Origin of the sequence: Kitasatospora sp. NPDC101155 (genome assembly GCF_044768305.1) — a bacterium.
Lineage (GTDB): Bacteria > Actinomycetota > Actinomycetes > Streptomycetales > Streptomycetaceae > Kitasatospora.
This window is the reverse complement of the sequence record NZ_JBIWPN010000045.1, coordinates 1-54,691: the sequence shown is the minus strand read 5'-3', so window position 1 is coordinate 54,691 and position 54,691 is coordinate 1. Positions and strand designations below refer to the sequence as shown.

56 protein-coding genes and 6 pseudogenes (1 of these 62 cut by a window edge) are annotated in these 54,691 nt (G+C 70.2%); 28 read left to right on the top strand and 34 right to left on the bottom strand.

What is annotated here, in order from left to right; translation table 11 throughout:
• On the bottom strand, positions 1 to 43 hold the beginning of the coding sequence (locus ACIRYZ_RS37735) for a hypothetical protein (protein ID WP_402952984.1). 227 nt of this gene lie to the left of the window's left edge; the window shows 43 of its 270 coding nt (coding positions 1-43); its start codon is at positions 41 to 43; the stop codon falls past the left edge of the window.
• A gap of 84 nt (positions 44 to 127) precedes the next feature.
• On the opposite strand from ACIRYZ_RS37735, the gene ACIRYZ_RS37730 reads away from it, so the two are divergent.
• The gene (locus ACIRYZ_RS37730) at positions 128 to 340 is read left to right on the top strand and encodes a hypothetical protein (protein WP_402952982.1); all 213 of its coding nucleotides are present in this window, start codon (positions 128 to 130) and stop codon (positions 338 to 340) included.
• 86 nt (positions 341 to 426) lie between these two features.
• A complete protein-coding gene (locus ACIRYZ_RS37725; RefSeq protein WP_402952980.1) occupies positions 427 to 867 on the top strand; it encodes a hypothetical protein in 441 nt (146 codons plus the stop codon).
• A 61-nt stretch (positions 868 to 928) separates the two neighbouring features.
• Here the strand turns inward: ACIRYZ_RS37725 and ACIRYZ_RS37720 are convergent, their stop codons facing one another.
• The 5 genes from ACIRYZ_RS37720 to tpg form a co-directional block, all read right to left on the bottom strand.
• A complete protein-coding gene (locus tag ACIRYZ_RS37720; RefSeq protein ID WP_402952979.1) occupies positions 929 to 1,213 on the bottom strand; it encodes a hypothetical protein in 285 nt (94 codons plus the stop codon).
• Between the two features lie 333 nt (positions 1,214 to 1,546).
• A complete protein-coding gene (locus tag ACIRYZ_RS37715; RefSeq protein ID WP_402952977.1) occupies positions 1,547 to 2,497 on the bottom strand; it encodes an ABC transporter permease in 951 nt (316 codons plus the stop codon).
• The gene (locus ACIRYZ_RS37710) at positions 2,494 to 3,381 is read right to left on the bottom strand and encodes an ABC transporter ATP-binding protein (RefSeq protein WP_402952976.1); all 888 of its coding nucleotides are present in this window, start codon (positions 3,379 to 3,381) and stop codon (positions 2,494 to 2,496) included. The genes ACIRYZ_RS37715 and ACIRYZ_RS37710 overlap by 4 nt, the downstream gene beginning before the upstream one ends.
• Positions 3,378 to 3,845 carry a GntR family transcriptional regulator gene (locus ACIRYZ_RS37705; protein ID WP_402952974.1) on the bottom strand — a complete coding sequence of 156 codons (468 nt, stop codon included), beginning with the start codon at positions 3,843 to 3,845 and terminating at the stop codon, positions 3,378 to 3,380. The genes ACIRYZ_RS37710 and ACIRYZ_RS37705 overlap by 4 nt, the downstream gene beginning before the upstream one ends.
• A gap of 522 nt (positions 3,846 to 4,367) precedes the next feature.
• On the bottom strand, positions 4,368 to 4,940 hold the full coding sequence (gene tpg / locus ACIRYZ_RS37700; protein ID WP_402952973.1) for a telomere-protecting terminal protein Tpg: 573 nt from the start codon (positions 4,938 to 4,940) through the stop codon (positions 4,368 to 4,370).
• Between tpg and ACIRYZ_RS37695 the strand changes: the two genes are divergently transcribed.
• Positions 4,920 to 5,282, top strand: coding sequence for an alpha/beta hydrolase family esterase (locus tag ACIRYZ_RS37695; protein ID WP_402952971.1), 363 nt, complete (start codon positions 4,920 to 4,922; stop codon positions 5,280 to 5,282). The genes tpg and ACIRYZ_RS37695 overlap by 21 nt on opposite strands.
• Positions 5,283 to 5,457: 175 nt before the next feature.
• Here the strand turns inward: ACIRYZ_RS37695 and ACIRYZ_RS37690 are convergent, their stop codons facing one another.
• Positions 5,458 to 5,637, bottom strand: coding sequence for a hypothetical protein (locus tag ACIRYZ_RS37690; protein WP_402952969.1), 180 nt, complete (start codon positions 5,635 to 5,637; stop codon positions 5,458 to 5,460).
• A 396-nt stretch (positions 5,638 to 6,033) separates the two neighbouring features.
• Entirely contained in the window at positions 6,034 to 7,236 is a 1,203-nt protein-coding gene (locus ACIRYZ_RS37685; RefSeq protein ID WP_402952967.1) for a DUF6236 family protein, read from the bottom strand.
• 270 nt (positions 7,237 to 7,506) lie between these two features.
• On the opposite strand from ACIRYZ_RS37685, the gene ACIRYZ_RS37680 reads away from it, so the two are divergent.
• A complete protein-coding gene (locus ACIRYZ_RS37680; protein ID WP_402952965.1) occupies positions 7,507 to 7,737 on the top strand; it encodes a hypothetical protein in 231 nt (76 codons plus the stop codon).
• Positions 7,738 to 7,841: 104 nt separating this feature from the next.
• Positions 7,842 to 8,114 carry a hypothetical protein gene (locus tag ACIRYZ_RS37675; RefSeq protein ID WP_402952963.1) on the top strand — a complete coding sequence of 91 codons (273 nt, stop codon included), beginning with the start codon at positions 7,842 to 7,844 and terminating at the stop codon, positions 8,112 to 8,114.
• Between the two features lie 75 nt (positions 8,115 to 8,189).
• Here the strand turns inward: ACIRYZ_RS37675 and ACIRYZ_RS37670 are convergent, their stop codons facing one another.
• From ACIRYZ_RS37670 to ACIRYZ_RS37655, 4 genes and pseudogenes are all read right to left on the bottom strand, one after another.
• Positions 8,190 to 8,975 (bottom strand): hypothetical protein, encoded by a 786-nt coding sequence (locus tag ACIRYZ_RS37670; protein WP_402952961.1) that lies wholly within the window; start codon positions 8,973 to 8,975, stop codon positions 8,190 to 8,192.
• A 446-nt stretch (positions 8,976 to 9,421) separates the two neighbouring features.
• The gene (locus ACIRYZ_RS37665) at positions 9,422 to 10,159 is read right to left on the bottom strand and encodes a VOC family protein (protein WP_402952959.1); all 738 of its coding nucleotides are present in this window, start codon (positions 10,157 to 10,159) and stop codon (positions 9,422 to 9,424) included.
• Positions 10,160 to 10,310: 151 nt separating this feature from the next.
• Positions 10,311 to 11,538: pseudogene (locus tag ACIRYZ_RS37660) on the bottom strand (IS110 family transposase).
• Positions 11,539 to 11,740: 202 nt separating this feature from the next.
• Positions 11,741 to 12,127 carry a hypothetical protein gene (locus ACIRYZ_RS37655; RefSeq protein ID WP_402952957.1) on the bottom strand — a complete coding sequence of 129 codons (387 nt, stop codon included), beginning with the start codon at positions 12,125 to 12,127 and terminating at the stop codon, positions 11,741 to 11,743.
• Between the two features lie 232 nt (positions 12,128 to 12,359).
• On the opposite strand from ACIRYZ_RS37655, the gene ACIRYZ_RS37650 reads away from it, so the two are divergent.
• The gene (locus ACIRYZ_RS37650; protein WP_402952955.1) at positions 12,360 to 13,541 is read left to right on the top strand and encodes a PP2C family protein-serine/threonine phosphatase; all 1,182 of its coding nucleotides are present in this window, start codon (positions 12,360 to 12,362) and stop codon (positions 13,539 to 13,541) included.
• 162 nt (positions 13,542 to 13,703) lie between these two features.
• Here ACIRYZ_RS37650 and ACIRYZ_RS37645 read toward each other — a convergent pair whose 3' ends face one another.
• Positions 13,704 to 15,080: an erythromycin esterase family protein gene (locus ACIRYZ_RS37645; RefSeq protein ID WP_402952953.1), complete on the bottom strand. Its 1,377-nt coding sequence runs from the start codon at positions 15,078 to 15,080 to the stop codon at positions 13,704 to 13,706.
• Between the two features lie 1,394 nt (positions 15,081 to 16,474).
• On the opposite strand from ACIRYZ_RS37645, the gene ACIRYZ_RS37640 reads away from it, so the two are divergent.
• The 4 genes and pseudogenes from ACIRYZ_RS37640 (at position 16,475) to ACIRYZ_RS37625 (ending at position 18,617) form a co-directional block, all read left to right on the top strand.
• Positions 16,475 to 17,002: a S1 family peptidase gene (locus ACIRYZ_RS37640; protein ID WP_402952952.1), complete on the top strand. Its 528-nt coding sequence runs from the start codon at positions 16,475 to 16,477 to the stop codon at positions 17,000 to 17,002.
• Complete coding sequence (locus ACIRYZ_RS37635; protein WP_402952950.1) at positions 16,999 to 17,355, top strand: trypsin-like serine protease; 357 nt, start codon at positions 16,999 to 17,001, stop codon at positions 17,353 to 17,355. The genes ACIRYZ_RS37640 and ACIRYZ_RS37635 overlap by 4 nt, the downstream gene beginning before the upstream one ends.
• Before the next feature lie 24 nt (positions 17,356 to 17,379).
• Positions 17,380 to 17,442: pseudogene (locus ACIRYZ_RS37630) on the top strand (MarR family transcriptional regulator); the annotation flags it as partial.
• A 494-nt stretch (positions 17,443 to 17,936) separates the two neighbouring features.
• Positions 17,937 to 18,617 carry a hypothetical protein gene (locus tag ACIRYZ_RS37625; RefSeq protein WP_402952948.1) on the top strand — a complete coding sequence of 227 codons (681 nt, stop codon included), beginning with the start codon at positions 17,937 to 17,939 and terminating at the stop codon, positions 18,615 to 18,617.
• Positions 18,618 to 19,458: 841 nt separating this feature from the next.
• Here ACIRYZ_RS37625 and ACIRYZ_RS37620 read toward each other — a convergent pair.
• Positions 19,459 to 20,853 (bottom strand): IPT/TIG domain-containing protein, encoded by a 1,395-nt coding sequence (locus ACIRYZ_RS37620; RefSeq protein WP_402952946.1) that lies wholly within the window; start codon positions 20,851 to 20,853, stop codon positions 19,459 to 19,461.
• Positions 20,854 to 21,149: 296 nt separating this feature from the next.
• Here ACIRYZ_RS37620 and ACIRYZ_RS37615 point away from each other — a divergent pair, with 296 nt between their 5' ends.
• The gene (locus ACIRYZ_RS37615; protein ID WP_402952945.1) at positions 21,150 to 21,911 is read left to right on the top strand and encodes an FAD-dependent oxidoreductase; all 762 of its coding nucleotides are present in this window, start codon (positions 21,150 to 21,152) and stop codon (positions 21,909 to 21,911) included.
• A gap of 67 nt (positions 21,912 to 21,978) precedes the next feature.
• Positions 21,979 to 22,434, top strand: a complete 456-nt coding sequence (locus tag ACIRYZ_RS37610; RefSeq protein WP_402952943.1) for a cupin domain-containing protein — start codon at positions 21,979 to 21,981, stop codon at positions 22,432 to 22,434.
• A 59-nt stretch (positions 22,435 to 22,493) separates the two neighbouring features.
• Here the strand turns inward: ACIRYZ_RS37610 and ACIRYZ_RS37605 are convergent, their stop codons facing one another.
• The 3 genes from ACIRYZ_RS37605 to ACIRYZ_RS37595 form a co-directional block, all read right to left on the bottom strand.
• Positions 22,494 to 23,111: a TetR/AcrR family transcriptional regulator gene (locus ACIRYZ_RS37605; protein WP_402952941.1), complete on the bottom strand. Its 618-nt coding sequence runs from the start codon at positions 23,109 to 23,111 to the stop codon at positions 22,494 to 22,496.
• Positions 23,112 to 23,448: 337 nt separating this feature from the next.
• Positions 23,449 to 23,739 (bottom strand): muconolactone Delta-isomerase family protein, encoded by a 291-nt coding sequence (locus ACIRYZ_RS37600; RefSeq protein ID WP_402952940.1) that lies wholly within the window; start codon positions 23,737 to 23,739, stop codon positions 23,449 to 23,451.
• Between the two features lie 382 nt (positions 23,740 to 24,121).
• Positions 24,122 to 24,841, bottom strand: a complete 720-nt coding sequence (locus ACIRYZ_RS37595; RefSeq protein ID WP_402952938.1) for a hypothetical protein — start codon at positions 24,839 to 24,841, stop codon at positions 24,122 to 24,124.
• An 864-nt stretch (positions 24,842 to 25,705) separates the two neighbouring features.
• On the opposite strand from ACIRYZ_RS37595, the gene ACIRYZ_RS37590 reads away from it, so the two are divergent.
• Entirely contained in the window at positions 25,706 to 26,527 is an 822-nt protein-coding gene (locus ACIRYZ_RS37590) for an alpha/beta fold hydrolase (protein WP_402952937.1), read from the top strand.
• Between the two features lie 210 nt (positions 26,528 to 26,737).
• Here ACIRYZ_RS37590 and ACIRYZ_RS37585 read toward each other — a convergent pair.
• Positions 26,738 to 26,848 (bottom strand): annotated as a pseudogene (locus ACIRYZ_RS37585) (TetR-like C-terminal domain-containing protein); the annotation flags it as partial.
• A gap of 55 nt (positions 26,849 to 26,903) precedes the next feature.
• Here ACIRYZ_RS37585 and ACIRYZ_RS37580 point away from each other — a divergent pair.
• Both ACIRYZ_RS37580 and ACIRYZ_RS37575 read left to right on the top strand, forming a co-directional pair.
• Positions 26,904 to 27,638, top strand: a complete 735-nt coding sequence (locus ACIRYZ_RS37580) for an SDR family NAD(P)-dependent oxidoreductase (protein WP_402952935.1) — start codon at positions 26,904 to 26,906, stop codon at positions 27,636 to 27,638.
• Positions 27,639 to 27,725: 87 nt separating this feature from the next.
• Positions 27,726 to 28,190 (top strand): MarR family winged helix-turn-helix transcriptional regulator, encoded by a 465-nt coding sequence (locus ACIRYZ_RS37575; protein WP_402952934.1) that lies wholly within the window; start codon positions 27,726 to 27,728, stop codon positions 28,188 to 28,190.
• Positions 28,191 to 28,193: 3 nt separating this feature from the next.
• Here the strand turns inward: ACIRYZ_RS37575 and ACIRYZ_RS37570 are convergent, their stop codons facing one another.
• The 6 genes from ACIRYZ_RS37570 to ACIRYZ_RS37545 all read right to left on the bottom strand — a co-directional run bounded on the left by ACIRYZ_RS37570 (position 28,194) and on the right by ACIRYZ_RS37545 (position 33,595).
• Entirely contained in the window at positions 28,194 to 28,481 is a 288-nt protein-coding gene (locus tag ACIRYZ_RS37570; RefSeq protein ID WP_402952932.1) for a DUF6351 family protein, read from the bottom strand.
• Positions 28,482 to 28,693: 212 nt separating this feature from the next.
• On the bottom strand, positions 28,694 to 29,716 hold the full coding sequence (locus ACIRYZ_RS37565; RefSeq protein ID WP_402952931.1) for a hypothetical protein: 1,023 nt from the start codon (positions 29,714 to 29,716) through the stop codon (positions 28,694 to 28,696).
• A 293-nt stretch (positions 29,717 to 30,009) separates the two neighbouring features.
• On the bottom strand, positions 30,010 to 30,342 hold the full coding sequence (locus tag ACIRYZ_RS37560; RefSeq protein WP_402952929.1) for a hypothetical protein: 333 nt from the start codon (positions 30,340 to 30,342) through the stop codon (positions 30,010 to 30,012).
• Positions 30,343 to 30,888: 546 nt separating this feature from the next.
• Positions 30,889 to 31,638, bottom strand: a complete 750-nt coding sequence (locus ACIRYZ_RS37555) for a hypothetical protein (protein WP_402952928.1) — start codon at positions 31,636 to 31,638, stop codon at positions 30,889 to 30,891.
• Between the two features lie 17 nt (positions 31,639 to 31,655).
• Positions 31,656 to 32,342, bottom strand: a complete 687-nt coding sequence (gene lexA / locus ACIRYZ_RS37550; RefSeq protein WP_402952926.1) for a transcriptional repressor LexA — start codon at positions 32,340 to 32,342, stop codon at positions 31,656 to 31,658.
• 113 nt (positions 32,343 to 32,455) lie between these two features.
• A complete protein-coding gene (locus ACIRYZ_RS37545; protein WP_402952924.1) occupies positions 32,456 to 33,595 on the bottom strand; it encodes a hypothetical protein in 1,140 nt (379 codons plus the stop codon).
• 118 nt (positions 33,596 to 33,713) lie between these two features.
• Here ACIRYZ_RS37545 and ACIRYZ_RS37540 point away from each other — a divergent pair, with 118 nt between their 5' ends.
• From ACIRYZ_RS37540 to ACIRYZ_RS37530, 3 genes are all read left to right on the top strand, one after another.
• Positions 33,714 to 34,310, top strand: coding sequence for a hypothetical protein (locus tag ACIRYZ_RS37540; RefSeq protein ID WP_402952923.1), 597 nt, complete (start codon positions 33,714 to 33,716; stop codon positions 34,308 to 34,310).
• 378 nt (positions 34,311 to 34,688) lie between these two features.
• A complete protein-coding gene (locus ACIRYZ_RS37535; RefSeq protein ID WP_402952921.1) occupies positions 34,689 to 36,278 on the top strand; it encodes a DUF4157 domain-containing protein in 1,590 nt (529 codons plus the stop codon).
• A gap of 8 nt (positions 36,279 to 36,286) precedes the next feature.
• Positions 36,287 to 37,168, top strand: a complete 882-nt coding sequence (locus ACIRYZ_RS37530) for a TIR domain-containing protein (RefSeq protein WP_402952920.1) — start codon at positions 36,287 to 36,289, stop codon at positions 37,166 to 37,168.
• Between the two features lie 61 nt (positions 37,169 to 37,229).
• Here the strand turns inward: ACIRYZ_RS37530 and ACIRYZ_RS37525 are convergent, their stop codons facing one another.
• Entirely contained in the window at positions 37,230 to 38,342 is a 1,113-nt protein-coding gene (locus ACIRYZ_RS37525) for an integrase core domain-containing protein (RefSeq protein ID WP_402952919.1), read from the bottom strand.
• 215 nt (positions 38,343 to 38,557) lie between these two features.
• Positions 38,558 to 39,499, bottom strand: coding sequence for a helix-turn-helix domain-containing protein (locus ACIRYZ_RS37520; RefSeq protein WP_402952917.1), 942 nt, complete (start codon positions 39,497 to 39,499; stop codon positions 38,558 to 38,560).
• 250 nt (positions 39,500 to 39,749) lie between these two features.
• Between ACIRYZ_RS37520 and ACIRYZ_RS37515 the strand changes: the two genes are divergently transcribed.
• The 4 genes and pseudogenes from ACIRYZ_RS37515 to ACIRYZ_RS37500 form a co-directional block, all read left to right on the top strand.
• Positions 39,750 to 40,646 carry a hypothetical protein gene (locus ACIRYZ_RS37515; protein WP_402952915.1) on the top strand — a complete coding sequence of 299 codons (897 nt, stop codon included), beginning with the start codon at positions 39,750 to 39,752 and terminating at the stop codon, positions 40,644 to 40,646.
• A gap of 108 nt (positions 40,647 to 40,754) precedes the next feature.
• Positions 40,755 to 40,982, top strand: a complete 228-nt coding sequence (locus tag ACIRYZ_RS37510; RefSeq protein ID WP_402952985.1) for a beta/gamma crystallin domain-containing protein — start codon at positions 40,755 to 40,757, stop codon at positions 40,980 to 40,982.
• Positions 40,983 to 41,361: 379 nt separating this feature from the next.
• Complete coding sequence (locus ACIRYZ_RS37505; protein ID WP_402952914.1) at positions 41,362 to 41,709, top strand: hypothetical protein; 348 nt, start codon at positions 41,362 to 41,364, stop codon at positions 41,707 to 41,709.
• Between the two features lie 236 nt (positions 41,710 to 41,945).
• A pseudogene (locus tag ACIRYZ_RS37500) lies at positions 41,946 to 42,524 on the top strand (transposase domain-containing protein); the annotation flags it as partial.
• A 302-nt stretch (positions 42,525 to 42,826) separates the two neighbouring features.
• On the opposite strand, the gene ACIRYZ_RS37495 reads toward ACIRYZ_RS37500, so the two are convergent.
• Both ACIRYZ_RS37495 and ACIRYZ_RS37490 read right to left on the bottom strand, forming a co-directional pair.
• On the bottom strand, positions 42,827 to 43,498 hold the full coding sequence (locus ACIRYZ_RS37495; protein ID WP_402952913.1) for a response regulator: 672 nt from the start codon (positions 43,496 to 43,498) through the stop codon (positions 42,827 to 42,829).
• A complete protein-coding gene (locus tag ACIRYZ_RS37490) occupies positions 43,495 to 44,673 on the bottom strand; it encodes a sensor histidine kinase (RefSeq protein WP_402952911.1) in 1,179 nt (392 codons plus the stop codon). Before ACIRYZ_RS37490 ends, ACIRYZ_RS37495 begins: the two co-directional genes overlap by 4 nt.
• A 132-nt stretch (positions 44,674 to 44,805) precedes the next feature.
• Between ACIRYZ_RS37490 and ACIRYZ_RS37485 the strand changes: the two genes are divergently transcribed.
• Complete coding sequence (locus tag ACIRYZ_RS37485; protein WP_402952910.1) at positions 44,806 to 45,738, top strand: ATP-binding cassette domain-containing protein; 933 nt, start codon at positions 44,806 to 44,808, stop codon at positions 45,736 to 45,738.
• Positions 45,735 to 46,601 (top strand): hypothetical protein, encoded by an 867-nt coding sequence (locus tag ACIRYZ_RS37480; RefSeq protein ID WP_402952909.1) that lies wholly within the window; start codon positions 45,735 to 45,737, stop codon positions 46,599 to 46,601. The genes ACIRYZ_RS37485 and ACIRYZ_RS37480 overlap by 4 nt, the downstream gene beginning before the upstream one ends.
• 514 nt (positions 46,602 to 47,115) lie before the next feature.
• Here ACIRYZ_RS37480 and ACIRYZ_RS37475 read toward each other — a convergent pair.
• Positions 47,116 to 47,328, bottom strand: coding sequence for a hypothetical protein (locus tag ACIRYZ_RS37475; RefSeq protein ID WP_402952907.1), 213 nt, complete (start codon positions 47,326 to 47,328; stop codon positions 47,116 to 47,118).
• 149 nt (positions 47,329 to 47,477) lie between these two features.
• Positions 47,478 to 47,828, bottom strand: a pseudogene (locus ACIRYZ_RS37470) (integrase); the annotation flags it as partial.
• A 245-nt stretch (positions 47,829 to 48,073) separates the two neighbouring features.
• On the opposite strand from ACIRYZ_RS37470, the gene ACIRYZ_RS37465 reads away from it, so the two are divergent.
• Positions 48,074 to 48,673 carry a 2'-5' RNA ligase family protein gene (locus ACIRYZ_RS37465; RefSeq protein WP_402952906.1) on the top strand — a complete coding sequence of 200 codons (600 nt, stop codon included), beginning with the start codon at positions 48,074 to 48,076 and terminating at the stop codon, positions 48,671 to 48,673.
• On the opposite strand, the gene ACIRYZ_RS37460 is transcribed toward ACIRYZ_RS37465, so the two are convergent.
• From ACIRYZ_RS37460 to ACIRYZ_RS37445, 4 genes are all read right to left on the bottom strand, one after another.
• On the bottom strand, positions 48,670 to 48,993 hold the full coding sequence (locus ACIRYZ_RS37460) for a DEAD/DEAH box helicase (protein ID WP_402952904.1): 324 nt from the start codon (positions 48,991 to 48,993) through the stop codon (positions 48,670 to 48,672). The two genes, ACIRYZ_RS37465 and ACIRYZ_RS37460, sit on opposite strands and share 4 nt — an antisense overlap.
• A gap of 43 nt (positions 48,994 to 49,036) precedes the next feature.
• Positions 49,037 to 49,162 carry a hypothetical protein gene (locus ACIRYZ_RS37455; RefSeq protein ID WP_402952902.1) on the bottom strand — a complete coding sequence of 42 codons (126 nt, stop codon included), beginning with the start codon at positions 49,160 to 49,162 and terminating at the stop codon, positions 49,037 to 49,039.
• Positions 49,163 to 49,513: 351 nt separating this feature from the next.
• A complete protein-coding gene (locus ACIRYZ_RS37450; protein WP_402952900.1) occupies positions 49,514 to 50,566 on the bottom strand; it encodes a S41 family peptidase in 1,053 nt (350 codons plus the stop codon).
• 170 nt (positions 50,567 to 50,736) lie between these two features.
• Positions 50,737 to 51,912: a HEAT repeat domain-containing protein gene (locus ACIRYZ_RS37445; protein WP_402952899.1), complete on the bottom strand. Its 1,176-nt coding sequence runs from the start codon at positions 51,910 to 51,912 to the stop codon at positions 50,737 to 50,739.
• A gap of 220 nt (positions 51,913 to 52,132) precedes the next feature.
• Here ACIRYZ_RS37445 and ACIRYZ_RS37440 point away from each other — a divergent pair, with 220 nt between their 5' ends.
• From ACIRYZ_RS37440 to ACIRYZ_RS37430, 3 genes and pseudogenes are all read left to right on the top strand, one after another.
• Positions 52,133 to 53,005: a CAP domain-containing protein gene (locus ACIRYZ_RS37440; RefSeq protein ID WP_402952897.1), complete on the top strand. Its 873-nt coding sequence runs from the start codon at positions 52,133 to 52,135 to the stop codon at positions 53,003 to 53,005.
• Positions 52,888 to 53,304 (top strand): annotated as a pseudogene (locus ACIRYZ_RS37435) (trypsin-like serine protease); the annotation flags it as partial. The gene ACIRYZ_RS37440 and the pseudogene ACIRYZ_RS37435, both read left to right, overlap by 118 nt.
• Before the next feature lie 758 nt (positions 53,305 to 54,062).
• Entirely contained in the window at positions 54,063 to 54,422 is a 360-nt protein-coding gene (locus tag ACIRYZ_RS37430) for a reverse transcriptase N-terminal domain-containing protein (protein ID WP_402952895.1), read from the top strand.
• Positions 54,423 to 54,691: the final 269 nt, after the last annotated feature.

The window sequence follows — 54,691 nt, the reverse complement described above, 5'->3', positions numbered from 1 at the left end:
CGCAGCGAGAGCAGCGCAAATCGTCGGGGATGGGCTCGGACATTACGCCTCCTGGACCTGCGGTACGCAACCTTCGCTGACGCTAACTCCTGTCCGTCAAGATTCGGTGGCAAACGGTCAAGGTTCAGTGGCACGGGACATCGATCTCCAGCGCCGCTGGTACACCGCCGAGGCCGACTGGGCCGCCGACCCGACCGAGGAGAAGCGGACCGCGTTCGCCGCGGTCGGCGCCGAGCTGTACGCCCACGAGTACTGGGCCGACGCCGGAAACCGGCACGAGGCCGGCATGAAGCTCAAGGAGGCCGCCCGCCCGGACACCACGCAGGAACCGGCGGCCTGACCGCCGGTCGGCCCTCCTGCGCATGCGCCTACTCCTCGGCCGGACGACGGTGAAGTGGGGTCGCGCGAGCACGTCGGGAGGCATCGGTGGCAGATGACGTCGGGACCGAAGAGCCGGACGAGGCGCACCGCCGGCCGCCCGGGGTGGACGACGCGACGGTCGAGGCGTTGGGGATGCTGACGAAGGTGCTGGAGTACACCGAGCGGGCCCGTGGCCACCTGTACGCGGTGCGCCACATGACCGGCGGCGCCGACCGGATGCTCGCCGAGGTGGTGCGGATGCTGCGCCAGGCCGGGCACGAGGAGCAGGCCGGCCTGGTCGAGCGGGAGCTCCTGGGCCGGGACGTCATACCGGGCATGTGGACCTACCAGCTGGTCGAGGCGTACGACCGGACCTACTACCGGGTGTTCACCGCCGTAGGGAGCAGGTCCGCCAGGACCTCGCCGCCGGCCATCGGCACTTGGCCGAGGCCGAGATGCAGCGGGCCGCCCGCTCCCGCCGCAGGCGCACCGCCCCTCGTCCGGTGAATTTCGCTCGGTCGGTCATAGCAAAAGTCCCGGCCGCCTTTTCGGCGGCCGGGACTGAGGTTTATCGGCGACACGGAGCTGTCGGCGGGGCGGTCAGCGGTACATCGGCTGCGCCACGGCCCCGGTTCCACGGCCGGCCGGTGCACCCGATCGCGGCGCACAGCCGGGCGGTGCCAATCTCGTCGGCAATCAGCAGCCGGTCTTCGTCCAGGCGGCCCGCGTTGCCGCACCCCGCCCACGGCCCCTCGCCGAGCCTCAAGACGACGGCCAGGTGCAGCAACGCCCCGCGGCCGCCGATGGCGGGCGCGTACACGCGCTGGCCGTCGACCAGGTACAGGGAACTCACACGACCTCCTGGATCGGGGGCGCACCCGTCTGCCGGGCGCTGCGGCTGTGACTGAGCGCTTCACTTGGCGAGTTGAGCGTTGGCCGGGCCGGGTATCGCCGGAGTTGAGCCGGTGAGCCTGGTTTGGGTCAGTTCGGCCGCCCGCCCTCGAGGCGCGCTGTCCTGGGTGCTGTGGACGGCGTACGTGATGAGAGCACTGATACGGGGCCAGGCAGGTCATATTTCCGCTTGTTGGGATGATCTTCTGATCCCGTACGGGATCCTGCCCGGGCGGTCGAGGAGCTTCTGCCTGCTCCACTGGCGCCTTCGTCGCGCGGGAGTGCTTAACAGATGTCAGGCGACCCGGCGGATGCGACGGACAGCGAACCAGAGCAGCGCGGCTGCGAGTGCGACGAACACGCCCGTTTCGATGGCCTGGAACTCCCAGAACCGGTCCGCCGGCTGGTAGACCACCCAGTTGTATGAGCCCGGCCCCAGTCCCGGCACTCCGCAGTCACTCGGCGCGTCCGCCTGGCAGCTGACCACGCCGTCAGGCAGAACCATCTGGCCTGCGGCGTTGCGCACGCCCTGGGCTTGGACCCAGTTGCCCGCGACCCGGTCGGCCGTCGTCGGCGCGGGTCCCTGGATGCCGTAGGTCACGGTCTCGGCCGGCATGAAGTGCGGTCGCGCAAGCACCTCGATCAGTGTCCGTACGAGGACGAAGGCCCCCAGCGTGGTCGCCATCGCCGGCAGTACCCGCGACCACACCGTGCCGGCGAAGATTCCCAGCGCCAGCGCGAACAACGTGTAGCCGACCGGCACGATGCCCTGGACGTCGAAGTACCCGTAGCCGAACCGCCCAGCGCCAGCGGCCGCCAGCGGGCCGATCCACCAGGACACCCCGACGGCATAGACGGTCGACAGCAGGACGCCCGCCACTCCGAGCAGGGCGAACTTGACCGTGCTCCAACGCGATCGGCTCACCCCCTGGGTCCATACCAGCCGATGGGTGCCGCCCTCGACCTCACGGGCGATCAGGGGCGCGCCGAAGAACAGCCCGACCAGGAGCGGCAGCAGCATGAACAGGATCGCGACGAAGCCCAGACTGCCGAACTGGTTGTCGAACTGGTTGGCCACGCGCTCGCACGTACTGCCCCGGCCGACCTGGCAGGCGGCGAGCCCGGAGCTGTCGAATACCGCGTGCATACGCAGCCCGGTCGGAACCATGACTGCGGTGAGCAGCGCGAGCGCGAGGGCGGTGAACAGGGTTTGCTTGCGGTGTTGGCGCCAGGTCAGCCAGATCACGCGGTCACCTCCGGAGCGGTGCGGGCCTGCGGGGCGTCGGCCGCGAGATGGGCCAGGACGACGTCTTCGAGGGTCGGCTCGCGCACGGTCCAGGCCGGATCGGTGAGCGGGCCGGCGGTTCGGACCAGCAGCGTGGACTGGCGGTCGGTATGGCTGACGCGGATCACCTGTACGACGCCGCGGATCGGGCCCTCGGTGCGCGGGCCGACCAGGATGCGGTGGTCGCCGAGCAGATCGTCGACCGGTCCGGCCAGTCGGACGCGTGCGTCGCGCAGCACCACCAGGTGGTCACAGGTGCGTTCCAGATCGGTCAGCAGGTGTGAGCTGAGCAGCACGGTGGCGCCGGTCTCGGCCACCGCGTCCATCAGCGCCTGCATGAACTCGTGCCGGGCGAGCGGGTCGAGTGCCGCGATCGGCTCGTCGAGCAGGAGCAGCCGCGGCTGCTTGGCCAGCGCGATGGCGAGTGCGACCTGGGCGCGCTGGCCGCCAGACAGGGTGCCCACCGCCTTGCCGAGCGGGATGCCGGCCCCGTCCAGACGCCGGCGGGCGGCGTCCGCGTCCCAGCGCCGGTTGAGCTTGCCGCCCATGGTGATCAACTCGGTGGCGGTGAAGTCCCGGTACAGCGGGGTGTCCTGGGCGACGAAGCCGATGTCTGCCAACGCGCGGGTGTTCCCGCGCGGCTCCTCCCCGAAAACTCGAACCCGCCCCTCGTCCGGCTGCAGCAGGCCGACCGCAAGGTGTAACAGCGTGCTCTTGCCCGCGCCGTTCGGGCCGACCAGCGCGGCGATACGGCCGGCCGGCAGCTGCATTGAGCAGTCACGCAGCGCCCACATGCGCCCGTACCGCTTGCCCAGGGCGTCGGTTTCCAACGCCAAGTCCGTCATGTCTCTCCCTCGGTTGTCCGTGCTGCTACTGCCGTCGGGGCGTCGAACGCGGCCCGTACCGTGGTGTCGATCAGCGCCGAAAGATCGTCCCGGCTGAGCCCGGCCACCCTCGCCCTGCCCAGCCACGCCACCAACTCGGCGCGCAGATCGGCCTGGTGCTGCAGCGACGGACCGGCCAGCGTCCCCACGAGGAAGGTTCCGACCCCCGGCCGCCCCTCGGCCAATCCCTCGTGCTCCAGTTCCCGGTACGCCTTCAGGACCGTGTTCGGGTTGATGGCCAGGGCTCGCGCCACCTCCCGCACCTTGGGCAACTGATCCCCGGGCTGTGCCAGCCCGACCCGCAGCGCTTGTTTGACCTGCAGTACCAGCTGCATGTACGTGGCCACCCGCGAGCGGCCGTCCAGTACGAACTCGATCACGAGCAGTTCTCCTACTGTCTTATGACAGTAGGACAGCTTCGGCATCGCAGGGCCAACTGTCAAGCGGGAGTGGACAAACAGCGTTCCTCAGAACTGTCGCTGCGGCAGTGCCGCCCCGTTGATCAGCCCGGGGAAGCGGCAAACGGCCGCGATGCAGGCCCGCTGCGCCCAACGGGTGACCAACAGGGCGGCACCGGCGTCGTTTGTGGCGGCGGGCCCGGTTCACCAGCACAACAGCATCACTCCGACGCCTGCCCTACTGGCCAGGCCGAAGGGAGCCAGCTCACCGACTGGACGAAGGCGGCCCTGCCGGGTGGCGAGGGTGAGTTGGGCGGACGCGACGCGGCGGCCGCGCTGCGGTGCCGGCGAATGTAGGCACGACCAACCCGTTCGGCCCCGGGACGGGATCGTCGGCGGCCTTCGTCCGGCCAGCGACTCGCCGCCCGGCATTGCCAGCCCCTGTCTTCGACACGACACCACACGCTCAACTCGTCAACTCAACCGCTCATCCGCCAAATGAAGCGCTCCGTCACAGCGGCAGAGGAGCGCTGGGGCCTGCGGCGAGACCTACAGCTCGAGGTCCATCCAGTTGAGGCTGTTCAGTGCGACCTTCGCCACGCCCCGGCCGCCGCCGGCCCGGAAGTAGTGGTCGCGCAGGCCGTTGGCGAGGATCTCCTCCTGTTCGGCCTGGGTGGCACCGCGGTCGCGGGCGGCGTAGAGGGCCTGGGAGACGCTGCCGGGCATCCGGAGGTTCTCCAGGAGCCGTTCGCGGGGGTCGTCGGTGGAGTTAGGGCCGGCATCGAAGCCGAACGTCCCGGAGATGTGAAGCGTGAACCCGTTCATCTCGGCCGCCTTGCGTACCCGCTGCTTCACCCGCGGCTGCCAGGTGGCGCGGACCTTCTGCTCGATGGCCTTCGTGGCGGCCGGCTTGGGAGTGCCCTGGCCCTTGAGCCAGCGCTGGACGGTGCGCCGGGAGACGTCGAGGTCCTGGGCGAGCTGCTTGGTGGAGCCCTTGGCGCCCTTGAGCAGGAAGCGCATCCGGGCGGGGACGGACTGCGGGATCGGCTTGGTGCGCTCGGCCCGCTCCAGGCCCTCGTCGACTGCCGGACGAGCCCGCCCGTGCCGATGCTCGAGTTCCACGGCACCGCGGACCCGGTCATCCACTACGACGGGGGAACCAGCCACGGCGAGCAGTACCCTTCGATCGCCCAGTGGCTGAGCACCTGGACCGACAAGGACCGGTGTTCGGCGGAAAGCCGGCGCAGCATCGGCTCGGACGTGGTCGAGTTCGACTGGACGCCGTGCGTCCGGGGCACCGAAGTCACCCACTACCAGGTCATCGGCGGCGGCCACACCTGGCCCGGAGCGGTGGCGCCCAGCGGCCCGGGGCACACCACGCAGACGATCTCGGCGACCGCGGTCATGTGGGAGTTCTTCACCCGGCACCCGCTCGACCGACCGGCACACCCGGGCGGGTGGTGACGAACGGAGCGAAGCCGCCGCTCGCGCGTTCACCGGTCCCGCCCTCCCGGCAAGGGCGGGTCCGGACCGCGTGCGCCTGGTGGGGAACGCACGAGCGAGGAGGGATCCCGGGCCCTGCCCGCGCACCGCGTGTCGTGTGAAGGGACTTCGGCCCTGGCCGGTGGCAGCTCACGGTTCACCGGAGCAGCGGGATCTCGCCGAGCTCATGGACGGAGCAGAGCGGGGTCGCGCCCACGGCCATCTCGAAGAGCGCCCCGGAACGATTGCCGCTGACCGTCCTGACCCACTGCCAGCCGTGGGCGCAGTAGTAGGCGTGCAGGTCCGCGTTGTCGCTCCAGGCGTTGGCGCGAACCAACTCGGCGCCCGCGCCTGCGGCGTCTGGCCGTTCAAGATCAAGCTGGCGGCCAGCGCCTCCACCGACAATCTCCTCGACGCCACCGCCTACGCGAAGCTGATTGGCTGACCATCCTGCTGCGCGGCACCACCGCCGGACGCCACAGACTTGCCGTCTGCGCTGGCCGAGGCTCCGAAGAGCTTCGGCCAGCCGCGACTGAGACAACGGAAGTTCGAGGCGACCCCAGCCATTCCGGCGTGCAAATAGTTCGACTTCCACGGCAGTCCCAGCGACTCCCGAAGTGCTGATCGTCCGCGACCACATCCTGTCCGGCCGAGCGGACGGGTCGCCAAGAGGTCCGACCGCTCTGCAGTCGTTTATTGCGTGCCTGGAAGGACCCAACCCAGGCTTCGTGCGTCAACGACCAAGTATCCGCCTGATCCGGCTCGTCGGCCCTTGACGGAAGGAGGTGAGTAGACCGGCCGGTTCGAACTCCCGCTGCAGACTCAGCAGGTAGCCGGCGGCACTCGTCCGTTGATCGGCTGAGGTTCGCAGTGCGGCCCGGGCTGACGAAAACAGTTGGACGGCAATCATTCCACCGGCTCCCGCGATGGGCGAGACGTTAAGTGCGTGTGCGGACAGCGCCGCTATCGCCGGCAGCTCAAGGGACTTCAGGCCCAGTACGGCGCGGACGGGTGTCATGCCCAGGGTGCGTAGGCCGCGTTCCAGTTTCCGGGTCGGCTTGGTGAGGTTGCGGTTGACCATTGCCTCTACGCGCGCTTGCAGGATCGCTGGGTCTTCGACGGCTTCGAGTTCGGCGAAGTCCTCTCCCATGGCCTGGAGGTGGGCGCGGAAGGCGTCGAACTCGTCGGCCAGCTCTCGGCGGGCTCGCACGATCGCCTCGACGGGCAGCTGCGTGATGTCCTGCGGAATGACGACCTGCAACGCTGCACACGCGTACAGGTCGGCTATCGGACCGACGGTCCGGCGAGGGTTGCCCAAGAGGGCCGCGGCAAACTCCTCCACCGTCCCCTGACGGGGAAGGGTGAACAGCTGCGGGTCGTCGGTCACGGGAGTGAGCGCGTTGGCTCGGGCAACCCGGTCGGCCAGTACACAGGAGTAGATGGCGACAAGATCGGGGTGCATACCCACCCACTTCACGTCGTCCCGGACCAGGGTCAGAGGGTCGACACGCACGTGAACGGCGAGGCCGAGGTCCCGCATCTGATCGACAAGATCCCCATTCCTGATCCATGGGGTGACCCCCAGCTGCGACCGGTGGATCCAGGCGATGTTCCTCTTGTCCTGGAACCAAGGGTTTTTCGCATCCAAGAGACTGACGTCCTCAGGGACGGACAAGCGGTATCGCTGGCGCAGGTCCCGCTCTTCTCGGTCCAGCAATCCCTTGAACTCCGCTGCTACCGCCGCAGCCTGCCCGTCGGGATCGACGTCGAGGAGGAAGCCGAGATCATTGCGCAGGGCGGCGGCCGTCGGAGAATCGCGAACCGGGTAAGTCCGCGGGCGAATCCGGGCGACCTGCGGCAGATAGAGCGCCGCCAGCTTCAGCCACTGGTCGTCACGTACGTGGAAGTACGGGTAGTACAGGCCTATCTCGTGCACGAGTCCTCCCCCTGCTCCCTCGGCCCGCACCGCGCGGATTCCGACCTCCGCCCAATCGCACCCCGACGGGGTCGAGTTCGGCCGAGGTGGAACGCTGGCTACAGCCATGACTCAAGGTAGAGCTTCAACCTGGGTTGAGCAACGCTCTTGGTGGCGCTCGGATCACCCAGTGTAACGAGCGCGTCGGCTCGCAAACAGCGGTGTCCATAGATCATCCAGGCGAGCAGCCGCGAGATCATCCCGGGCAGCGACGGCCTGCTCACCGAGGAAATGCGCTACACGCTGGCGGCGGACGTGGTGCTCGGCGCCTCGCACACCACCGGCACCCTGCCCGAGCTCCACCCCGGCGAGCGAATGCCGCTGATCGCCGTCTGCGCGCTCGCCGCCGCCTTCCCGTCCTGCGTGCTCGGCGATCTGAACCGCGAACTCGAGGTCCTCGCCACCGAGCTTCAGGCCGCCACCGCCGCCGGCCGGACCGCCGCCGAGATGCCGGCCGGATGAGCAGCACCACCCGGCGCGGGCTCGCCCCGGGTGCCGGACGGGTGCCGTCAGGCACCGACCGCCCGTGGTGATCACCGGTGCCCGCCGCCCGGAGAATGAGCCGGGTGACCAGCACCCAGCCCCTGCCCCGCGGCATCAGCGCCCTGATCCCCGACGCCCGCGCCAAGGCCACGCCCGGCGAGCGGGCCGCCTCCCAGCTCCTCCACCTGCGCGAGGCGACCGTTCCGGTGCCGGTCCTCGCCGCGGCCGCCGAGCTGATCGCCCCGCAGCTGGAGGACCCGGACCGGCCACCCGCGAGGCGGCCGGCGCCGTCCACGCCCGCCTGCTCGCCGCCATCGAGGACGCCCCGCCCGGTGTCCTCTGACAGGCGATCTTGACCAACTGCCAGGTGACTTTGACCGCTCGAATTCGGTGATCTTCTTTGGCTTCTGTCGGGTCTCCTGCCCAGGACGCTAGCGGAGCGCGTTCGCTGGCGACTGGATCAGGACGCAGGTGAACCCGACACCCCAGTCGTCGCGGTCGTCGCAGCGCAGTTCCCGGTCGCCGAAGGCGTCCAGCAAGTCCTCCAGCGGGACGATGGTCGCCTCGGCGTCGGGCTCCGCGACGTGCAGCACCTCGATCGCTCCCTCGCGGACGAACCGGACCAGCGGAGCGAGGTCCGCCGCCACATACGCCCGCAGCTCCTCGCCCGCCAGCCCGGGCGGCAGATCGCCGAGGATCCCGAACGGTCCGGTCAACCAGCCGCTCAGCTCCATGGCACACACCCGGAACCGGGCCTCGTCCTCCGGCAGGTCCAGCTGGTGGATGGTGGGCGGGGCGCCCGGAGCGTACGCGGCGGCCTCCCAACGCCGGTCCCCCGTCTCGGTCGCCCGCAGTGAGAGGGCCGGCACCTTGGATCCGCCGTCCGGCCTCCAGACCCACGTCGCCGGGTCGGCCACCACCTGCTCCAGCTCCGCGCCCACCACCTCCGGGCTGTCCTCCTGGACGAACGCGGTACCGACCGCCCGACGCAGCGTCAACCACCCGCCCGCGACCAGCCGAAGCGCCGCCGACGCCAACTCCGGCACCCGCGCCGTCTGCTCCTCGGGCGAGGCATCGCACCACCTCAGCGCCTCGGGTGAGCCCGCCCAGCGCAGCACTGCCGCGACGTGCCGCACGGTGCCGCGCGGACTGGTCCCGCCGACGGCGCGGCGGACCAGCACCTGCTCGATGAGAGTCAGTTCGTCCCAAGTCTTCACGGCAGAGGATCTTGGCACATCCACCCGGTTCGCCCTGCAACGTTTTCCAACGGGACCGCCCATCGGCACGGCGCCACGACGTGCTCACTCGGCAGCTCCCAACGGTCAAGATCAAGTGGCGCAAACCTGGCATTGGTCAAGATCAAGTGGCAAACGGCCAAGATCGTCTGTCAGGGGACACCCGTGACCCGTCTCAACATTGTTTGACGAGTCTCAGCGAAGTTTGACCGTCCGGGCGACCCGGCAGATGATCTTGACGGGTGGTGGGACGCGGGCCCTGGAGAGATCCTTGACGCTGGGCTCCGGCGCTTTCGGCCCGCTCGTGTTCCTGGCGTCCGACGAGGCGCGTTGGATCACCGGGGACGCCACCCCGTCTCTGGCGGCATTGCGCTGACCCCACGCCGTCTTCGCCGCTGACCCGAGCCGGTCGGAGCAGTCGCTCGGGCTCAGCGAGGGCTGAGGAGGCAGAACTCGTTGCCCTCCGGGTCGACCAGAATCTTCCACGAGATCGAGGACTGGTCGATGCCAGGGTCGGTGGCGCCCAGGGCGCGCAGCCGGGATTCCTCTCCCGCCAGGTCGCCATCGAGGTAGGGAGCGACATCGAGGTGGACGCGATTCCACCCGCTCTTGATATCGGGAGTGCACACGAACTCCAGGTAGGGGCCGACGCCTTGGGTGGAGCGCAGGGAGGCGTGGTCGCCGGCGACCTCGTGCACCGTCCAGTCCGTCGCCTCGCCCCAGAACCGGGCCATCGCGCGCGGGTCGGCGCAGTCAACCACCACCGCGGCGATCGGCCCGGTGTCCCGGTAGATGGGGCGGGGTTCCAGGACGCAGAACTCGTTGCCCTCCGGGTCGGCCATGACCGTCCAGGGGACATCGCCCTGGCCCACATCAGCGAGGGTCGCGCCGAGGTCCTTCAGACGCGCGACCAACTCCGCCTGGTGGGCGGCCGAGGTGGTGGCCAGGTCGATGTGCACCCGGTTCTTCACCGTCTTGGGTTCGGGGCGGGTGATGATGTCGATGCAGACGGCCGTGGGATCGGGGTAGTCGAAGCCCACGGGTTCGAGGTTCGTCACGCCGGGTCCCTCGCTGTCGACACCCCAGCCGAGTGCCTCCGCCCAGAACCGGCCGAGCACGGAGTCGTTCTGGGCCTTCATATTGATCTGCACGAGTCTTGTTGCCATGCCGCAAATCCTAGAACCGGGCCCAGAGCCAGAACTACGCGGTCAAACTTCGCCGAGACGCCGTCAAAGTTCGGTGAGACAACCGAGCCGCCGTCAAACTTCGCTGAGACTGGTCAATGCCCGCAGGTCAGACACCCCATGTCGTTGGGTGTCAAGCGGCAATGGGTTGGGCGTGGTGTGACCACGCGGTCGCCTCGTCGTAGAGGGTGCGGGTCTTGAGGCAGCCGTGGAGTATGCCGACCAGGCGGTTGCCGACCTGCCTGAGGGCCGGGTTGTAGCCGGCCTCACGGGCGCGCTGCTTGTCGTAGTAGGCGCGGGCGCCGGGCGAAGCCCTCAGGGCGGAGAACGCCTGCGTCTGCAACGCGTCGGCGAGCCGGTTGTTGCGGACGTAGCGGGCTTGGACGGTGTGGCTCTTGCCGGAGGCCCTGGTGACGGGGCTGGTGCCGGCGTAGTTCTTGCGGGCCTTGGCGGACGCGTAGCGGGTGGCGTCGTCTCCGAACTCTGCGAGCACCCGGGCACCGGTGATCTCCGCGATGCCGGGCATCGACAGGTAGATCTCAGCGTCCGGGTGCGCGAGAAAATGGGCCTTCACCTGCCCTTCCATCTCGGTGATCTGCTCGTTCAGCGCGATCAGCAGGCGCGCGTGGGCGGCGGCGGCCGCCGCGTAGGCGGCGGTGACCGGCTCGGGCAGGCCGAGCTGCGGCTCGCGCAGCGCGGCCTGGATCGCCGCCGCTTTCGCATCCCGGTTCCGGCGCCGGGCCCGGGCCAGGACCGAGATGATCTGGGGACGGGTCAGCTTCGCGGCCGTCGCCGGGGGTGGGCGCCTTGATGAGCAGTTCGAGCGCGTCCGTGCTGGTCAGCGCCAGTTCGGCGTAGGCCGTGAGGGCTGCGGGGAAGTACTCGCGCAGCGTGCTCCGCAGTCGCTGGAAGGTGCGGGTGCGTTCCCAGATCAGAGTTTGGTGGGCGCGGGCGACGACCTCGACGGCTTGGGCCTGGCCGCTGTCGCCGGCGATGGGCCGCAGCTGGTCGCGGTCGATGCGGACCATGTCGGCCAGTGCGTGCGCGTCGCCCTTGTCGCTCTTGGCCCCGGACGTGGCGTACCGCTCTTTGAACCGGGCGACCTGGCGCGGGTTGATTGCGTATACCTGGTAGCCGGAGGCGATCAGGGCCTGCACCCACGAGCCGCGGTCGGTCTCGATCCCGACGACCACCCGGGCCGCGTCCAGGTTCTCGCCGCCATGGCGGGCGAGGAGTTCGTAGAGCTTCGCGATGCCCTCCACGCCCTCCGGCAGCCGCGCGGCGGCGAGCCTGCGGCCGGACTCGTCCTGGATCTCGACATCGTGATGATCTTCCGCCCAGTCATCGCCGATCAGCAGCAACATGCCCTCCCTGTCAGGTCGTTCACTTCGTCGAGCAGCCTGCGGAAGGCACGGCGCGCGGCCTAATGGATCCAGTGCTCACGCCCTCGCGGGCGGGCACGCCACCCCATCAGCGGTCTGGCCTCCCGGCCGACCAGCCGGGGCACGGTCTGACCTCAGAGCTCGAACGGCTCCGGCGGCGAGAGTGCTCACCTGCTGGCGGCTACGGCACCGAGTCTTCTACAACCCGGTAGCTCCCATTAGGCCGGTGGCGTCGTGGACGGCCCTGGCGGAGTTCGTGCCCCTCCCGCAGGCCGGCCGCCATCTCCTCCGCCGCCTCCAGTGCGGTGGTGGGTGCCCGCTCCTGTGGCGAGGTGTCGGTGAGGAGGCGGATCAGCTCGGCGAACTGTTGGGTGGTGAGGTTGGTGCGCAGATCGTGGGCGTAGTTGGCGAGTTCGGCATTTGTGTGGGCGGACGGGTCGTCGGCGGCGGGAGTTCGGCCGCCGGGTACGCCGGTCAGCACTCCCTTGCGGTCGAGTGCGGTGATGACGCCGAAGGCGGTGGCGGTGGTGGTGCCGTGCTCGCGGGCGAGTTCCCGGACGGGCGGCACGGTGTCGCCGGGCCTCAGCCGGCGATGTCGGGGATGCCGTCAACGAGCGGCGAACCACGCGCTAAGTGACTCACGAGTAGCTCGGCCGATGGCCTGCTGCCGCGCGCCGCCACGACGCTGCCAACCCTTTCGGGCGATGATGAGGAGATCGCCGGGACCCGCCGTGTGGTCGACTGTGAAAGGTGGGTTCGTGCCAGCTCAGGACTCCGGTCTGGGAGAAGTCCTCGCCGACGTGCTGGCCGCCTCCCACCGCCTCGCCCCCCGCGAGATCCCCGCACTGGTGCAGGAAGCCGGCCGGCGCCTGGGACTGTCCCAGGCGCGCGTCTACATCGCGGACATGCAGCAACGCGAACTCGTCGCACTTCCCAACCCCGCCCAAGCGCACCAGATCGCCACCGGCGTGGCCACGGAGCTGGAAAGATTGTCGGTGGACGCCTCGCTCGCCGGGCGCGCCTATCGCACCGAGACGGTGCAGGTCGCCGCGGCTACGGTTCCTGGCGAACGCGTGGGGTGGCTGCCGCTGGTGGACGGTGTCGGCCGTCTCGGGGTACTGCGGGTGGCGGCGCCCGCGCTCGAGTCACCCGTGTTGGAGCGGTGCCGGGCCCTGGCTTCCCTGACTGCCATGATCCTTGCGACCAAGCAGATCTACAGCGACGTCCTGGCCCGGGCAATGCGCACTCAGGCGATGACGTTGCAGGCGGAATTGCTGTGGGCGTTCGTGCCGCCGCGCACGATCGGCACTTCGTCGGTGACCTCCACCGCCGTCCTGGAACCGGCTTACGAGATCGGCGGTGACGCCTTCGACCACAGCGTGGCCAGCACCCGCCTGCACCTGACCCTGCTGGACGCCATGGGCCACGACCTGGCTTCCGGCGGCTGCAGCGCCGTGGCGCTGGCGGCGTGCCGCTCCACCCGGCGGGCTGGCGGCGGCCTGGCGGACATCGCCGAACGGATCGACCGCGCCCTGGCTCGCTGGATCCCCGAGCGCCTGCTGACCTGCGTGATCGCCGACCTCGACACCGCCACCGGCCGGTTCGACTGGATCAACTGCGGTCATCCGCCGCCCCTGCTGATCCGGGACCGCCACGTCCTGCCCGGCGCGCTCCAGCGCGCCCCGCACCTGCCCCTCGGCGTGACCGGCTACACTGCGCCGCCGCCGCAGGTCCACACCGTCCACCTGCAGCCCGGTGACCGCGTGCTGATGTTCACCGACGGCGTCACCGAGGCCCGCTCGGCCAGCGGCGAACTGTTCGGCGAAGACCGCCTGACCGACACCGTCGTGCGCTCTATGACCGACGGGCTGCCCGCGCCGGAAGCCCTGCGCCGCCTCATCCAGCAGATCCTTCTGCACCAGGACCAGCGGCTTCGGGACGACGCCACCATCCTCCTCGCCGAGTGGCACCCCCACCGCTGACACCATGCGGCCGTCGGCGAGGAAGTCCTCACCGGCACCTCTGCGCAACCGGGCCGTGCTGCAGACCACGGCAGCCCAGGGACCGCCGTGGTGACGGGTTCAGGGGGTCGGCCCGGTTCCTGCTGACAGGATGAACCGTTACCCCGTGGGGCGGGGGTGGGGTCAGAACCTGCGGGCCTGGGTGACCTGGTTCAGGTGGATGAGGACGTCGTAGGCCTGGCCGATCGCGAGCCGCGGCATCGGGTCGCTGACGTAGACCGAGCCGGCATCGTAGGTGGGGCGGCTGCTGTCCAGCCAGTCACGGGCCACCCGGGGTGCGGCGCGCAGGTCGACGTAGTAGTCCCGGTAGCGGACCCGGTCGAGGGTGTACTCGTTCATGTCCGGCGTGGCCGCCGGAACAGTGACGGTCTTCCAGCCGTCGGTCAGGATCGCGTCGTTGGTGAGGAAGGAGCCGCTGTCGAAGGTGAAGCCGATGGCCACGTAGTCGCGACCGTAGGCGTCGCGCAGCTGGGAGCCCTGCGGCTTGGGGTACAGGAAGGTGTCGGTGGCCAGGTAGCCGACGTGCCCGTTGTGCGCCGACAGCAGCACCTTGCCTCCGGTGCGGCGCTGCCACCACGCGGTGTTGTCCGCCATCGCCCGGTCGCGCAGCTGCTCCGCGGCGGACACCGAGGACGGGTCGGTGACGTCCAGGGCGGCGAAGGCGAAGGTCTCGGCGATGTTCCGGGCCTGCTGCACGGCCCACGCGTGGGCGCCGTCGCCGGGGGCGCCGGCACCGCTCGCGCTGACGAGGTCGAGTGCCTGCTGCGCCTTGGCGGCGTTGTCGCGGCGTTCGGCGAGCGGCTTCCGCAGGTAGGCAAAGGTGTCGTCGAACGGCCGCAGGCCGGCGTAGAGCCCGTCGAGCTGCGGGAGGAGGTCGGGGCGGGCGCCGCGCATGTAGGAGGTGACCCGTTCGAACATCCGGTCGCCGAGCCTGGGGAGGCCGAGATCGTCGCCCACGAAGTGGACGGGATTCTGCGGGTGGCTCCGGTTGTGGTCCCGCATCCAGGTGATCAGGTCGGCAAACTCCTCACGGTCCCATGGACTGCCGCCCAAGGCCTCCTTGACGATCTGCCGCGCGTCGCCCGGACCGCCCTGGACGTACTCGTCGATCTGCAGACCGCTGCTCCAGCTCGTCTCCAGGGCGAAGGTGGTGAAGCCCTTCGTTTCGACGAGGTAGCGGAACAGGCGCTGCTTCATCGCGAAGAACTCGTGCGAGCCGTGGGTGGCCTCGCCGAGGCCGACCACCTTGGCGTCGCCGATCATGGCGCCCAGGGCGCGCAGGTCGGCGTTGCCGCCGCCGGGTTCCGTCGTCCGCAGCGGCTGGGCGACGCTCTCCAGCGCGCTCACCACGGCGGAGCGTTGCGCCGTCGCCGCGTCCGCGCCGGTGGCGCCCGGGGACACCGGCGCGGCAACCGCAGTCACCGGGACCAGCACGGCGGCGGCTACCGCCGCCGCCGTCGCCAGCAGTCCGCGCCGCGCGATCCGCTTGTTGTCTGCCATCGTTTCGACCACCTCACCTCGACGGAGCGCCGATGACCTCGGCGTTCAATAAGTTGATCTTCGCGTTGGCAGGGCCGGTCGCGCGCTGGGGAGCACCTCCGTCTTCGCAGGGGGGCTATCCCCCGACCGGATCCGCTGGCCGGCACGCGGGCGGCGCCGCGGTCTTCCCGGAGGAGGCGGTTGCGCGGGCTCTGCTGGTTGATGACCAGTGGTGAGGACCGCACGCTGGCCACAGGGCTGCTGGGCCCCCGCGAGGCGCGGGTGGCTCCGTCTCTTGCCGAGGGCACGGCCTGGGCGGAGTGTCAGCTGGAGGATCCGCGCGGCGTGCTGGCGACCGTTGATGCGCAGCCACTCGATCGGCGACTCCACCGGCGCCGGGGCCGCGGGGCCGACTGCTGCTCGCCCTCCCTGGCCTCGGCGGCCTCGCTCCCCGGCCGGTTTGGCCGCGGTGGTGTGCGCGGTGCCCTGCGAGCGGCTGGCGCGCGGCTCGGTGATCCGGGCGACCACCCGGGCGTCGTGCGCCACCAAGACCCCACGCCCGCACCGGCTCCGTCGAACCCGCCTTCCACCGCGTCCCGTCAGCGGGAGCAGAAGGGTTGTCGCCACGCCCTCGCCCCCCTTGACCGGGGCCGCTGGCCTGCGGAAACGGGCCGATCTGCCGTCGGGGGCGTGGAGGCGTCGGCGGAGGTGCCCGCGGAGTCGGCGTCGGGCCCCTTGTCCTGGTCGGGCGAGGCCTCCGCCGCCCGAGAACCGATGCGCGCCGACCGGGCGCGGTGCAGTGCGGTCTGCTCCCGGCCGACCGCGCCCAACCCCTTGTCCAGGGGAAACGCGCCGTTGGCGCTGTTGGCGAATCCGCGACCGCGAAGCACGCGCGTGAGTGATCTCGTGTCAGGCCAGGCTGGGGGGGTGTTCACGAGTGGGGCTGACCAGAGGGTGCGGGAGGCGGACTGAAGATCGCTCCCCGCCCGCGCCCCGCTCGTTTCCCGAATTCGAGGCCGCCCACCGTGCGGGGACCGCACAGCGCGAGTCGGACGTGAGCGGCGCCGCACCGACCACATGATGCCCCTGCGCCGCACCACGGTGTCGGCCCCTGCCGTCGGGAGCGCGGCCGGTCAGAGGGGAACGCGTCGAGCAGCGCGGGAACGGTTTCGGCGGTGGTTTTCGCCTCGGTCATGCAAACGGGGGGATACCCCCACCTCCCTCCGACCTGCTGCCCCGAGCCCGAGTCCACCTGCGGCCACCATCGCCCAGTGGATCTTCGACGAGCAGGCTGAACCCGTACGCATTTCCGGGCAAAAGGAACGCTTACCGTGTTCAGCCTGAAATCATCCCGTCGCCGTACCGCCCGCACCGCCTCCATCGGTACCCTCGCCGCCATCGCCTGCACCACTGTCATGGCGGGCAGCGCCGCAGCAGTCGTCAACGGTGGGAATTCCACCGAGGGTTACCCGTTCATGGTGTCGATCCCGGAGTCGGCCCCCTCCCTCGGAATTCCGGAGGGCAACTGCGGGGCGTCGCTGATCGACCGGCAGTGGGTCCTGACCGCGGCGCACTGCGTCACGGGCGAGGGACTCACACTTGACGGCACCGTGCGGATCGGCAGCGACCAGCGCAAGACCGGGGGCACCGTTCGCAAGATCGACCGGACCTTCGTCAACCCCGGCTTCGTGAACGGCGACACGAAGGCGGCCAACAAGGACGACCTCGCGCTGATCCGCCTCGACCAACCCGTCAACGAGCAGCCCATCAGAATCGCGGAGCAGGCGGGGCAGCAGGGCACTGCGACCCGGCTCCTCGGCTTCGGCACCACCAGCGAAAAGGAACTCAAATTCCCGGACCGGCTTCAGGAGCTGAACACGCACCTGGGCGCCGAGTCCGAGTGCGCGCCCGGGTTCGCGGCCCCACCCGACTGTGCACGATGACCTCCAAGCCCAACGCCATGGCGTGCTTCGGGGACTCCGGCGGCCCGCAGCTCCAGAAGGGCCGGGACGAACGGTGGGAGCTCGTCGGGGTCACCTCGGGCCCCGGCGCCCCGAACGTGCCGTGCTCGCAAGGACCAGGGCTCTACACCAACGTGCCCGCCTACGCGGACTGGATCCAGGCAACCCTGAGGGCCAACAGCGTCAAAGCAGTCGCGGAAGGCGGCTCCGGCCACACCGAGACCGGCAAGCACGACAACTTCGTGCCGATCTCCGCCGTGACCTCGGCACTGGTCCTCGCCGCCGGCGGCACCACCCTCGCACTGCGCCGCAGGAAGCCCGGCCGGACTGACTGACACACCGCGCGCGCCGGCACCGAGCTGACGCCCGGTCGGCTGGGCGAGCGGCTGCGCCTCAACTCGGCCGGGACGACGGCGCTGGTCGACCGACTGAAACGGCTCGGCCACATCCGCCGGGTTCGGGCCGCCCAGGACCGCCGCCGGGTGCTGCTCGTGGTCGAGCAGCAGGCGATGGAACTCGGGCAGTCGTTCTTCGGCCCGCTGATCGGCGGGATGGTGACGACCCCCGGAGACTTCGACGCCGCCGAACTGGCGGCAGCCCGGCGCTTCTTGCTGGCGATGACGCGGGTGGTGGCGGACGCCCGCCCGCGAAGGGTAGGCCCAGCCAGCCACACAGCACGCGGCCCCCCGGAGGTCTCCGGGACACCCAGCGCCTCCGGGAGGCGGCCCTGGAGTCGAAGTCCCCACGAGGACGCGGCGGCCCTCCTCGGCGAGGTCAACAGCCACCGAAGCCGGTCTCCGCTCGTTGCTCTCACCTGCGGATACTCGGGGCGCGGAACACCAACTGCGCCGTACAGTCATGGAAAGCGATCGACCGTACGGTGGTTCGCCGGTTCCACGACGAGTGAGGTCACCCCTTGGCAACTACCTTCGATCTCCACGCGGGCGTCGCATCCTCCATCGCCCAGGTGGAGACGCACCTCGCCGAACTCCAGCAGCAAAAGGCCTCGCTGGAAGCCGAGTTGGCGCAGGTCGGCAGCTACCTCGACGCAATGAACGCTGCCCTTCACGCCCTGCGGTCGGTTCCCACCGAGTCGCCGCAGGCCCCGGCCGACAACACCACGGTGAGCGCGGCTGCGCCCGAGGAGCCGGTGAAGGCCCCTGGCGAGCCGGGCCCCGCCGCCGAGGAGCCCGCGTCGAAGAAGGCGGCCGCGCGGTGGCGGCCCGCTGCCCGCGCAGCTGCCGGTGGTGGCCCGTCGAAGCGTGCCGCGCGCAGCCCCCGCAAGGCCGTCGCGGCCGCCGCCGAGACTGCCCCTGCCACGAGCGAGCCCACGGCGAAGACGTCGAAGAAGACCACCGCAACGAAGAAGGCCGCGGCGGCGCCCGCGCAGCAGTCGCGCGGCGTCGCCGACGAGGTGCTCGCGGCGCTCGCATCCGCCGGCACGCCGCTGAAGGCAGGAGAGATCACCGCGGCGATCGGCCGGGACGACACCTCGAACAACGTCGCCAACGTCCGGGCCACCCTTGAGCGTCTGGTGAAGGCCGGCCGGGCGCAGCGTTCCGGCCGCGGCCTGTTCGTGGCCCTGACGCAGCGCTGACGTCGCGGTGCTGCCCGGCGCAGGGGCAGCAAGGCACCCCGTGCGGGGCCGGCCGGCCCTCCGGCCGGCCCCGCACCGCATTCCGGGCGGGAAGCAACGGCTGCGATTCGAAGGCCGTAACCACCCCGGCTGGCACCGCCGCACCACCCTCGCCGCCCTCGCCTCCCTCGCCCAGGCCTTCTGCACGCTGCTGCGGGTCGACTCAAAAGCCCCTGGGCCGGTATGTCCCTTGCTCGCCAAGGCGTCTTGCTGGTGCGACCGCACCGGCAAGATCACGGGGCAGTGAGTCGCCAGCCGAACGCCTGCGCGGAAGGCTCCCATCGTGCTACGGCCCCAGACCGTGATCAATCTCAGCGTTAACGGCTGTCCCGCTACTACTCGCCCCCGTAGACCCCAGCGAGTTCGCGAAAACTGAAGGTTCTTCAGCGGGAACCCGAGGGTCCGATGTCCCGACGCTAGGGGGTGGACCGTGGGTTCGTGGTGAAGCTGCGGGGCCCGTCTCCACGGGCCGCTCCAGGAGACCGCCCTCGAACCGGTCGCGGCGGGCACCGCAGAGCCTGACGCCGAGTAGGCAGGGCAGCGGGGAGGACCACGCGTACGCCGAAGGGCGGCACCGGCCTGGATGGTCCGGTGCCGCCCTTCGGCGTACGGCGGGGCTACACGGTGACCAGGTGCTCCCGGGTGCCGTCCTCGATGGCCGTCAGGCAGGCGGTGAACGCCTCCTCCGGCTGCTCCTACGGGCCGGACACGTCCCGGCCGTCCAGCTAAAGCCGCAGCGGACGGCCAGGTGGTTGAGTCGCGTGACTGCTCCTTCGAGACAGGGGTGAGGCGGCGCCATCGCCTAGGTGGTGGGCGCGGGCACGTAGGTGTAGGTCGCGGTGGCGGTGCCGGCGGAGGTGGTGACGGTCAGGTTCGCGGGACCTGCCGTCCCAGGCGGGGACTGGAGAGTGAGGGTGGTGTCCGAGATGACGTTGAACGCCACGGGCACACCGCCCAGGGTCACCTGGTTGGTTGTCGTGAGGCCGGTACCGGTGAGGGTGATCGGTGTACCGCCGGAGACCGGTCCGGAGCCGGGGCTGAGGGCCGTCACCGTGGGGGCGTCCAGATAGGTGTAGATGAGGTTGCGGGCCGTCCCGCCGGCGGTGGTGACGCCGACGGGGACGGACCCTGCGGTGGTGCCGGGCGGAGCGGTGACGGTCAGCTGGGTGTCGGAGACCACGGTGGGACGCGCCGGGGTCGCCCCGAAAGTGACCGAGTGGGCGGTCAGCAGGCCGATGCCGGAGACGGTCGCGCTGGTGCCACCGGCGATGGGCCCGGATATCGGGTCGATGCCCGTCACCGTCGGAGCGGGGACGTACTGGAACAGCGCCTGGTTGCTGGTACCCCCGGGCGTGACGACCGTGACCGGGACCGTACCGGAACCAGGTGGGCTGATGACGGTGAGCTGGTTGGCCGTGTCAGCGATGACGGACGCCTGACGGGGACCGAAGTTCACGGCGGTGGCGCCCGCCAGGTTGACCCCGGTGATGGTGACCACGGTGCCGCCTTCGATGGGGCCGGCATTCGGGCTGATGGCACGGAGCTTCTCGATCACGGTGACGGCGTTCGCGCCGTTGTCGGTCACATAACTGGACAGCCCATTGGGAGTGATGGCCACCCGGGAGGGGGAGGCGCCCACAGTGAGCGTGTCCGTCACGGTGTTGGTGGCCGTGTCGATCGCGCTCACCGAGTTCGAGCCGAAGTTGACCACCCAGATCTGGGAGCCATCCGGGCTGCTCGCCGCGCCGGCCGGGTTGGTGCCCACCGGAATGGGGGAGCCGACCACGGCATCGGTGGCCGTGTCGATCACACTCACGGTGCCGTCTCCGTTGTTCGCCACATAGATGTGGCTCCCGTCCGGGGTGACCGCCACCCCGATGGGATTGGCACCGACCGTGATGGTGGCGGTGACCGTGTTGGTGGCGGTGTCGATGACGCTGACGGTGCCGGATCCGGCATTGGTCACATAGGCGCTGGTTCCGCTGGGACCGAGGGCCACACCCACTGGGCCGGCGAGACCGGGGATGGTGGCGACCGTGGTGAAGAACGCGGTGTCGATCACGCTCACGGTGCTGTCACCGTTGTTGGCGACATACGCGTGTCGCCCGTTCGGTGTGATGGCGATTCCGATGGGACCGGCTCCCACAGGCACGGTGGGACCTTCCACCAGTGGTCCCCAACTGGCTATCGCAGGCATGACGTTCCCCTTCGTTCACGGGGCCGTCGACCGCTGTCGGCCGCCGCAGACGCGGCAGCCGACAGCAGACCAGAAATCCTCACCGGGGGCGCCCGCAGCTGCCGAACCGGGAACACCGATGTCTCCGGATGGTTCGACCATGTCCCCCGGCAAGGGATGGGCGGCCCACCGGATGTACCTGCTCCAGGCAGCACACCGGTTGCTCTCGGCGACTAGCAGAATGGTCGCATCTCATCCGTTTGGCCGAGTGCGCGCGTCCACCGCATGCTGTCCGTGCGCGACGGTGACACCCGGTCATGCTCGCCTGCTTGCGGCTGGTCTACTTCACCCGTCAGGACACCAGGGACGCCGGTTTCATCGAGACCGATCACTACGGCGCCCGGTTCAACGACAGCGGGAGCCACTTCGGGCTGCTGGGCCTGTCACAGCGGTGGCTGCGAGACCTGGTCTGGGACTACTTCGACGCCCGGCTCAGGAACCAGCCGCCACGCTCACAGGGTCCGCTCAAGCTCGCCCGCCGCAGCTGCGTCGAGCTCAGTGCCTACCTGGAGGCCCAGGCACCCGGAGGCGGCCACGATCCGCGGGCGCTGACGGAAGAGCACATGACCGCCTTCGTTGCCGACCAGCGGCACCGGGCCCTGCACGGGCTGCCGGCACTCGGCCACGACCCCGATGTCGGCATGAGCGGAGGCAGGCTCCAGGCGATGACGCTGTCGCTGCTGGAGGGCTGGCACCCCCGGATGACCGAGATCGTCTCCCGTCAGGACCCGGCCTCGATCTTCCCGGTCGCGGTCCGCACCAGCGTGCCCGTCGCGGCATGGGAGACGGACGCGGTCACGCTCCTCGGCGATGCCGTCCACGTCATGAGCCCCGCCATCGGCGTCGGCGCCAACACCGCGCTGCGTGACGCGCGCGTCCTCGCCTCCCGCCTCGTCGAGGCCGCCGATGGCCGTCCGCTCACGGCCGCCCTGCGCGCGTATGAGGACGAGATGCGCGGCTACGGCTTCGACGCCGTCCGCGAATCGGCCGAACATTCAGCAACCAAGCTCCCGTCATGAGAGTGTACTCTCATCATGAACTGGCTGCATACCGGCGAACTCGCCGGTGTCCGCGAAGGAGTGAGCCATGAACGATGTCTCCGTCGTCGGCCCTGGTGGCGGCGAAGTGATCGACCTCGGAACCGCCCGCATCCGCGTCCTTGAGAGCGGCGCGACCACCGCGCACCGCCTCGGCATCGCCGAGATCACCGTCCCGCCGCACACGGACGGGCCGCCCCAGCACCGGCACGCCCAGCACGACGAGGGGTTCTACATCATCTCGGGCACAGCCCGTTTCACCGTCGGCGACACCTCGCACGACGCCTCCCCGGGGACGCTGGTCATGGTGCCCCCTGGAGCCCCGCACACCTTCGCCAACCTGGGAGACGAGCCGCTCGTCATGCTCAACACGTTCACGCCGGACCTGTACGTGCAGTACTTCCGGGACCTGCGCGACATGATCAGTGGCGGCCGGCAGATGACCCCGGATTCCGTGGCCGCGGTCATGGGTCGGTACGCGACAGAGGTCGCCACCGACGTCTGAGCGTCGGCCACGGCCGGCTACGGTCCGGCCGCCGCAGGCTTCCCGAAGAGCCGTAGGCGTCAGCCCTGAACTCCGCCGCCGTTCACGACGGCGGCCCGAGTGAGGACCGTGGCCGTGTGCACGGCGCTGGCGACCGCTGCCTCGGGATCGAGACCCACCAGGTCGGTCAGCGTGAAGAGCGCCTCTGCGCTCATCACCACGGAGAGGTCGCGCTTGAGCTGCGCCAGCGCCCGAGCGTCCAACCCTCGCGGGTGCGCCGCGAGAGGCGCCAGTGCCTGGTCGATAAGGCCGAACCGCAGGCCGGGGCGGGTCGCGACCTCCCCCGGGCGGACGACGGTGGCGGCGATCATGGCGCGGACCGCACCCTGACGCGCCAGGATGTGACGCATCAGGTAGTCGGTCGCGACAGCGACCCGCTCCACGACGTCCGCACTCTCCCCGACGTGCGCCAGCGCCTGCCCGGGCAGGGGCAGTTGGTCGGCGATGGCCTCGGCCAGCAGGCTGGCGAGGTCGGGGAAGTAGCGGTAGGCCGTGGCTTCGGACACCCGAGCGGCCTTCGCCACCTCCGGCATGGTGACCTCACCGCCCGTACCGGCCAGCTCTGCCGCCGCCTGGACGATCGCGGTCCGCGTGCGCCACTTCTGGTTGGCGCGACCACCCACTGCCGGCGTCTCCATGTTCCTCCCGCCCGTGTGACCCGCAGGCCCCGGCCTCTCGCTGGGAAGATCCGCGCCCGACTGACGCGAGCGCTCTTCCCTCATGAGAGCATACTCTCACAGCGCGAGGGGCGTGAATGGCGTCGCGATCACCTGATACCCGACCCCGACAGGTGCACCGTCCAAGCAGGGGCCCGCGATGTCACACAGCAGGCCGGTCGGCGCCGCGCGTCCCCCAGCACGAACAGGACGGCAGAACCTGGCTGCCCACCTACGCACGGCCCGGCGACACGGTCCACATCTCCGCGATGTTCCGCCTCGGCCGCGGCGACCAGCATGTCCCCGGCCCGGCCGGCCCTCACCCCTTGGCGGGGTCGTTGGGATGTGGTTCGAGAGCGGTCACGGTGATGGTCATCCACGGACGCAGGGGGAGGGTTCCCAGGACCTTCGCGTGGAGCTCGTCCTCGTCGGCGGCCCGCCAGATGCCGATGCTGCGCAGTTCGCCGACCGGGCGCCACAGACGGGCGAGGTGACCGGCTGCGGCCAGCTCGCGGGCGCGGACGGCTTCGGCGGCGCGGCGGCGGTCCACTTCTTCAGGAGTGGTGCCCTCGGGCACCGTGGTGGTGATCTCGACCAGGAACTCGTTCATGGGTGCTGCTCCCTTCTCCGTGTGCCCATCGTCACTCTGCTGCCGTGCGGGCGCCACGACCGGCGTCCTCGTTACTGGTAGGCCCGGGCTCCTGCCGCCGTCGCAGGTGGGGCATGGGGTTGCGCCGGCTCGGGTTTGTCGTTCTGGTCGCGGAGGAGCTGGACTTCGGCCGGGCCGCTGTACGGCGGCTGACAGATCGCACCGTCGGCCCGGAGCGCCACGTGGCGGATCGCTGTCAGCTGTGGTTGACGATGACGGAGAGACCCCGGCCCTGCGTTCCGTGTAATTCAGCGGCCTAGGCTCGAAAATCTGGGTCTGACCTGCGCGGACATGGGTGAGGGCGCCTGAGATTCGTTTCTCTAGGCGCTGGTGTTCGTGCTGGTCAGCGGGGTGCGGGTTCGAGGGCGATGATCTGCTTCGGTGCGGGGATGCCGAGCTTGGCCAGGAGGTCGGTCTGGGGCTTGGTGAGGGTGGTGACCTGTCGGAACAGGCCGGTAGGGCCGGTGAATGTGTCGAGGTGGAGCCGGTCGAGCTCGCGGCGGGTGGTCGTCCAGGTCTCGTCGGTGGTGGTCTCGATGATGCGGATCAGCAGCAGGGCGAGCCAGCAGAGGACGACGTGTGCGCACATGCGCTCCTCGAGCCGGTGATAGACGGGCCGCAGGTCGACGATCTGTTTCATGTCCCGCCAGCCCCGCTCGACTTCGAGGAGTTGCTTGGAGCCGAGGGCGATGTCCTCGGCCGACAGATGCGGGTCGGAGCATCGCAGCAGGTACTTGCCGTCGAGGTTCTCCTCGGCCTTGATCTTCGCGGTGTCGATGCGGAGCTTGCCGGCCGGGGTGGTGCGGAGGTAGCGGTTGAGGCCGGGCTTGTCGGCGATCTTGCCGCGGAGCTCGCCGCGCTTGAAGTCACCGAGCTTGTCGGTGCCTTCGATCAGGATCGTGAGCCGGGAGACGAGCTGTTCGCGTATGTGCTGATCACGGGTGGCGGCTTCGGGGTTGTGGCAGATCACGAACCGTTCGATGTCGGAGATCCGCACCTCCTTGACCCGCATGTTCCCGGCGATCTCGCCGTAGCGGCCCTGGCGGGACAGGGCCGCCTTCACCTCCGGGCTGACGGTCGGCGCACCCGACCCGCTGAGCAGACCGCAGCTACTTCGGCCCTCGCCCCGGCAGCGAGCGCGGCCCGGGACACGACATCCCCCCCTCGCCTGACACCACCACATGCCCACAGCAGCGCCTGAACACAACCCAGAACAGTCCAGCAAGGAGTGAGTGGCCATCACCGTCGGCTTCCACGGTGCCGGCCCCTCCTCCCCCGGGGGGCTGGCACCGGATACAGCTACCCGACAGTCACGCATCGTCGGCAACGCGCCGACCTCGATGCCGTGCTCGGTACGGGATGCATGCCATCGTGATCAAGACAGGCGACGTATCGCACCCGTGGCATCCGGAAGGGAACAAGCGCCATGAGTGAGCAGGCAGCAGAGTCGAGCGGACGCACCCGACTGGCCTACATCCTTGGCGTTCCTCTCGCTGACGACGTCGAGCGTCAGTGACCGCAGATGGGCGAGGTGGTACGCAGCAGCAAGCTCGTCGGCGAAGTCGAGGGGGGAACACGGCCGGGAATCGTGGAATCCAGACGGAACGCCCCGCCGGCGTCAGATCGGTCGCCGTTCATCGCACCTCATCGCATCGTGGCGGCGGCGTCCGCGTGGCCTTGATCGGCCAAGCCCTCACCCCACCGATCCTCCTGTTCCGGGAACACGGCTGCAACGGAGGATCCCGGCCATGTCTCGATCGCGCGAAGCGCCCGGACAGCACCAAGCTCCGCTCCGCGCACCGCTGCCCCGAGACCGACAAAACATGCACCAATACTCCCATGATGAGAGTGGACTTGCATGAGGAGTCGCACCCGCCTACTCTCATGAGAGTCAGCTCTCACGAAGTTGCGACAGGGAGTCCGCATCATGAGCACCCCTACCACCACCAACACCTCACGCCTCATCACTCTCCCCACCGGGATGTCGATCGCCATCCAGGAGTTCGGAGTCAACGCCGACGGCAGCGCAGTCCTGTACCTGCACGGCGGAGCCGGACCGCACACGATGGCCGGCATCGCGACCGCGCTCTCCGAGCACGCCTATGGGCTCGCCCCGACCCACCCCGGCTTCGACGGCACGCCGCGGCCGGACGGGTTCGACACGGTCGCCGACCTCGCCGAGGCCTACCTCGACCTGCTCGACGAACTCGACCTGACCGGCGTCATGGTGATGGGTAGCTCCCTGGGCGGCTGGATCGCGGCGGAGATGGCCCTGCGCGACACCCGCGGCCGGATCGGGTGCCTCGTCCTGCTGAACGCGGTCGGCATCCGCGCCAAGGGGGAGGAGCAGGTCCTGGACGTCCGCACCGTCGCCCCCGGGGAGATCGGCAAACTGTCCTTCGCGAACGAGGCGTTCCGCCCGGACTTCGCCTCCTTCACCGAGGACCAGCGCGCCGTCATGGCCGCCAACCAGCAGGCCTTGGCGACCTACGCCGGCCACACCTTCACGCACGACCCGAAGCTGCGTCGCCGCCTGCACCGCATCACCGTGCCGGCGTTGGTCGTCTGGGGCGAGCAGGACGGCATCGCCCCGGCCGGTTACGGACGGGACTGGGCCGACGCACTCCCGGGCGGCCGCTTCGTCCCGGTGGCGGGCGCCGGCCACTTCCCGCACATCGAACAACTCGGAGCCACACTCGGAGCCGTCGGCGAGTTCGTCGACGCGGTCGTCAAGCCCGGGCAAGCCTGATCTGCCAGGTGACCGGTTGGACGCCGGAGTTCGCCGCAGAGCTCCGGCGCACAGCGGCAGACCGCGCATCGACGTGAAGGCCACCGCGCGTGCGGGAGGCCAGGAGCCGGACGAGCGGTCGAGGCGCTCCCGGTCTTCGCCGCCCGCTGGGTGACCAAGCCGTCGCGCCACACGTTTGGTTGGCCTCGTGTCCGCACCTCGGCAGCGATCTCACCGCGCGCGCAGGCCGCGGTCGGCGAAGGCGATCAGCCAGTCGAAGCTCTCGTCGACGTCGGTGCCCAGCTGGAAGCCGTTGGCCGCCTCTGGCGTGGCGAAGCCGTGGCGTCGAGGCTAGGCGCGGCTTGACAGATTAGTTACACATACCACAATGATTGTTATGTCTATAACCAATCTGACCCCTTCCTCCGTCCCGCCGTCCACCCCGGGCGCACGCGTACTCCTGATCGGCGCGTCTCGTGGTCTGGGCCTCGCCCTGGCTGGGGAGTGGGCCCGCGCGGGCTGGCGGGTCGTGGGCACCGTGCGAGGTCCGGGCCGGACCCCGCTGCACGACCTCGCCGACACCTGCGACGGCCGGATCGAGATCGAAACCGTCGACGTCACCGAGCCGGCGCAGATCTCGGCGCTCCACGAGCGTCTGGGGGGCCGCACGTTCGACCTGCTGTTCGTGAACGCCGGCGTCACCAACCAGCCCGAGAGCACGGTGGCGGAGACCTCGACCGACGAGTTCAACCGGGTCATGGTCACCAACGCGCTCGGCCCGATGCGGGTCGTCGAATCGCTCCAGAACCTGGTCGAACCCACCGGCACGATCGGCGTGATGTCCTCGGGCCAGGGCAGCGTGGCCAACAACGAGCACGGCGGCCACGAGGTGTACCGGGGCAGCAAGGCCGCGCTCAACACCTTCATGCGCAGCTACGCGGCACGGCACCAGGGCGAGCGCCGCACCCTGGTTCTCATGGCCCCGGGCTGGGTGCGGACCGACATGGGCGGCCCGGACGCCAGGCTCGGCATCGACGAGAGCATCCCGAATGTGGTCAGGACGCTCGACTCCCTCCAGGGCAGGCCTGGTCTCCACTACGTCGACTACCTGGGCCGGACGGTAGCGTGGTGATCACGGCACCCCAGCACACCCGGCGCGCGACCCGCGGCGGCTCCGGCCGCCGCACCGCTGACGGGACGAGCACGGGAGAGACGACCGATGGCGGACCCCTTGAAACGATCAGGTGAACTCGTGCAGCAGGCCTGGGCCCTCATGCAGCGCTTCGTCGAGGCGCAGAACCGCAGAGGCGAGCTCGCCGACACGCTCGGATTCCGCCTCGGCGGGGGCCGGGGAAAGTTCCTCTTCCAGTTGCGCGAGGGACCGGCAACCCTGCGCCAACTCGCCCAGGCCAACGGCCTCGACGCCCCCTACACGACGCTGATCGTCGACAGGCTGGAAGCCCAGGGCCTGGTCGAGCGCCGCCCGCATCCGGAGGACAAGCGCCGCAAGCTGGTCTCGCTCACCGCCGCCGGTCGCGACGCCGTCGCGACCGCCGACGCCGTCCTGCTGCGCCCGCCGGCGGCGCTCGGAAGCCTTACGGCCGAGGACCTCGGCCAGCTCGTCGGGCTCCTGACCCGTCTGCTCGAAGCGGACGCCGACGAACCTGACGATCCGTCGGCGTGACGCTCATCCCCGGGACCGGCCACCGTAGTCGCGCCAGGTGGTGGCTTTCTGGTGCTGCCCTGTGCCGGGGCGTGTGTAGTCGCAGACCCCGGTCGGGAACGCCTGGCGCAGTCGGGCCTGCTCGTCGCTGGTGAAGGTCACGGGGCAGTCGCGGAAGTCGAGCGGTCGCAGGGCGCAGGCGAGGACGCTTTCGGCTTGCGGTTCCGGCCGGGCCGGTCCGGCACCTGAACGAGCGTTACAGACAGCGAGACCCCCCGCGGTGGGCCAGGCAACTGGGCAGCGGCAGCTCATCGGCCCACGGGCAACCGCGCAGGACCGGGCCAGGGCTTCCGGTCCCCGTCATGGTGCGCTTGCAGATGGGGTCGGAAAGTGGGCACGTCCCTCTTCGAACGTGCCGTTCCACAACGCCCGGTAGTCCTCCAGTTCCTCGGGGCTGAGGTCGCTAGGACCACTGACGCGCACCGCGGTTGTGTCCCAGGGGCGCAGTCCGTCGGTACGTGGTGTCAGCAAAACCCCGAGGGTGGAGACGTTCTCCGGGTCGCCGGTACGTTCGATGGCCTCGTGCTGGCGCAGCTGCACGTAGCCCGCGAAGGCCCGCTGCACCAGGTCGCTGAAGCGCGTGTGGAGCCGAGGATGAGCTGGCGCCTGCCGTCGGAGTCCACCTGCCGCCTGAAGCGCCATTTGTACTCGTCCTCGGCCACGTTGGGGACGTCGTCGAGCATGTCGAGGAGCAGCTGGCCCCACTCGGTGCGGCCGGAGACGGGCAGACGGTCGAGGTCGGACAGCATGAGGTGGCGGTCTGCCTCCGTCGCGTGGGCGGACAGGGGGCTGCGCGCGATGTCCTCCAGTAGGATCCGGGTCATCATGTGCGCGCGGGTGTCGTCCTTACCGGCCGGGACCTGGGGAAGCAGAGGAACGGACCACAGCTGGCCGCCCTCCCCGACCAGGCTCATGTCGAGGGAAGCGGGCGCGGCGACGGCGTCGGCCGCGGCCAGCTGGTAGTACCGCACCGGCTCGTCGTCGAGGGCGGCCTGCGGTTGGCCGGCCGCCCTGGAGAGGTAGTCGAGGACCGCGGTCGTGGAACGCAGTTGGTCGAAGAGGAAGTCCCAGTCGCGGCGGGTCACAGCGATCGCCGGCATGCCGGGGTCCTCCCAGCGCGCGATGGTGCCTGCGGGGACCTGGTGGTGGTCCAGGACCACGACGGCGATCCACTCGTAGTCCTGCCCTCGCACGGTCAGGGTTCGGCCGCGGCCGTTGGCGAACTCGGCGTCGGCCAGGCGCAACTGGCGCACGGTGCCCTTGGCCTGCCTCACTGCCTTCTGCGCCACCTTGTTGATCCAGGCGCGTTCGGCGTCGTCGGCCTTGGGTGCGACGGTACGGCTCTTGACCTGGACGACGGCTGCGCGCCGGCCCGCGAGCAGGATCCGGTCGCCGAGCTCGCGCTGGCCGGAGCCCTTCTTCGCGAGGGTGGGCACGAACACGAAGTCCGGCAGGCCCCAGGTAGCGGCGGCCGTGTGCGTGGCCATCTCGGCCCCGAGCCCTTGACCGACACCCGCCGGCAGCGGCAGGGCATCGGGTATCCGACGGACGAACGGACCACGTGGGGTTTCCACTATCAGCGTGAGTTCTTGCGCCCGCGTTGACGGGGCGCCAGCTGACCTGCGACGACTTCGGTTCTTCCACCCCGGCTATTAGACGCCCCCTGAACGCAAAGATCACCGCCTCGTTCACAAAATCCCGGAAGCCGCCCGCACCCGCCACGACCTGGTAGCCACCAGCCAGGGCAGCACGGTCAACACCACCCGGGCCGTACGGCCTGTCAGGACCAGCTACGCCGTACCGCGGGGCGGGCGGGCCGGTCCTGCTCGGTACCGCGCAGCGCGAAAGCTGCGGCGCGGGCGCGCTCCAGCCAGCTCATGACCTGACGCAGCGAATCAGGGTCGAGGTGGCGGGTGAGGTCGCGGACGGCCTGGTGGTCGTCGTCGGTGAGCGCGTGGAGACCGGCGCGCTCCAGGGCGGTGTAGAAGGGCTGGGCAGCGGGACCGGCGAGGCGGCGGTGGGCGGCGGCGGTGGTCTGGCGGGCCTGGTGGGCGGCCGGGGGACGGATCCGGTGGGATCCGGCCGACGTCGAGCATCCCGTGGAGCGGTACACCGACCTGGAAGATGCGCCCGGCGTCACGGGCCTGCACGTCCTCGTCGAGGACCCCGCGGAACCTCGTCTTGGTGAGGGTGCGCTGCTGGACGGCGAGGACGAATTCCGGGGACATGGGCACCCCCAGGTAGGCCCGGGCCGCCCCCTGGGACCATGCGGGATCCAGCACGGTGCCGTCGGTGGTCGCGCACCACGCGTGGGCCCGCGCCGTCCCCTCGGCGGTGAGCACGTACCCCTCGACGTAGGCGCCCGGCAGGAGTCGGGCGACGCGAAGTGCGTTGCGGTGGCAGCGTCCGGGTGCGCCGCGGCGCGGGGTGCCGGAGCGCGGCCAGGGCGTGGGAGTGAGTAGGCAGCCCTGGGCGAGCACGACGCGGGCAGCCGGGCAGCCGGTCGTGGTGGCCAGGGCCGCGACGGCGTCAACGAGGGCGTACTCGTCGGCGGTCAGCAGGTCGGCGGGCACACGTCGAGTGTCCGCCCGGTCCGTGGGGGCGGCCCGTTGACGGGGCGACGGAGTGACTTCAGCTAACGACTCGACACCTGTCGGCGTTACAGGGCCAGTGCGGCGAAGGCAGCGTCGAGGAAACCGTCTGGCAGGCCCGTTCCTCTCCGGGTCCAGTCGGACGGACTCACCGCCTCGGCTGCTTCCTCAACAGCCGATCCGGCGCTCGCGGGGTCTTCTGCGGGCAGGCCCAGGGCGACCACCGCCCATGACGCCAGAGCCTCCACCCCCAGGTACTGCCACCACTCGGCGTCATCCCACCCCCGGCGTTCGGTGGCCTTGTCCGTCCAGGCCGTGCGGAAAAGCAGGGTGAGCGCGGAGCGCGGATCGCCTGCGGAGGCCTCAACGGCGCACCGCACGGTCCGCAGGTGCTCCAGCTCCGGGGCCCATGGGTGCATCGCGAAGAATTCCAGGTTGCGGCGAAGCGTGGGCCGGAACGCCCGTCCCCGGCCACGGTTCCAGCGCTCGGCCGGTGTCCACAGGCCGCCCGGGCCATCGCCCAGCCGTGCGGCCCGGGCCTGTGCCGTGACATCGCCGAGCACCGCGTCGCGCCATCCGAGCCCGTACGCCTTCCGAGCGGCGACGATCGCGTGGATCTGCCCGTCGGTGGCCGGCGCGTCGAGAAGCGCGTCGTCGCAGCCGTCCCACAGCACGGCGAGCGCCCCGGTCACCGCCTCCGTGCAGCGTGCGTGCAGATCACCCACGGGTACGCGGGTCCAGGGCAGCAGCGCCACATAGGTCCTGTCCCACAACTCCCGCATGGTGATGTCCTCCGTCATCATCCTGTCCTCGTCCACGGCAACCGTCCGGGCCCTCAGAGGCGGCGTAGCACGGCGACGACCTTGCCGAGGATGGTCGCGTTGTCGCCGTTGATGGGTTCGTAGGCGGGGTTGTGGGGCATCAGCCAGACCTGGCCGTCCTCGCGCTTGAGGCGCTTGACAGTGGCTTCGCCGTCGATCATCGCGGCCACGATGTCGCCGTTCTCGGCGACCGGCTGGCGGCGCACGGTGACCCAGTCGCCGTCGCAGATGGCCGCCTCGATCATCGAGTCGCCGCGCACGGTGAGCGCGAACAGCTCGCCCTGGCCGACCAGTTGGCGGGGCAGCGGGAAGACGTCCTCGATGGTCTGCTCGGCCAGGATCGGACCGCCGGCGGCGATCCTACCCACCAGCGGCACAGGGATGGGCACGCTGGTGCTTCCGGCGGTGTCGGCGGGTGCGGTCTGACGATCGGCCCACACGCGGTAGGCGCGGGGCCGGTGCGGGTCGCGGTACAGAAGGCCCTTGCGCTCCAGTGCCTTCACCTGGTGGGAGACCGAGGAGGTGCTGGTCAGGCCGACGGCCTGGCCGATCTCGCGCATGGACGGCGGGTAGCCGCGGCGCTGGACGGAGTCGCGGATGACCTCGATCACCCGGCGCTGGCGCTCGGTGAGGCCTTCGGCGTCGGTGCGCACGCCCGGGGGCCGGCCGCTGCGGGCGCGGGTTGTCGTGGTGTCGGCCATGGTGCCCTCTCGATCGTGCGGGTGTTGACTGTATCCGGCGTCCTGCGGGTCCGTCACCGGGCTTTGGGGTTCGCTGACCTGCCCGGATGCCCGCTCGGAGGTGTGTGCCGGGGTCATCGGAAGTCCCTGCTGCGGGCGCCGGGGGCAAGAGTGAGCGGGACGAGGCGGGTGGCGACGAGGTTGACGGCGCCGTCGCGGCGCTCGGCCGTGCCGTGGACCAGCAGGCCGGCTGACTGCAGGGCGGCCCGGCGCTGGCGCTCCCATATGTGCGGCTGGCAGATCACGTTGACCAGGCCGGTTTCGTCTTCGAGGCTGAGGGAGAGCACGCCGCCGGCCGTCGGCGGGCGCTGGCGGTGGGTGACGAGTCCGCCGACGGCGACGAGCGTGCCGGGGGCGGCGCCGGTCTTGAACGCATCCGCGGTCAGGGCGCCGCAGCGCTCCAGGTGGGCGCGGGCGTGCTGGACGGGGTGGGCGGTCGCGGAGGTGCCGGTGGCCCACAGGTCAGCGATGGTCTCCTCGACGGCGGTCATCGGCGCGAGGTCAGGGGCGGCAAGAGCGGGCGCGGTGCCCGGGAGCATTCCGGCGCCGGTGCGGGCGAGCAGTCCGGCGGACCACAGGGCCTGGCGGCGGGTCACGCCGAGACTGGCGAAAGCGCCGGCGGTGGCGAGCGCTTCGAGGGCGGGCTCGGCCGGGTCGGTGCGGCGGGCGAAGTCCTCCAGGTCGGTGTAGGGGTGGCCGGCGGCGATCGCCTCGGCCTGCTCGTCACCGAGGCCGCGCACGGCTGCCAGCCCGAGGCGGATCGCGGGCTGGCCCTCTCCCCCGCTGCCGGGAGGGGCGGGTTCGAGAGTGGGCCGGGCCCGGCTGTGGTTGATGTCGGCGGGCAGCACGGTGACGCCGTGGCGGCGCGCGTCCTGGATGAGTGTCAAGGGGCTGTAGAAGCCCATCGGCTGGTTGGCCAGCAGCGCGCAGGTGAACGCGGCCGGGTAGTGGTACTTGAGCCAGGCGCTCGCGTACACCAGCAAGGCGAAGCTCGCGGCATGGCTCTCCGGGAAGCCGCACCCGGAGAAAGCGTCGATTTTGGCGTAGACGTCCTCGGCGACGTCCTGGGGGATGCCGCGCTCGGACATCCCGGCGAGGAGGCGCTCGCGCAGCTCGGCGACGCGTTCGTGGGAGCGTTTGGCGCCCATGGCCTGGCGCAGTTTGTCGGCTTCGGTGGGGGTGAATCCGGCGCAGTCGATGGCGAGTTGCATCATCTGTTCCTGGAATTTACCGGCCACAAGCGAAGCGATCTGATGGTACGTCAGAGCGAATCTGTGGCCCATCCCGAAATCTTTTACCAGCTGTCTCGGGATCATTCGGCACGTACGTCGGATGATCTTTGGGTTCGCGGGTCTCGATGCCGTTCGGGCTTGCCTGGCGTCTGCCTCCCAAGCGCCCGCTGGGGACCTCGGCGTTGCAGGTGCTGGCCGCGTGCGTGAAGGGCTTCTACGTCCACGTCTGCGCGGTGAGGGGCAGGCCGGGAAGACCGCGGTCACGGGTGTGAGCGACATCCTCTCGCTCACCGGCATTTCGTGGAGCACGGATGCCGACAGGGCCGTCGGCGATCTGAGCATGCTCGACGGCCGGTTCGACAAGGCGGTCCCCGAAGCCGCCGTCGAGCGGTTCCTCGAGGAGTGGGTCATGAACGACGGCAGCCTGGACTTCACGTCCGTGCGCACGGTCGACCGAACCGTCATGCGTGACGCCGTCGTCAGGTCGGTCACGGTGCGCACGCTGGTCTCGCGCGACCCGATCGTCTTCCGTGTCGCGGTCGACGCGGAGGGCGTCTGCTACGAGGTCGACCGGCGCAGCGAGCAGGTGCTCCGAGGCGACGCACGCAAGCGCCGCCCGATCACCTTCGCCTTCGATCTCCGGCGGGACGACACGTCGACCAAGGCGTGGACCGTGATCGCCGCCGACGTGCAGTAGGCGGAACCCGCGCCGGGGAACGCGCCGTCCGTGCGGTTGCGCGCGGCCCGCTCCGGCCCCCGGAGTTCTCCTGCGAATCGGCCTCCGACGGGCGAAGAAGATCACGCTCGCCTGGCACTCAGTCCGATTCGGGAGGCGCGGTCGGTGGCCACCTCGGTGTTCGATCAGCGTCTTGTGCATCACGATGCAAGCACGCCCCGCGCCATCGAGTGCCAGGCCAGGCTCCCTCAAGATGGCAGCAGCCTTACGGGGTGCCCGTACGGGTGCCCGGCGGGGCACCCGGGTCTGCCCTTCGGGCCCTGGCGTGCCGGGCGTCGAACGCGTATGCAGGAAGGGTCGCTGTTCCACCGCGGGAAGAGGCCCCCCTTGCATGCCCCCTTGCACGCCCGAGAGAACACCAGGGCCCAGGCCTCCGGACGCACCGGTACGCCGGTCCGCACGCCGCGCACCGGCGGCCGGGGCCCGGGGCCGGACCTGATGGCGCTGCAGGCGACCGCCGGGAACCGAGCCGTCGTCCAGATGCTCCGTCAGGCGGCGGGCCCGGCCGGGCGGGCCGGCGCGGCGGTGCAGCGCTCGGCCGTCCACGACGTCCTGAGCACGCCCGGCCGGCCGCTGGAGGCCGCCGTCCGGTCCGAGATGGAGGGCCGGATGGGCGCCGACTTCTCCGCCGTGCGCGTCCACGACGACAGCGCCGCCCAGGCCTCCGCCGCCGAGGTCGGCGCCCGCGCCTACACCTCCGGGAACCACGTCGTCATCGGGGCGGGCGGCGGCGACCGGCACACCCTGGCCCACGAGCTCACCCACGTCCTCCAGCAGCGCCAGGGCCCGGTCGCCGGCACCGACAACGGCTCCGGGCTCAAGGTCTCCGACCCGTCCGACCGCTTCGAGCGTGAGGCCGAGGCCAACGCCCACCGGGTGATGCGCAAGCCGGTGGCGGGGCCTACCACGGCCGACCGGGCCGGCGGGGAAGCAGCCGGGCAGCACAAGGACGAGCACTGCGCCGACCACGGCGCCGGCCCCCTGGCCGAGGAGCCCGTCCTGCAACGGGCGGCCGCCTTCCAGCCGTTCACGGGCATGACGGCCGGCAACACGCAGATCGGCGGCATCCAGACCGACGTGCTGGGCGCCGCCGGCCTCGTCTACCCGAACGGCGGCACCCTCGGCAACTGGGTCCACCTGGAGCGGATGCTCAGCAACACCGGGGGCGGATCGTCGCCCGGCGAGCCCGCGGACATCACCGCCATCAGGACCGTCGACAGCGGCCTGGTGCGCGCCAACGGCCAGCAGAACGCCGCCACCGCGATGCACGCGATCAACGGCGACTTCACCGCCGGCGCCAACGACACCGCCACGAACATCTTCATGGGCTCGGCCAAGTCCAACACCCAGGAGCACTTCAACAAGGTCGAACGGCCCATCCGGGCCTCGATGCAGAGCGGCACCCACGGACTCGCCGCGAACTACGAGCAGTGGATCGCCGCCAACCAGCCGATCGACCTCGGCGACGGCAAGATCGGCTTCGCGGCCCCGGGGCAGACCGTCCAGGGCACCCAGTCGAGCGCGACGGCCCTGGCGCCCTACCAGCAGTCGCACCCGACCGTCACCCACGTCATGGACCCGGCCGCGCCCCTCACGAACCCCAACGCCAGGTGGCCCAAGATGATCCACTACCGGGTGACGCCGCACTACACGTACAGCAACGATCCGGCACAGTGGCCCCAGTTCCTGAAGGACAACCTCGCGGCGGCCCAGAAGCTCGTGGACGACGAGAAGCTCAAGCCGCTGAACGAGCAGGACCAGCCGGCGCTGGCCAACGAGATCGCGGCCATCGACCTCCTGAAGCTGCGCGCGCATCAGCTGTTCCCCGCGACGTACACCTGTGAGGCCGACTACTACCTCGCCTCCTACAACCCGCAGGCGCCCTGGTACCACGGCCACGACCTGGACACGTACGACGCGGAGGTCTGAGACAGCCCATGAGCGACGAGCAGCACGACAACGAGCACCGCACCGTGCAGGACAACGAGCACCGCACCGGGCACGACGGCTCCGACCGGGCGGCACGTCCCGGGGTCTTCCTCGCCCACGCGCCCGCGGACGCCGACCGGGCCGCCGCCCTGGACGCCCGGCTGCGGGCCGGCGGCCTGCGGACCGCCCTGGACGAGTCCCGCGACCTCTCCGACGACCTGCCGGCCGAACCCGTCCTGCAGGAGCTGGGCGCCTGCGGGCTGTTCCTGCTCGTGTGGTCCCGGGACGCGGCCGACGACCCCCACGTCCTGGAACAGCGCCGGTACGCGGCCTCGTTCGACAAGCCCTGCCTGGTCTGGCCGCTCGACGCGACGGCCCTGCCCCACGGGGAGGGCTCCGTCGAGCAGCTGCCGGCCGGAAGCGACGACCGGGCGGTGGACGCCGCGGTCCACCGGCTGCTCGGCACCCGACCCGTCGACGCACCGCCCGCCGACGCTCCGGCCGCCGACGCGGCCGGAGCGGGCCCGGTGGGTGCCGGGGCGGTGCAGCCCGGTCACTGGACGATCGAGAGTGACGACCCGTCCGGGGAGTCCCTGGACGTCGAGCTCACCGCCTCGGCGGACGCGGCCGTGCCGGACGGCTCCGTCGGGGGCGGCCACCTGACGGGCACCCACCACCGGGCGGGCCTGCAGGGCAAGGTCACCGGCCGCTGGTGGTTCGCCCCGGAGGACGGCCGGCTCGACCTCGAGCTGGCGTCCTCCTTCGGGCTTCGCCCTCAGCGCGAACGGCGGCACCTCCGGATCCTGGACGGCGACGGCCGCACCCTCACCGCCGAGGACCTGCACGGCATCGCCGACCCACGGGAGTACCGGCTCACCCGCGACCGCTGAGCTGGCCCCTCGACGAGCGGGGAGCCGTCGGCGAACACCCTGAAGGGTGTCAAAACTCCAATCAGGCCGCTGAGCTGGGTGTTTCCCGCAGGCCATGGGGCGGCCTGATCGGGGTGGGGTGGTACTCGTTGAGGAGTCCGCCGAGTACTCGGTGGCGTCGGACTGCGGCCATGGGCAGGAGGATGACGTTGGGATCGTCGTCTGGTGCTCGTAGATCCAGGCCGCGGTGGGCTCGTCCGGCGTTGTAGTGCTCGACGTGCTCGGTGAGCACGGTGCGCAGGTGTCGTTCGCCGGTGATGAGGAGGCGGTCGGTGCATTCGGCGCGCGCCGTGCGGATCCACCGCTCCGCGAAGGCGTTCGAGCGCGGGCTCTGTGGTGGAGTCGGGACGACAGTTATGTCGTTGCCGGCGAGGACACCGTCGAACGCGGTGGTGAACTTCGCGTCCCGGTCGCGGATGAGGAACCGGAAGCACCCGGCCCTGTCTCCCAGGTCCATCAGCAGGTTCCGCGCAAGCTGGGCCACCCACGCTCCTGTGGGGTGGGCGGTGAGGCCGAGGATGTGGACGCGCCGGGTCTTGATCTCCATGACGAAGAAGACGTAGAGGCGCTTGAGGAAGACGGTGTCCACGTGCAGGAAGTCGCAGGCGAGAAGCGTGTGGGCCTGTGTGCGGATGAAGGTGCGCCAGGTCTGCCGGGAGGCTCGCTGTGGTGCGGGCGGCAGACCGAAGCGGCGCAGGATGCGGCGGATGGTGGCAGCGGCGACGCGGTGGCCGAGCCGTCGCGGCTCGCCCTGGATCCTGACGTACCCCCAGGTCGGATTCTCTGTGGCGAGGCGCCGGATGAGCGCGACGATCTGTTCGGGCAGCGGTGGCCGGCCGGACCTGCCTGGTGGCTGACGCCACTTCCAGCGCACCAGTCGTCGGTGCCAGCCCAGCAGCGTGCCCGGGGTGACCAGCCGGTGCCGGCGCAGGGCGGACGGCATATGGCGTGCGAGAGCGGAGAGTACGGCGCGGTCGGCCCACGACATCCGCGGCCGCCCGGCCTGTCGGCGCAGCACGGCGACCTCATGGCGCAAGGCGAGGATCTCGGCCTTGTTCTCAGCGGAGGAGCGTCCCAGGAGTGTCAGCCAGCCCGGCAGCCGACAGAAGATCAAGTACAGCAGCCGCAGACCCACAGTCAGTGATCATGCCCGGGACGCGGCTACCCGGAAAGCCGCTGGTCAGCCGTTGTACGGCAGTAAAGACACCCTTCAGGTGTCCAGCAGACACCTCATGATCACCGGGGCCGTACCTGCCTCCGCATCCAGCCCCGGGGCGACCACCACAGCCCCCGGGAAGGCCCGGACTCGCTGAAGCCGGGAATGCCGTACGGCCGCATCGCCGGGTGGGTTCAGCTCTCAGCTGGCCGGGGCGAGCGGGCGTACTGGGTGGGCGTCTGGCCGTAGCGCTTCTTGAAGGCCCGGATGAAGTGGCTGCGGTCCGCGAACTGCCAGTAGGCCGCCAGTTCAGAGACGCTCAGACGGTCGGAGCGCGCGGTGAGAGCGAGCCGGGCCTCTTCCAGTCGGCGGTCGCGGACGTAGCCGCTCACCGACTCTCCGGTCGCAGCGAACGCCCGATGCAGGGTGCGTAGGGAGACGTTGAGCTCGCGCGCCAGCATTGCCGGAGAAAGCTCGGGCTCGACGAGCCGGCTGTCGGCGAGGTTCTTCGCGGCCTGGGCGAGTGCGGGGGCCAGCCGGGGTTCCGCGTCGTCGAACCGGCGCATCGCCACCGCCTTGGCCAGCTCGATCAGGGTGTTGCGGGCGGCTTGCACGCCGGTCGGGCTGAGGTCGGGCATGGTGTCGTAAACCATGTTGGCGTGGGCCACCAGCAGGCGTACCTCCGGCGAGTCCGCCGGGCCGATGACGCCCCGGCCCCCGATCAGCGGGGTGAGCGTCGCGGCGGGCAGGACGACGATCTTGGCCGTGGTATGCGGTGCCGTCTGGAAGCGCGACGGCCGCCCGGCGTGCCGGAGGAGGAACTGCCCGGCCGCCACGGTGTGTTCGCCGTATTCAGGCGGGCCGTCCACCGTCCACGCGCCGCGCCGTACCACGTGCAGCCGCACCAAGTCCCCCATGCCGCCCGGGGTGAGCGCGGTCTGGACGGCCGACGCCCCGTCGATATCGGTGATCGCCACGTCGGCCACCCTGGTGGCGCGGACCGTGACGCGGGAGCCGATTGTGGCCGGGCTGTTCGTCGGCCGCGGGAAGCCGTCGCCGATATGTCTCTCCCACGCGCGCAGGAAGGCGTTGAATCCCCCCGGGACGGCGGTCTCCAGAAAGAACGCCCCGATCATCCCATCGGCCTCCGTTCCACTCCTGTCCAGCGCCGACCAGTCTGCACTAGCCGCTGCGCACTGCCCGACGGTGGCACTGATGTTCCATCAGAACGGCACTGTGGTTCACATCTTGTCATGTGCCGATCCTCGTAGGCTGCCGGATGCAGGGCAGCTCCGCGGACCGGTATTGACTTCGACCTCAGAGCGCCACGGACCCTGTTCAACCTGCGCAACCACCGCCCTCCCTCAGCAAGGAGCACGCCCGCCGATGAACGCACTGGCCGGATTACGACCCACCGTGAGCAGGGCCCGTATCACGGCGATCGCCGCCACCTTGCTGGCCACCAGCTGCTCCGCGGGCCTGGCCAGCGGTGCGGGGGATACGGCGCTGACCCCGCCGGTCGTCTCGGCTTCTGCGGCAGCGCCCGTCACCGGGTACGACGGGCTGATGGGGCTGCCGCTGTCTGCCTACGGCACCTCCGAGCAGGACGACGACCTGCTGTTCAGGGCAGAAAGGGCGGTGGTTGTTCGCTGCATGAGGAGCCGTGGGCATCAGGACTACTCGGGCCAGAACATGGTCCGGTCGTCTTTGGAGGACGAAGAGGACAGAGAGGCGGTGCGCCCGGCCGGCGCCTGGGGCTACATCGGCCGCGCAACCGCCAGGAACCAAGGGTTCCATCCAAGGACGCTACCTATGGGCGCCTCGACGGGCATGACCGCCGAGGCAGGAAAGGACTTCGAAGCCTGCTCGGCCGAGGCTGGCGAGCAACTGCCGGACCTGACAGGCACCGACGGCTGGAAGCTGACCCAGAGCCTGTTCGGCCAGTCATTCCAGCAGGCGGCCGCGGACCGGCGGGTGACCGCCGCACGCAAACGCTGGAGCGCCTGCATGACAGAAGCGGGCCACCCGGCCGAGGACCCTGAGAAACTGGCCGAGGGGTCCTGGAAAACGGCAAGGCCCACCGACGACGAGATCGCCGCAGCCACCGCCGCCGAGTCCTGCACCCGCTCGTCGGGCCTGGCGGCCGTCTTCTTCGCGGTACTGACCGGATACCAGCGGCAAATGGTGCCCGCCAACACCGACGCCCTGACTGCCTACCAGAAGCAGGTCCAGAAACAAATCGGCCGCGCCACGCACCTCCTGGCCGATTTCCCCGCAACCTGAGGCAAGCGCTCACCGTGGACTTCTGAACGACAAGGCGATGCGACGAGCAAGAAAAGGGAATCCCTATGTCCCGCATACTCAAAAGAACAGCCGCGGCCGCCGCCCTAGCTGTCGGCCTGCCCGCGACAAACGCGTCAGCAATCAACCTGGTCACATTCGGCACCTTCTGATTTCCTCAAGACCTGGACGCATGGCTACAGCAGGTCCCACTGCTTCGCAAATGCCGGCAGCGTCATTCGCCGCGCCACCAATGTCAATAGGATGGATTCCGGAATCAACACCGTGACAATCCACTTCGGTGACGGCACAGCAGGGCGGCCGTGGACCGGTGAGTGACCGTCGCGCGCAAACGCTGGAGCGCCTGCATGACAGAAGCGGGCCACCCGGCCGAGGACCCTGAGAAACCGGCCGCCGGGTCCTGGAAAACTGCAAAGCCCACCGACGACGAGATCCCGGCGTCACCGTCGCTGGGTCCCGCACAAGGTCGTCCGCCCTGCTCACAGTCTATTTCTCGCGGCATTGACCGGATACCAGCAACAACTGGTGGCAGCCAACGCCTCCTGCCCTGATCAGCTATCAGAGGCAGGTCCAGGAAGCAACCAGGTTGCGAGAACGAGCTTTCCTCGACCTGAGCCGGACCCTCGCCCATGGATTCCGGACGATGCCCCACCGCACCGTCCGGCCAACATGAGACACGAAAAGAAGGGGAATCCTCATGTCCCGCATACTCAAAAAAGCGGCCGTGGCCGTAGCGACGGCCGCCGTCATGGCCCTCGGCCTGCCCGCGACACAGGCGAACGCGATCAATCTAGTCGATTGCGGCAATCGTATCGACTTCCTCAAGGTTCATTACGGCTACGGCACGGAATACTGGGCGTGCTTCGCGAACGCCGGCTCCTACACCCAGTACTTCCGTTACACCACCCAGGTCGATGCCGGGAACAATAAAGTGCAAATCTGGGTTTACGACAACGGGAACCAATACTACAGGACCCTCCAAAAGTGGGAGTCTGTGTGGTGGTACTGCTGCACCGTGGACGTACAAAAGGTCAAAATCTTCTGACCAGAGGGGTGATCGGCCTGCAGCTGCGTCGGCCACCCATGCGGAGCCGTTACGCCCAAGGACCGTCGCCTCGAAGCAGGGCTGATGCGTCCTCACTCGGTGAGACGCGCTGAGCCAATGCCGCGTAGTTAAGCGGTTTCCGCCCTGGTCAAGAGGGCGCGGAAGCTTGCGTACGAGAACGGGACCTCCGGTAGAGCAGGGGATCGACCAAGATCTTCCAGCTGCCAGAGGTCCCGTTGACGTGTCAGTCTGCCATCACCACTCTCACTCGCACCACCACGGTCGCCAGCGGTGTCTTCGCCCCCGGACACCTTGGCGAGTCGACCCAGCACGTCCCATTCGAGCTGGTCGACGCCGTGCTCGAGGAGACCGGGACCGTTCAGCGACGGCTGCGGGTGCTGCCCTCCCGGGTCGGGATCTACTTCTCGCTGGCGCTCGGCATGTTCCCCGCCCTGGGGTACGCCAAGGTCTGGAGCAAGCTGGTCGCGGGGCTGGCCGGACTGCAGGTGCCCTCTCCTTCGGAGAAGGCCCTGCGCGACGTGCGGCGCCGTCTGGGGATCGCGCCGGTGAAGCGGCTGTTCGAGGTGCTGGCCGGACCACTTGCCCAGCCGGCCACCCCTGGAACGCGCTACCACGGACCTCGCACGGTCGCCTTCGACGGCTGCGTGTCGTTCGAGACCCCGGATGCCGAGCGCAACCGGGGCTGGCTGGGAAGAATCAAGTACCGTTCAGGGTGGGCCGGTTACCCCGCCATGATGCTGATGGCTCTGGTGGAGACCGGCACCCGCGGCCTGCTCGGCGCAGTCTTCGACCCCAACGACAAAGGCGATGGGCCGGACGGAGATCGCGAGGGACTCGCGGCCACGGGGGGCGGGTGTGGAAGGTCCCCGCCCCTACCGCTCCAGGTGTGGGCCGGCGCCGGCCGTGGACAGCGATCGGCAGCAGGACGACGTCCTGCCGATCGACAACGTCCCCATCGCGCACGGGCGCAGGATGTTCACCGGCAGCCGCCGGGTGCCGGTCGCCATGACGTACTGAGTGCCGCCGAACAGGCCATGGAGCCCTGATCCACTGTCGGTGGATCAGGGCCCCGCTTCCTTCTGTGTCCGAGTGGTCTTCAGTCGGACTGCGGGACGATCTTCGCCTCATGGGCTGCGATAGCGAGCTGCACCCGGTCGCGCGCGTCGAGTTTGGCGAGCAGCCTTGCCACATGGGTCTTGGTGGTGGCCAGGCTGATGTGCAGCTGGGCGGAGATCTCGCTGTTGGACATGCCGCGCCCGATCAGGGTCAGGACGTCGCGTTCGCGCTCGGTGATGCCCTTGATCCTCCGCCGTGGTTCGGCGGCCTGCGCCTGGTCGGTGAACCGCTCGATGAGGCGGCGCGTGACGCCCGGGGCGAGCAGGGCCTCACCGGCGGCGACGACACGGATCGCCGAGAGGATCTCGTCCAGCACCGTGTCCTTGACCAGGAATCCGCTGGCTCCGGCATACAGTGCGGCGTACACGTTCTCGTTGTCGTCGAACGTGGTGAGTATCACCACCCCCATCGCCCCGGGCCCCACCCCCGCGGTGTGGGCCTTGATCCGCCGGGTGGCCTCGATGCCGTCCATGACGGGCATGCGGATGTCCATCACCACGACGTCGGGGCGCAGTTCCTTGGCCAGTTGGACCGCCTCGGTTCCGGTGCCGGCCTCCCCTACGATCTCGATGTCCGGTGCGCTGGCGATGAGCAGCCGCAGTCCGGCGCGCACCAGCGGCTGGTCGTCGGCGAGTACGACACTGATCGTCATACCGGCAGCCTAGCTGCCACCCGGAACCCGCCCTCGGGCCTCGGTCCGGCGCTGAACTGGCCGTGCAGCAGGCTGACGCGCTCGCGCATCCCGGCGATGCCGAAGCCGGGCCCGGCGCTGCCGCCGCTCGCATTGCCGCGTCCGTCGTCGACGACCTCGATGTCGAGCCCGTCTGCCGCGTAGTCGAGTTGGATGCGGCAGGTGGCGGCGCTCGCATGCCGCAGAACGTTGGTCAGGGACTCCTGAATGATGCGGTAGGCGGACAGGTCGATCTCGACGGGAAGCCGGCGCTGCTCACCGCGCCACTGGACGGCGACTTCCACTCCGGCGTCCGAGGCCGTCGCGGCCAGCTTCTCGATGTCCGCGAGGCCCGGTGTGGGGGTCGTCTCCGGTTGCTCCGAGTCGGCTTCCCGCAGTGCGATCAGCATGCGGCGCAGTCCCGCCAGGGTCTCCCGGCTGGTGTTCTCGATGACGGTCAGGGACTCGCGGGCCCCGGCCGGTTCGATCTCGATGGCTCGGGCCGCCGCACCGGCGTGGATCGCGACGATGCCCACGCTGTGCGCGACCATGTCGTGCAACTCCCGGGCGATCCGCAGCCGTTCGGCCTGGACTGCCTGGGTGGCGGCCTGAGTGCGCAGGGTCTCGGCGTGGTCCTGCCGCAGCCGGATCCAGCTGCCGAGGATCCAGGCGATGAAGGTGATCACCACCTGGTAGGCCGGCGGATGCTTGAAGACGTTCAGCAGATCCGCGCCGGGCGTGTCGGCCATGTTAAGGATGCCCCAGGTGATCAGCACGCTGCCCCCGGCCGCGGCCGCGGTGCGCTGCGACTGGGTGACGGTGACGTAGAAGACCAGGACGGTCGCCGCCAGCAGGAGCGGCCAGGTCCTCCCCCCGTAGACCCACGCCCCGATCGCCTCGGCCAGCACGACTCCCAGCACCGGCACCGGTCGCCGGCTGGCCCAACCGATCGGCAGTGCCAGAACGACGGCCGCTGCCACCATGAGCAGGGGGGCGGCGAAGCCTTCGTGCCGCCCCAGGTGGAGCGAGCGCCCGTCCGCGGCGATCGTGGCGCTGAGCAGCACGATCGCGAACGCGGGGACCGCACACCAGCTCAGGGACGTCAGGGCGTCGGGCAACCGCCGCGGCAGTGCGGGGAACTTCGGAGCTTGGGTCACGCCGCGATGCTAACCGCGCGATGAACGGGTGACATCGCTCCCCGGGCATCATCCTTCCGACCGACGCGCCAGGGTCGCGGTCCGCTCTGGCGACCGATGTCGCGGGGCCCGAACCGCGACAGCATCCGATGCGTGATCGAAATCAACGAACTGACCAAGCGATACGGCGACGTCCTGGCGGTGGACGGCCTGACGTTCACCGTGCAGCCGGGCCGGGTGACCGGGTTCCTCGGCCCCAACGGCTCAGGCAAGAGCACGACCCTGCGCATGCTCCTGGGGCTGAACACGCCCACCAAGGGCACCGCGACCATCAATGGCCGCCGCTACCGCGACTTCGGTACCGGCATGCGCCACGTGGGCGCGCTGCTGGACGCCAACGACCTCCACAAGGGGCGCACCGCCAAGGCGCACCTGGCGGCGCTGGCCTGCAGCAACGACCTGCCGAAGCGCCGGGTCCAGGAGGCCCTGGAGGCGGTCGGTCTGGGCGGGGCGGGCCGACGGCGGATCGGCGGGTACTCCCTCGGGATGCGCCAACGCCTGGGCATCGCCACCGCGCTGCTCGGCGACCCGCCCGTCCTGATCTTCGACGAGCCGGTCAACGGCCTTGATCCGGAGGGCATCAGGTGGGCGCGTGAGCTGTTCCGGAGCCTGGCCGCTGAGGGGCGCACCGTCTTCGTCTCCAGCCACATGATGAGCGAGATGGCGAACACCGCCGACCACCTCATCGTGATCGGCGGCGGCAGGTTGATCGCCGACGAGCCCGCCGCGGACTTCGCTGCCCGCGCCACCACCGCCAGCGTCACCGTGCGCACTCCGGACCCGACCGCACTGACCGGGGTCCTGCGGGACGCGGGCGGCTCGGTGCTCTCCGAGGGCCCGGGTGTCCTGAGCGTCACCGGACTGACCGCGGCCCACATCAACGAACTCGCCTTCACCCACCACGTCCTGGTCCACGAAGTCACCGCCCACAGTGGAACGTTGGAAGACGCGTTCATGCAGCTGACCGCAGACCGTGTCCAGTACCGCGCCGCAGTCGCGTCCTCGGAGAGGAGTGAGGGCCGATGACCACCCTCGCAGCAGTGCCCACCACCAGGACCCAGCCTCCCGTCGGGTCACCCGCCCGCTGGCTCGACCTGTTCGGCGCGGAGTGGATCAAACTCTGGTCGTTGCGCTCGACCCTCATCGTGGTCACCGCCGGCCCCGTGGTGGCTGGCTTCTCCGCCTGGAAGGTGGCCACCACCGCGTACGACGCCTGGCCGGGTTACCCCGACTCGTTCAAGCAGATCTACGAGGCCGGGCATGACGCCCTCTTTCCTGTCTTGTTCGCCCTGCTCATGACCCTCGCCGGCGTGATCGGCGCCCAGACCGTGCTCGGCGAACTGGCCAGCGGTCTGATCCGCACCACCTTCATCGCCGTACCGAACCGCAGCCGGGTACTGCTCGCCAAGGCCGGCGTCGTGACCGCCGTGCTGACCGTCGTCGGCGTCGTGACCGCCGTACTGAGCTGGGCCATCACCCTGGCCGTCTACTCGGACCGGATCACCGCCTTCTCCTGGAGCAGCCACGGTGTCGGTCGGTTCATGCTGGCCACCGTGGTCGCGTTCCCGGTGTCCGGCCTGATCGGCATGGCCATCGCCTCGCTCATTCGCCACACTGCGGCCACCGTGTTCGCCCTCTTCATCTACTTCGTGGGCACGGCGCTGGCGCCGATTTCGTCCTTCGACACGCTCTTCCACACCGGCCAACTGTTCACCTTCGTGGGCAACAGCCTGCCCTTCTGGGGATGGATCTTCCTGACCACGATGGGCCCCACCGGGAACATCGTCGGCCACCACCCGTCCGCCACCCACGCATGGATCTCGTTCGGCGCGTGGGCAGTCGGCTCGGTCGCTGTGGTCGTGACGGCCTTCCGCTCCCGCGACGTCTGACGGCGGTCCTCCGGCTACCGTCGGGCTGGTGGGCGTGCCGGCAGCTCTGGAGCCCGCGGCGGACCTCGCGGACGAGCGAGGCTGTGAGTGCGACGGCCTCGGGGCAGGTCACGAGTTCAATCCGGTGCCCAGACTGGGTTCGGTCAACCGGGGAAGTGAAGCGGACGCTGGCAGCCCGCCCTGGCGGCCGCGATGACGGCTGCCTTGTCGGTACCGCGTTGTACGGTTCCCGCATTGGGCCGGACGGAGATCGCGAGGGACTCGCGGCTATGGGGGGCGGGTGTGGAAGGTCCCCGGCATCCAGCTCGGGACTGGAATGGGATCCATATCCCCGCCCCCCACACACACAGCACGCAGCCGCCTTCGGCGTTCGTGGATGGTTACAGGAAGTCTGGCCATCTGATGCCGACGAGCTCGTCCCGTGGGCCACGAAACGCCAGCTCCCGATGTCCTTCCGGTTCCGGCTATCGCGTCCCAGCTCACGACCTGGCTACCCGGGACAGCGCGTCTGCGCTCAGTTACTCGGCCGGTCGATCTTGTCGGCGAGTTCGCGCGCGTAGGCGTCGATGTAGGCGGCGATCGGCCGCAGCTCCCAGGGGCGGTCATTGCGGCGCCGGTAGCGGGTTTCGGCGATCGACCTGAGGAGCCTGCTGCGGGAGGGGTGCGCCGTGGCCCGTGCCTGCCGGACGACGGGGGCTTGATGGGGGTGGCCCTGGGTAACGTCCATCCAGATCAGGACGGCGGCCGTGTCGCGGCGGACGGCGTCGTCGAAGCGTCGGCCGGTGCGTTCCGGCAGGTGCTCGCTCAGGCGGTGCCAGTCGGTCTCGGGCAGCGACCAGGTGGGAGGGCGGTTGCGTCCAGGGAAGTGGTGGCGTCCAGGACCAGGGCACGGATCGTCCGGACGGTGGGCGGGCGCCCGCGACGCTTCGGTGTGCAGGTTGCGGCATGGCGCCGCTTGAGCAGGTCGCGGTGCCACCGCAGGACCGTGTCCGGGCGAACCAGCAACACAAGGCGCCGCAGCCTGTCGGTGGGGAGGTGGTGGAGCAGCCCCGCGAGGACCGCGCGGTCCGTGTCGGTGAACACCGGCTTCGCGGCCTGGCGCTGCAAAACCAGCAGTTGGTGCCGCAGCGCCAGGATCTCGATGTCCTTCTCCCTGCTGCCCATCGGCAGCAGCCGCAGCAGCGCGAAGGTGTTGGTCATGGCGAGGTAGGCCAGGCGCAGCAGCACAACAGATCATCAGGCCGTCCGTGCTGCCCCGCGGGGAAGACAACCATGAGACCGACAGCCGCGACCCGCGGCCAGGTGACAAGGCTGCGACCAGGCCGGATGATTTATCGGCAACCACAGTCCGCGTCGGTCAGGGCGTGCCACACCTTCTCCGCAGTGCTCGCGATGTAGGTGACACAGGCGAATGACGGTTCGGTGCTGCTGCCCATGATGTGCTCCGCTCGCTCGTTCTCCACCATGGCAGTGTGGACGGAAACCCGGTGTACGGCGGGGCCGAGCCGGTCGGCGCGCTCGAGGTGGCGCCGACGGCCCGGACGGCGGTGGCGTGGCTGCCGCCGCAGGAGCTCTGGTCGGCGATCCAGGACATCCGCTGGGAGCATGATCCGCAGGTACGGCGGTGGCCGCCGCATGTGAACCTGCTGTTCGGCTTCGTGCCGGAGGAGGAGTTCGCGCGGGCGGTGCCGCTGCTCGCCGCCGGAGCGGCGGAGAGCGCGGCGTTCGCCGCGCGTCTGGCCGGCGTGCGGTACTTCCGGCACCGGCATTACGCCACCGTGTGGCTCGACCCGGCCGCGGCGGGCCCGGCGCCGTGGGCCTGTCTCCACCGGGCGCTGGAGCAACGGTTCCCGCTCTGCCGCGGGCGCGGCGGCCGTTTCATCCCGCATCTGTCCCTCGGCCGCACACAGGACCCGCGGCAGCTGGCCGCCGAGTGCGCCGCCCGGCTCGGCACACTGTCGGCGGTGGTCGAGGAGGTGGTCTTGCTCTCCCGGCGCGGCGACGAACCGATGCGGCCCCGGGCCGCGATCGCGTTGGGCACGGGCGAGGTCCGTCAACTGCCGGATTGCTAGCGGCGGGAGGCCGCGACCATCGGCCCGCGCGGCCAGGCGCGGTCGCCGAGCCGGGTCAGCAGGGCCGGGGTGGCGGTGAAGCACAGCCGGCGCTTCGCCGGGACCTGGGCGTCGACGTGGACGGCCGCCCACGCCTTCCCTTTGGCGTCGGCGGTCCGGTGGGCCTCGTCGATGACGACGAGGTCCCAGGCAGGCAGGCCGCACAGCCGGTGGGCCTGGATGATGCGCTCCAGCGAGGCGTAGGTGGCGTACACGGTGACCGGCTCGCCCGCCTTCTCCTTGGCGACCAGGTCGGCGATCCGCGGGGCCTGCGTGGTCACGGCCGCCTCGATCCGGCCTCCGGCCGCCGCGCTCTCCAGCGCCTCATCCCCGCGAGCAGGCCGCGACCGCCAGCCCGCGGCGGCCGCCCCGCAGCGACCAGGCCTCGGCGGTCTGCTCCAGCAGCTCGATCGTCGCCAGGGCGTCAACAGTGATGATGAGGAACTTCATCCCCTCATCGATGCCCACGACGACGGAGTCGTCTCAGGCACACCCATCGATAGCTGCAGTCCCGGTGGGAGATCCGGACTTCAGCCATGCCAACCTCGGTGCTGGCGCGTTCCGACAGAGCGCGGTCCCCGGGGTGGACGAGGTCAGCGAAGCTCTGCTGGCGCAGCATCGCCCGGGGCGGGGGGGCGGCGGGCATCAGTGTGCCGCCACGCAGGCCCGTGGCAGGGACAGCGCGGATCACCTGTTCGTGGCGGTCGGCCTGAGGTCCTGGTTCCTGGCTCAGGGTGTCTCGGCCGACTTCGCCTACCCGCAGCCCGCAGGTTCGGCAGTCCTTGCGGGGACGCGCTTGGCCTACCCCGCCTGACTTCCCCGGCCCCGCTGGCAGCCCGGCTGCTGGTGAAGCCACGCCCGGGCGGCCGCCAGCACCCGGTCCTGGTCGCCACCCACGGCTGCGGTGGGCTCGTTCTGGACCTCCTCGTCAGGCGGGATCGGGCCGTCGTACGTGCGGCTGGTGCGGTCGACGTCATCGGCGGTGGTGAGCACCAGGGTCGCTCCGTCGGACAGGTGGAGGACCACGTTCCCGGTGGGAACGCCGTAGGTCGGCTCACCGAAGGAGCGGGTGTCGGGACGGCCACGGAAGGCGACCGCGACCGCCTCGCCGGAACTGCCGGTCCGGTGACTGGTCAGTACGGCGACAGGCGGGGCGCTGCGGGCGATCGGTTCGCTGTCCGCCCAGCCCGCGGGCTTGCCGTCCGTGTACGCGTTGCCGTGCTGGATCGACCACGTCGAGCGGTTGCCGTCGGCGTCCACGAAGCTGCCCACCGGCCCATCGCCCAGGACTGGCCCCAGGACGGCCGGCATCGGCCACAGATACCCGCCGCGATCGGCGCGCAGGTCCACGATCCAGCCGCAGGCGCCGGCGCCGTTGGCCGTCGCAACTGCCGCGCGGCCCTGTCGCACGTACGCGTCGTAGTGCCGGGTCCCCTGTACCTGAGGCAGCGACACGTAAGCGATGCCGTCGTCCAGTGCGCTGCCCGTCAGGCCGTCGAACGAGAGCGTGGTGGTTCCGTAGCTCGCCCCGGCCTGTTGCGGGCTGACGAAGACGCTGTGGCCGTCGCCCAGGAAGTTCAGCGCCGAGGCGATGACCCCGTAGGTGTCGGCCGCTGTCCGTGCGCCGTGCGCCTGGTTCAGCGCCCGCCGCCGCAGCTGGGCCCAGTTCACCTGGTGGCGGAGGACTGAGTGCTGCTCCATCAGGTCCAGAGCCGTCGTCAGGTAGGTCCGGGCCTCGGGCGACATGCCGTCGTCCGGGGCCTCTGACAGCTCGCTCGCGGACCCAACCGCCGTCAACAGAACCCCCAGCGCCGCCACGAAGGCAGCGAGGCGCAGCGAGCGATTCCGTGCCATGCGTTCCCCCAGCATGCCGTGCGGCCCCGCGGGGCATGCACCACTGTAGGACCGGGGAGGGGATACGCGGAGTGTTTGTTCAAAAGGCGCCGGTCAGACAGCGGCACGACGCTACTCGTGCAGTTGCCCCTGGGACACCGCCGCCGGGCGCCTCATCAGCGCCTCAGGGTCTACTCCCCCGTGGTCTGCGCAAGGGCTCGAAGCTGCCCGCGCTCCGTCGGGAGCCCGGCTTCACGCAGCCAGACATCCCGGTTGGCGATAGACCCCCAACACGACTTCTGTTCCACCAAGGCAGCCAGGAAGGCGCTCTGCTCCCGCGTCAGGGCGGCTCCCGCCGCGTAGGGCTCGGGGAAAGCGCAAGCGAGCAGCGGGCCCCAGTCCCGGTCGACGGTGTACTGGCTGCACAGTGGGATGAGGGCGAGCGCGGCGGGCAGGACCTGCTCGAAGCCCTCGGCGCGCTCGAGCAGTCCGTGCAGCACGGTGAAGCGGAACCGGCCGTCGGTCTGCGGCAACGGCTCGTCGAACCAGCTGTCCACCGCCACGGGGTCGGCAAGCGCAGTCAGCAGGACGCCGGCCGCCGAGGGGTCAGTGGTGCCGAGCGCGGCGCATGTGCGGACGACCGGGTCCTCATCGGTGAGCAGCATCGCGGTGTCCCGTCCCCAGTGGGCCAGGGTGAGCAGCGCGCCCGCGCGCTCTCGGCGTTCTCCCCGGCCACGGACGATGCGCTCCAAACGGTCGGCCGCAGCGGGTATCCGATCGGCAAGGTCGTCGGCCGCGAGTAGATGTGTCACTGCGCCGAGTGCCGTCTCCCGGACCGTGTCGTCCGGGTCATCCAGAAACGGGGCGATGGCGTCGAAGATACGTGGTCGGACAGCCCGGCTCGCACGCACGGCTTCCGCTGCCTCGATCTCTTCCGCGTCCTGCGGGTCGGCGAGAGCCTCGTCGTCCCAGGCTGCGGACTCGGCGAACTGACCGAGCCATTCCAGCAGCGCCGCCCTGAGCGGCCGCCTGCGGTCGTCCCATGGGAAGAAGCTCTCGTGAACGGCCAGTGTGCGCGGGTGCGGGAGAATCCCGGCGATGAACAGGGCCGCGGGCGCGGTCGCAGAGTAGAGCGAGCCCTGGTGGAGAACCGACATCTCCAACCGGCCCAGCGACGCGGCCTGGACCTCAGGATTCTCCTCCAACAGCCCGAGCAGGTCGTCCGCAGTGGTCTCGGCCGGGCCGTAGGCATGGGCGAGCGCTGGCCAATCGGTGCTACGAAGCACCGCAGCCGGGTCCAGGCTCGCCGTAACGGAGATCTCGTGTGAGGACATGATCCGTATCCTGCCCCCCACCTCGACCGTCACCCCGCACCGGCCTGCCGCCGGTCCGGCCCGAAGGCGGGTGCGGATGGGAGAGCATTCGAGTGGCGAGGATCACGATCTCCTCAGTAGGTGTTATCTCCGCCGAGCCTGCCGGTCTCCTGTGATGTCGGCGCAAGAGGCGCCGGCCGGTCGGGATGGCGCGCGTGGTGGTACGGCCGCGCAGTCGCTCCGAGCGGCCAGGAGAACCCAGGGAGCCTGTTCCATGCAGTCTGTTCGTCCAAGGCAGATGATCGCCGCGGTCTTGGCCGCCGGTGTCATAGGTGCCGCGCTGAGCGCGTGCGGTCCGCAGAACGGCGGGTCCGTCACGGACACGGCAGGTGCCGCCCCGGCCAAGGCGGCGGCGACCGGTGGCGACTCCTCGCCGTCCGCGGCCGACTCCTCCCCGTCGACGTCCGCCTCCGCGACCAGCCGGGAGACAACGCCGCCTGCGGCTCCGCCCGCACCGACCGCCCCGGCGGCCACCAAGGGCCCCTCCAACCCGGCCACGGCGAAGACTTCAGCCCAACCCCCAGGCCAGAACCGGACCCAGGTTCCGACCCAGGTCCAGCCCCGGACTTCGACCGGGGCGCCGGCCAAGGCCCAGCCGAACGCGGACAGCGCGGCGTCGGGCGGGACTCCGGCGAACCCCGGTCGCACGACATCCGCCCAGGCCCCGGCGAACCCCGACACCACCGGGTCGGGCCGGACCGCGGGCAGCGCCGAGGCGCTCTCGTTGAAGCTGATCAACGAGGAGCGTGCCCGCAACGGTGTCCCGGCCCTCGTCGTCAAGGACGACCTGACGGAGTTCGCCGCGGACTGGGCCCGCCACATGCGCGAGACCGGGTTCGCCCACTCGGAGAACGCCTCCGGTGCCGGGCCCAGCCTCACCGGCAGCCGGACGCTGACCGGAGAGTGCATCGTGATGTGGGGTGACGCCTCGCTCACCGGGGAACAAGCCGCCGAGCAGTTCCAGAAGATGTGGACCGAATCCCCGGGGCACCACGCCGCTCAGATCAACCCCCGCTACACGCAGATCGGCGTCGGCCTCTACCACGACTCCAGCGGCTGGTGGGGCGTGCACGAGTTCGCAGGCTGACACGGGCTCGCTGGTGTCGATCCTGGGCCGATCCACCATGCCCTGGCCACGCCACCGTCGGCACCACCGCGCCGGCCGCCGCCGAGAACCTGCGCGTGGCCGGCTACGGCCGCACCGCCACCGACTGGGTCCCCACCAAGGTCCACACCACGACCCACACCGTCGGCGCCGTCGCCGCCACCACCATCGACACCGCCCCCGCAGACGGCCAGGCCGCAATCTGCCAGGGCGACGCCGGCGCCCCGTTGCTGCGCGACAAGAACGGCACCACCGAACTCGCCGCGATCGCGTCCCGCTCCTGGCAGGGCGGCGTCTCGATCAGCGAGCGGCCTGCCGAGGCAGATGATCGCGCGGTTCCGGGCCACTGGGAAGGAGACCGTGCGACACGAAGTTGCACGAGTTTGAGTGGACTGGCCGATTGGAGGGGCGGCTGATGAGGCCGTAGGTGCAGTCACGGGTCCGTGTCCGTATGACCCGTCCCCGCCCTTGACGTGCGACGACGGTAACGGCGTGGTGCGAAGCTCGGGGGAAAGCCCAAGGACTTCCGTTCCATCCGGGAGTTACCGGCAAGGGGAAGACCGGACGGGTGAACGCAAGTGAACTCTCGTTGATGCCTCGTGATCCCAAGCCCCGCCGATGGAAGGCACCAGCGGGGTGCATGGCTGGCCGCTGAGAAGCGGCAGGCGCTGGCCGGTAGAGGTCACTCCGGCCAGGTGGACACCGCCGCCTCGGGGTAAAGAGAGCACCCACCCCGGTCGTATCTCACTCGTGTGGAACGTGGAAACCCCGTTGGGGTCCGAGCCTGCGTGGCTCGGTCGGCCGACCGTGAGGAAGGCTCAACTCCCCAGCGGGAACAGGATGGCCCAAGAAGCGAACGCCGGAAGCCGAAAGGAAACGGGAACCCGGGGCAGCATGATCGGCCTCTCCGCCGGTCGCCCCGCACAACCGTCCGGATACAGGCTGCTGCCTGGACCCGAAAGGGTGCTGACGTGGGCCGGGTGAGCCTGTGCGGACTCACTGGACAACGACGACGGAACCGAGGGACAAGTTGGACACCATGACGGATGCGGACGGAGCGGTCTCGGCCGTCCCGGCCGCCGCCGCGACGGTGAACGGACCCGAGGGCGAACATCCGGACTGGACGTCGACCGACTGGTGCCGGGCCGAGGAGGACGTACGGCGTCTGCGGCAGAGGATCTTCACGGCATCGCAGGCAGGGGACCTCAAGAAGGTTCGCAACTTGCAGAAGCTGATGCTCCGGTCCCGTTCGAACACGCTCCTGAGCGTGCGCCGGGTCACGGAGATCAACGCTGGACGCGCGACGGCGGGAGTCGACGGGAAGGTGGTACTGCTTCCCCAGTCGAAGGCCGCGCTGGCCCACTGGGTCCAGCACCACAGCGTCTCACCGTCAACCTGACTACACCACAGTCGAGTTGAAGCGATCGCCAGCTACGAAAATCTTGTAAGAGCCGTTCTTTTTACAGGCCCGGACTCTCGGACCGCTCGCCGGCAGCGAGGTTCGGATCGCCGGCCTGTTCGGCGGCGGCCTCCACTCCACCACCGAGCCCGACAGGACTGTCCGTGTCACGCACTGGCCGCAGAACCCTTCGGGGCTTGACAGTAAAGCTGTAACACTCGCGATGACAGAGAAGCGACCCGCTGGTAACAAGACCTCCACGCCCCGCC

Excerpts from the sequence above, each read along its gene's own strand:
- ACIRYZ_RS37710 (WP_402952976.1), bottom strand. The coding sequence starts at position 3,381 with ATGACGGACTTGGCGTTGGAAACCGACGCCCTGGGCAAGCGGTACGGG.
- ACIRYZ_RS37705 (WP_402952974.1), bottom strand. The coding sequence starts at position 3,845 with ATGCCGAAGCTGTCCTACTGTCATAAGACAGTAGGAGAACTGCTCGTG.
- ACIRYZ_RS37680 (WP_402952965.1), top strand. The coding sequence starts at position 7,507 with ATGCGCTACACGCTGGCGGCGGACGTGGTGCTCGGCGCCTCGCACACC.
- ACIRYZ_RS37665 (WP_402952959.1), bottom strand. The coding sequence starts at position 10,159 with ATGGCAACAAGACTCGTGCAGATCAATATGAAGGCCCAGAACGACTCC.
- ACIRYZ_RS37645 (WP_402952953.1), bottom strand. The coding sequence starts at position 15,080 with ATGGCAGACAACAAGCGGATCGCGCGGCGCGGACTGCTGGCGACGGCG.
- ACIRYZ_RS37640 (WP_402952952.1), top strand. The coding sequence starts at position 16,475 with ATGGCGGGCAGCGCCGCAGCAGTCGTCAACGGTGGGAATTCCACCGAG.
- ACIRYZ_RS37635 (WP_402952950.1), top strand. The coding sequence starts at position 16,999 with ATGACCTCCAAGCCCAACGCCATGGCGTGCTTCGGGGACTCCGGCGGC.
- ACIRYZ_RS37620 (WP_402952946.1), bottom strand. The coding sequence starts at position 20,853 with ATGCCTGCGATAGCCAGTTGGGGACCACTGGTGGAAGGTCCCACCGTG.
- ACIRYZ_RS37615 (WP_402952945.1), top strand. The coding sequence starts at position 21,150 with ATGCTCGCCTGCTTGCGGCTGGTCTACTTCACCCGTCAGGACACCAGG.
- ACIRYZ_RS37610 (WP_402952943.1), top strand. The coding sequence starts at position 21,979 with ATGAACGATGTCTCCGTCGTCGGCCCTGGTGGCGGCGAAGTGATCGAC.
- ACIRYZ_RS37605 (WP_402952941.1), bottom strand. The coding sequence starts at position 23,111 with ATGGAGACGCCGGCAGTGGGTGGTCGCGCCAACCAGAAGTGGCGCACG.
- ACIRYZ_RS37600 (WP_402952940.1), bottom strand. The coding sequence starts at position 23,739 with ATGAACGAGTTCCTGGTCGAGATCACCACCACGGTGCCCGAGGGCACC.
- ACIRYZ_RS37590 (WP_402952937.1), top strand. The coding sequence starts at position 25,706 with ATGAGCACCCCTACCACCACCAACACCTCACGCCTCATCACTCTCCCC.
- ACIRYZ_RS37580 (WP_402952935.1), top strand. The coding sequence starts at position 26,904 with ATGTCTATAACCAATCTGACCCCTTCCTCCGTCCCGCCGTCCACCCCG.
- ACIRYZ_RS37575 (WP_402952934.1), top strand. The coding sequence starts at position 27,726 with ATGGCGGACCCCTTGAAACGATCAGGTGAACTCGTGCAGCAGGCCTGG.
- ACIRYZ_RS37570 (WP_402952932.1), bottom strand. The coding sequence starts at position 28,481 with ATGAGCTGCCGCTGCCCAGTTGCCTGGCCCACCGCGGGGGGTCTCGCT.
- ACIRYZ_RS37565 (WP_402952931.1), bottom strand. The coding sequence starts at position 29,716 with ATGGCCACGCACACGGCCGCCGCTACCTGGGGCCTGCCGGACTTCGTG.
- lexA (WP_402952926.1), bottom strand. The coding sequence starts at position 32,342 with ATGGCCGACACCACGACAACCCGCGCCCGCAGCGGCCGGCCCCCGGGC.
- ACIRYZ_RS37545 (WP_402952924.1), bottom strand. The coding sequence starts at position 33,595 with ATGATGCAACTCGCCATCGACTGCGCCGGATTCACCCCCACCGAAGCC.
- ACIRYZ_RS37540 (WP_402952923.1), top strand. The coding sequence starts at position 33,714 with ATGATCTTTGGGTTCGCGGGTCTCGATGCCGTTCGGGCTTGCCTGGCG.
- ACIRYZ_RS37530 (WP_402952920.1), top strand. The coding sequence starts at position 36,287 with ATGAGCGACGAGCAGCACGACAACGAGCACCGCACCGTGCAGGACAAC.
- ACIRYZ_RS37520 (WP_402952917.1), bottom strand. The coding sequence starts at position 39,499 with ATGATCGGGGCGTTCTTTCTGGAGACCGCCGTCCCGGGGGGATTCAAC.
- ACIRYZ_RS37515 (WP_402952915.1), top strand. The coding sequence starts at position 39,750 with ATGAACGCACTGGCCGGATTACGACCCACCGTGAGCAGGGCCCGTATC.
- ACIRYZ_RS37505 (WP_402952914.1), top strand. The coding sequence starts at position 41,362 with ATGTCCCGCATACTCAAAAAAGCGGCCGTGGCCGTAGCGACGGCCGCC.
- ACIRYZ_RS37495 (WP_402952913.1), bottom strand. The coding sequence starts at position 43,498 with ATGACGATCAGTGTCGTACTCGCCGACGACCAGCCGCTGGTGCGCGCC.
- ACIRYZ_RS37480 (WP_402952909.1), top strand. The coding sequence starts at position 45,735 with ATGACCACCCTCGCAGCAGTGCCCACCACCAGGACCCAGCCTCCCGTC.
- ACIRYZ_RS37475 (WP_402952907.1), bottom strand. The coding sequence starts at position 47,328 with ATGGACGTTACCCAGGGCCACCCCCATCAAGCCCCCGTCGTCCGGCAG.
- ACIRYZ_RS37455 (WP_402952902.1), bottom strand. The coding sequence starts at position 49,162 with ATGAAGTTCCTCATCATCACTGTTGACGCCCTGGCGACGATCGAGCTG.
- ACIRYZ_RS37450 (WP_402952900.1), bottom strand. The coding sequence starts at position 50,566 with ATGGCACGGAATCGCTCGCTGCGCCTCGCTGCCTTCGTGGCGGCGCTG.
- ACIRYZ_RS37440 (WP_402952897.1), top strand. The coding sequence starts at position 52,133 with ATGCAGTCTGTTCGTCCAAGGCAGATGATCGCCGCGGTCTTGGCCGCC.
- ACIRYZ_RS37430 (WP_402952895.1), top strand. The coding sequence starts at position 54,063 with ATGACGGATGCGGACGGAGCGGTCTCGGCCGTCCCGGCCGCCGCCGCG.